This window comes from Vibrio sp. Isolate25, assembly GCF_022398025.1.
Taxonomy (GTDB): Bacteria; Pseudomonadota; Gammaproteobacteria; order Enterobacterales; family Vibrionaceae; genus Vibrio; species Vibrio coralliilyticus_A.
Window position 1 is genome coordinate 1,349,110 of sequence record NZ_JAKEUT010000001.1, and the last position, 57,671, is coordinate 1,406,780.

Here is a 57,671-nt window from a genome sequence, read left to right on the forward strand (position 1 = left end):
ACTACGCTGAATCCGTCATCCGAAGTGTATGGGAACATTGGTAGAATATGGATATTGCTGATCGCGCCACGCAAGTACTTATCGGCAAAGTACTTCATGGTATTCAGCGTAGGCTCTCCCTCGCGGCGAATACTGTCGCCGTATGTGATGAGGTACGCCGTCGACTCGTCGACCCAGTCCTGATAAGACGGCGCATGACCACGCCAATTATCAACCAGTGCCAAAATGTCCTGTGTCAGTGATGGTGCCAGCTCTTCACCGTACAGCTTGGCAACTTTGTTATAAATCTTCTCTTTCATTGTGATTCCAACCTGTTAAATCTTGAAACTAACGCGCAGGTCAATGGCATTGTTTGGTTTGACTATCCAATTCTGCTCGACACTCTGCTCTCGGTGATTGACACGCTCAACATCTGCGAAGTGAGCGAACGCGGTGACATCGAGTTGCTGTTCACTTTCCGTCGCATTAAATAGGCGCACAATGACCGCATTGTCTTGATAGAATGAATGGCCAACGCTGGATAGAACCAACGGCTGGTTCAGTTCAAACAGGCTGAATTTTTTCTCGGCTTCGCGGCTATCGAATCGAACCTGAAAACGTTCGAGGCGATTCTCAAAGCTGTTGAGCGACTGTTTCTGGTAGCTGAATGGGCTATCAAGATATTCACTTTCCAGCTCTCGGATTGTCTGATGCTCAGCGCTGTCCGCCAACGCAATAGCAAAGCTGAATTGCATGGATTTCTGTAACTGAGCGTCTGGCGTGTACACCACGGTGTTGTTGATGCCAGAGGCGCGGCCAGGTCGCCATAACAGGTCATCTTTACCGAGCTTGCCTGTTGCCTTAAACAAGGTCAGAGCGATCAAGTCACTGGTATCACCTTTCAGGATCTGGAACTCTTTCAAACCACGACCATTAACAATCAGGGCTCGATTCCCTGCCGCTACAGCAACCGCGCCATCGGTGGTTTCAATGTCTACCGGACATTCGCGGAAGCTATCACGCCAGCCATCAACATTTGGCGCAACCGGGCGATTCATCAACGCAAATGGCTGAGTGCTGATGGATGTATCGGTCTGAACATCTGAATTGATCAAAACGCGTACACGGTGATCATCAACCTGATTAAGCGTATCGATATCTACTTCTAGGGATTGCTTGCCTTGAGTAAGCGTCAGGCGAATGATAAATTCCGCTTGAACAGACTTTTCACCCTTCTGGCGAGCTTCTAGGTTCTCCGGAAGCTCTAGACTTGCTCTCAGTGTCATCGACTGCTGGCTTTCACCCACATGAGATTCAACCCAGCTTAGTTCACTAGTGTACAGTGGCGTATCACCTTCCAGCGGTGAGAAGTCATAAGAATCGCCGTCATCGGCCTGCTCTTCAAAGCGGATAAGCTGCTCAATAATACGCTCTGAACGTTTATCTTTCAGCTTAAGCTGACCATTTTCCAGCCAAAGCGCCAGTTTGCTATTTTCAATCTGAGTTGCAGAAGAAGCCTGTACTTTAGTAACGCAATCTGCTTCCACTACCTGAAATACCTGATAACCCATTGCTGGCAGATCTGTCACATCGACATTGAGCTCAAATCGGTAGTAAGGAGGAACAGGCACTTCTTTTTCGCCATCCTTAGTCACTTCGATGACCTTACCGCCATCCAGTGTTTCACGAGTGACCACTTCACTGCGAAGGGTTTTCTCGCCATCACTTAGCGCGATGGATTCATGCTTGGAAAACGCAACAACACGGGTAATGCCGCTAAATGGCGTCGTCTGACCGTTGAAGATCATCACTTCCGAATCATCACAGGCATTGGTGGCAATTTCTTTGACAACCAAGTTGTATAACCCATGACAGATTTCTTCCGCCTGCTTAAGGCGATGCATGATATCAGCGTTGGTGGCATCACTATTACAACCACCCATGCTATCGTGCGCATGACACTCAAGGATCTTCTTCCATGCCAAGTCCACCAGCTCAGTGTGCACCGTCATGCCCTGTGCTTTGGCAATCGCAATAACCACTTCCAGTTTCTTGAGCAGGAACTGTTCGATCTCAAAGTTAAGCTTTTTGATGTCGTAGCGCACAGAACCTATAGTCTTGTGAATACGTGTGTAGCGCGGTGTTTTGAACTCACCATAGTAAGTCTCAAACCCTTCACTATTGCGGCGTAGAAAATCGACGAAGTTTTCCATCGAAGAGATAGAATACACATCGCCAGATGGAGAACGCTCAGACGCTGCCGCTAACGTGGCTGGCAAATTCGGGTCGATATTGACTTGGTCGCCACCCGATGGAATCAATACTTCATCAAGGCCTGACAACGACTTGATCTTCTCAATCATTGGGAAGATTTTCTTATCCAGATGCTCAGCATCCGGCACGATGTTCTTCGCTGCACCATAACCATGAACTAAGTTGTAAGCGTATATCTCATCGCCACCGTGAGATTGCCACATGAAATGGGATTTGCTGACATGTTGGTCGTAATCAATACCGCGCCAAAAGACGATGTTGTCGATGCCCATACCGCGGAATAGCGTTGGCATTTGCGCGTTATGGCCAAATGTGTCTGGCAGGTAGCCGACTTTCATGCTGTGGCCCAACTCTTCTGCGATGTGCATGCCGTATTTCAGGTTACGGATGATGGACTCACCCGCTACGTTGTAGGTATCGGTCTGGGTGTACCAAGGGCCAATGAATAGCTTTTTGTCTGCCACCAGCTGTGCCATACGCTCACGCATATGCGGCAGAACCTTCAGGTAATCTTCAACAATCGCAGACTGACCATCAAGGTGATAGCAGCTGTAATCCGCCTGACTTTCCAAAGTTTCAATCACTTTGGTGAAGTTGTAAGTCGCTAAAACGTCACTGTCTTGCTGAGTAAAATACCACTCACGATCCCAGTGAGTATGTGGAATGACATGTACTTTAGTCATGGGAGTTTCTCTAATCTAAATTCTGATTCTTGTTACCAGAGGCTCAATTTTGGAGAGCAGAGCCTCTGGTAAGTGACGTGTTAGGCGTTAGCGCTTTGTGGCTTGGTACACAGCAGTAGTGCGACTGCGATAAATAGTGAGCCAGCGAAGACGGAAATGGTGTAGCTGATTGGGTCTGAAGATAGGAACCAACCCCATACAGCTGGTAGTGGCAGGCTTTGCCATACATCCAGTACAACCGCGAGCTGTGTGCCGATGATAGAACCCAGAATCATGATTGGGATCATCTTCGGATTCTTCAGAATGAATGGGATTGCCCCTTCTGAAATACCGATCATACCTAGCATCAGTGAGGTTTTACCCACCGTCTGCTCTTCCGGAGTAAAGACACGTTTGCGGAACTTGCCATCAAGAATCGCTGCCAGACCAACACCAATCGGCGGAATAACGATACCCAGTTCACGAGCAATCAAGTCAAAGCCTTCGCCCATGCCATTCAGACCAAGTGCCACCGAGCCAGCCGCTTTGTTGATCGGACCACCAAGGTCAAACGCAGTACCCGCAGCAATCACCATTGAATAGATACCGCGACCTGCATCGCCTGCCTGAGTGAACAGTTCAATCATAGCGATGTTCAAAGCGCCAAAGAATGGGTTAATCACGTATTCCATGGTCAGCACCATCACGACACCCGTAACGGCTGGAACCAACAGCATGGTCTTGAGCGTAGTCAGCTCTGACTTCACTTTGATCACATCATTGAGGTAACGAACCAGATAACCGACAAGGAAACCAATCGCAATCGCGCCAAAGAAGCCCGATGGCGCCCAGCCTTCAAGATCAAAGAAGCGCTTGTAGACCTCATCACTCATGATGCCGCCAATAAAGGCTGGAATCAGAGCCGGTTTACCCGCAATCGAATATGCCAGATACGCAGCAAAGATTGGGTACATAAACTTGATGGTCATAAAACCAAGCTTATCGAGCGTTTCGATTGGCGTGCCGGAGATATCGACCAATTCACCCGTGATCTTCGCCACCGCCATTAACAGGCCACCAAGCACCACCACTGGCAACATGTAGCTGATACCCGTCATGATGTGGCCAATTGCCACCTGATACGCGGAGCGTTTTTCTTCTGCCACTTCAATATCGGCGTCAGATTTTTCTTTGCCGCGCAGGAAGACGGTTGGCAGAAGTTCGTCTACGCGTTTAATCAATTCCTGAGTGCGAACTTTCAGCGGGTTGGCATTATCAAAACGTTCCATGTCCATGATGGGTACATCGACAGCCAGAACAACGCCGTCTGCTGTCGCAATGTCATGCGCCGTTAGCTTGTTCTTAACACCATCACTGCCCTGGGTTTCCACTTTGACTTCGTAGCCCTGCTTCTCAGCCCATGCCTGAATTTTTTTCGCTGCCATAAATGTGTGTGCAATGCCGGTAGGGCAAGCGGTCACTGCAACGAGTTTTTTCTTACTCATGGTTGTTCACCGTATTCTTATCAACTCCGCCAAGTATATTTAGCGTCCACGTACCAAGGTACAGTTTCCTGATACAACCCACGTATGACGATACTTTTGTGATAGCAATCAAGGAAAATATTTGCCAGTTAGCGCCTAATAATGACAATTTAATTACTAAAATTGTATGCGATGAATACATTTAAGGGCATTGAGCGTGTCATCTATGAGTACTTGATCAGCCACGCGAGTGAGTTGGCCGAGATCTCTGCGAAAACCATTGCGAACAAAGCACTCACGACGACGACCTCAGTCAATCGTGTGTGTAAAAAGATGGGCTACGCCAGTTACACTGAGCTCAGGTACAAGCTCGCCGCTGATCTGAAAAAGCAGACGCAATCTGTGATTGAAGAAGATGACCAAATTCAACGCATCGAAAAAATCGCTCACTCATTAAATCATTCGCCTGTGGTGTATCTCTATTCCCGTGGTGCCTCGATCGTCAGTGTCTCTTACCTTTCACGATTTCTATCCTTGGCGAATGTTCCCCACTTAGTGATCACGGATATCCACCAATTGGCCCGCGCCGAAAGTGGTACCGTTATGCTGATCAGCAAGTCAGGAGAAACGCAGTCTGTGGTGGATATGGCCCACAATGCAAAACGCAAAGGCTTGAAGGTATTTGCGATCAGCCATACAGGGTCAACACTCGCGGGGATTGCCAGCACCAACTTAGATCTTGCTGAGCAAGTCGATGGTATCTCACCATACAGCCGCGAATCGCAAATCCACATTCTAGAATTGGTCGATGCCATTGGCCGCGAGCTACTGACGCACTAGTCTACCGCCGCATAACACCCTCCCCTAATTCGCAGCTGATGGTTTTCCCTGCCTGAAACCAAACGCATCGCATTAATCCTTGCCAAGTAATTATGGACACTTATTTCCATAATGATTGGAAGTTTTCGCTATTTCTCCCCTTCTTCAATGTCGTTAATCTACGCCCATCGACATTGTTCATATCGAAGTCTTCGAGTTTTTGAGCTTGTTCGTTTACTTGAAATAAGGGTTCAACATCGTCCGAGCGGTTCGTGAGACCTAATGCAATTATCTAAATTCAACTAGGAGCCAACATGACTCACCCAATCATCAAAGATCTAAACACTCGTTACACAGCCAAAAAATACGACGCAAGTAAGCGTATCTCTGCTGAAGATATGGAAGTCATTAAAGAAGCGATTCGTTTATCTGCTTCTTCTATCAACTCACAACCTTGGAAGTTCATCGTTCTTGAGAGTGACGAAGCAAAACAACGTTTCCACAACACGTTTGCCAACATGCACCAGTTCAACCAACCGCATGCCAAAGAAGCGTCTCATACGATTTTGTTTGCTCACAACCCTCGCTTTACCAAAGACAACTACAAAAAAGTGGTCGATGCAGAAGTGACCTCAGGCCACCTACCAGCAGAGCGATACAATGACATGTTAAACGGTGCGTTCGGCTTTGCGGAACTCAACACAGATGAGACAGGTTTCAACGGTAATTGGACAAAAGCTCAAACCTATATCGCACTAGGTAATACGCTACACACGTTGGCGCGCATGGGCATCGCTTCGACACCTATGGAAGGGGTAGACCCAGAGCTGATCGGTGAAGAGTTCAAACAAGAACTGGAAGGCTTTGTATGTGACTTTGCGCTAGCACTGGGTTATCACAAAGACGGTGAGGATTATAACCACGGTCTGCCAAAAGCGCGCCTGCCTCTAGAAGACGTCATCACGACACTGTAAAGCATCAGAAATTGACAAAAAGGTAAGCAAATGAGCAAGTTAACGATTATCGCCAATATCATTGCCAAAGAAGGCCAGATTGAATTGGTTAAAGCTGAACTGATCAAACTGATCGACAAAACACGCGCTGAAAATGGCTGCATCAACTACGATTTGCATCAAGACAACGACAACCCAGCGCATTTCGTTTTCCATGAAAACTGGGCTTCTGAAGCCGCGCTAGATACTCATCTCGCCAGCTCACATATCGCTGACTACGTCGCAGCTGTTGACGGCGCGGTAGAAACATTCACGATCAACCGCATGACGCATATTGCCTAACTATGCTATCAAGATAGAAAAGCCGCTTTGCGCGGCTTCAACACATCATCCCCATATTTAATGTCAAATAAGAGGACACTCACTAGGCAATTAGCGCTTTCTTAATAGAGCTCGGCTCAAAGAATACAGAGTGCAAAGCACATATAGAGGTATGGTATTCATCATCATTAACAACGAATTGTACATTCACATTTCTCATCGATGAGTGGACAGCAATCGGGGTTATGCCTTTTTCCATCAACGCCAACAGCCCTTTCGTTAATGCTTCATTTGTATCAAACTGGGAGCCAATAGTTGATATCAAGGCCACCATTCGACCTTTAATATTGGCATCTGGGAAACGTTTCTCTGTCTTGTATAACACGGTATTCAATGCATCTGTGCTACCCGTCAGATAATAAGTCATTGAGTTCGCATTCATCTCTTTACCTACCAATCTCACACGAGCATCTGTAATGATCTGCATTAAGTCATAGCTGACATTATCAACGCATCCCACCATGGTTTGATCGAAAAGGTGTAAAGCAAAAACTTTCTCTTTACCTGCAATAATTTCGACTTTATCCATGGTTGGACGGAAAACACCAGAGATCAGAGTGCCCGGGTGGTGAGGCTCAAATGTATTCTTAATTTGAAGCTCTATACCACTTTCGCGAAGACCAGCGGCAGCATTGGGATGAATAGCTTCCATACCCAAGTTCGCAAGTTGATCAGCCACATCATAGTTTGTTTCCCCTAGTGGGAGCACTTTATCTGAGCCAACAACACGAGGATCAGCTGAGCTTAGGTGGTATTCTTTATGAATAACCGCAAGATCTGCTCCAGTTAATGACGCAATTCGGCTAAACGTCATTTCGCTGTAGCCACGATCATAGGTAGACATCAAGCCTTCTTTGCAAGACGCATAACCCGTGACGATAGGCAGCTCCTGAGTGACATCAATGTCTGAAAATGCTTCAAGAATACTTTCATCCAAACTAATGGGAGCCTGTGTATCCCAACCTGATAAGTCAACAAACTTTGCATTCGCCCCCATGTTTTTCAGCTTGAGTGCCGTATTGTAGGCACTGTGGGCTTCACCGATTGAAGAAAGAAACTCACGAATTTGAGGGAGGTAATGACGAAGTGAAAACTGACCGTATTGGCACGTTTCCAGTATGTTAGAAATACATATCTTAGCTTCCGAAATCCGAGAACGAATGAACTTATCTGAGCGTAAGCGATTCATTGGATCAGCAAAAATATTCTCATTGGTGAGTAACATTCTTTGTTCAACACCATCAAGAGCTTGTTGCCAAGCATCGTCTCTCTTAGCAATCAATTGGTACACACCTGCTTTGCTGGTTTTTTTGCATTCGAGTAAAGCATCAGTGATACCTGCGTAAGCGGAAACAACAAATACACGGTTGTACATTTCCTCTTCGCTTTTCTTAATCAAAATATTATCTAAAACAGCATCAAACGCGGTCATTGAAGTACCGCCGATTTTCTCTACGGTATAGGTCATGTTAGGGCCTTTTTAAACTGGAGGAGTGGGTAATAGCTAGGCCCACAAGCCTAGCTATTAGAGCTTCTAATCGATGAGAGGGTATACGCCATTTTCATCATGAGTCTCTTTACCTGTAATAGGAGGGTTGAATACACATGCCATCACCATCTCTTTTCCCTCATAGGCACGAAGATAGTGCTCATCGTGTTGATCTAAGATGTAAAGAGTGCCGGGCTTTATTGCATAAGTTTTACCACCAACGACTTCAATCTCTCCTTCGCCGCTCATGCAATACACCGATTCTAAATGGTTCTGATAGTGGATATGCGTTTCTGTATTTTCAAAAATCGTTGTGATGTGAAAAGAAAACCCCATGTTGTCATCTTTTAACAACATACGGACGCTTTCCCATGTCTCTGAAGCTACTCTGCGCTCACTATCTCGACATTCTTCAAGTGTACGAACAATCATCTTTTTCTCCCTAATTACGATGCTTTCTTAAATTGTTGCTGGATAACAAACTCAACAGAACGCTCAAAAATATCTAGCCCTTGTTTGAGTTCAGACTCCGTGATGGTGAGTGGGGAGAAAAATTTCACCACTTCGTCGTCAGGCCCAGCGGTTTCAATCACTAATCCATTATCAAAACAGGTCTTGACGATATCGCTGGCTAATTGACCATTGCTACACTCAATACCAATCATCATTCCTCGCCCCTTCTGTTTAACAAACATGCTAGGGTAACGAGCTAGAGTGGAGTCAATAACCTCTGACACGAGGGCAGAGCAACTTTCAATATGCTTTTCAAATGGTTCGCTATCCGACCAATAAGCCTTGAGAGCAACGGTTGCGGTAACAAAGGCATGATTATTACCACGGAAAGTTCCGTTATGTTCCCCTGGTTTCCAAACATCTAATTCAGGCTTCATCAGTACAATAGCCATTGGTAGGCCATAACCACCAATGGACTTTGATAGCGTGACCATATCTGGCTTAATACCTGCGGATTCAAAACTAAAGAAGGTGCCGGTACGTCCACATCCCGCTTGGATATCATCGACGATTAATAAAATATCGTGCTGCGAGCAGATTTTGCTCAGGCGCTGTAACCATTTGTCAGAAGCTGCGTTGAGCCCCCCCTCGCCTTGAACGGTTTCTACAAGTGCTGCGGCAGGTTTATCAAGACCAGAAGAGTTATCATTTAACATCGTTTCAAACAATTTTAAGCCATCGATATCCGCATAGCCTTCAAAAGGGATACGCGTGACATTGTTTAAACTGACTCCCGCCCCCTGACGATGATGCTGATTACCAGTTGCTGCTAACGCACCAGACGTACAACCGTGAAAACCATTAGTAAACGCAACAATTGAGCTCCTTCCTTTTGCCTTTCTCGCTAGTTTAAGAGCAGCCTCAACAGCATTAGTGCCTGTAGGACCCGTAAATTGGACTTTGTAGTTAAGGCCTCGTGGCTCAAATATATTCTGCTTCAATGCATTAAGAAAATCTGACTTGGCCGTTGAGTGCATATCAAGCCCATGTGTAATTCCATCAGCTTCAATATAGTCAAGCAAAGCTTGTTTAAATATCGGGTTGTTGTGACCGTAGTTGAGTGACCCTGCACCAGCAAGAAAATCTAGGTATTTTTCACCGGATTGCGTCTCCAGCCAGCACCCTTTTGCTTTGGTAAAAACGACCGGAAAGCTGTTGCAGTAAGAACGTACTTGTGATTCTTGTTTATCAAAAATATCCATGATTAGACCGTTTATCTATCCTGTGGTTTGAGTGTTTTTGAGCGGAATTCGATACAAATATTCAGTATCGTGCTCCCCTTTAAAATGTGTGTTTTGGTCGAGAAATGTTGAAATGCTTCCCTGAAGGCCATTCCGAGCATCGACCTTCTTGAACAGTGCCCAAGAAGAGCCATTATCTTGGGTAATGGTCGTTTCAATTGCCGTAATATTTTGTAGAGCATCTCTCGCTAAAAGGGCATCGATCATTCTTAGCGCTAGGCCCTTTCCGCGAAAATTAGGCGCAACAGCCACCTGCCAAATGAACAATGTGCTGGGCTCTTCCGGCTTGCGATAGCCAGAAACAAAACCTGAGATCTCACCTTTGTAGCGTGCTAAAAGGCAAGTTTGGCGAAAGTGGGTAGATTGCAAAAAGTTGCAATAAGAAGAATTGGTATCCAATGGCGGACACTGGGCAATAAGCTTGAAAATATCATGACCATCTTCAGCGCTAGGTACACTGAATGATCCGAAGTGCTGGCACTCTTCGTCAATCTCAGGAAAAGCAACCCAAGGAGCCACTGCGATCATAGGAATATGCATTTACTTTGTACTCTAAACAATTTCACTGCTTATTATCGTGCATCAAATAGCGAACAAAGCAAGAAAACAGCCTCAAAAACTTAATTTATGTGACCAAAATCACACAATAAAATAAGAGCACGACCAGAAAATAGATTAGAAATCTAATGTTTCGAATTTTAAACATTAAAAATGATAAGTAACCAAAGAAAGAGTAGGATTATGTATGAAAATAAAAATGAGCACGATGAAGTTTTTCATCAAGATTAGACTTAAAACATTAAAAATTAATAAAAAATTAATAATAGAAAAATGAAATACGATTGACTCTTCATAAGCCAGTCGATAATAGAGGATAAAACTTACTTAGAGGGCGAAATAATAAAATAATCGCTTTGGACGTTGAAAAACCAAAACGTTAGCTGATAAAGAGAGGCATATAAATAATATAACCAATTGAATTATATGAGTTTTAACCCAGTTCGGCGATTAACACTAAATAGACCAACCTTGAGCAATCCATTACGTTAAACTCACCACAGTGGAAGATATCGCCCTCCTAGACAGATATCCTCCTAACGAAAAGTTTACCTAACATCGCCCACATATAGAAAGGGGCTGCTCAGCGAGATTGATAGCAGAGCAATGCAACACACTAACGCTTATTTGCTCTCTCATCATAAGCTTGACGAGCACACTCTATCTCCTGCCTGTGATCATCTGCCCAACAGACTAATTGATATAGAGGCTTCACCAGTTCTCGCCCCATATCCGTTAAACAATATTCTACCTTTACTGGCACTTCAGGATAGACGGTTCTATTGACGTAGCCTTCACGCTCTAAATCTCTCAAAGTTTGAGTCAACATTCTTTGAGATATGCCTTCTATCCTAGATTTCAAAGAGTTGAACCTATCCGCCCCATCTACCAGAGCAAACAGGATGAGTAGTGACCATTTGTCGCCAATTTGGGACACAACGTTACGAACAGCACACTCTTGATTGTTGTAGAAAACTCTTCTTTCTGGTTTAGCTTGAGCTGACAATTTCTCACTCCTTGTCTTTTCAGAATACTTCATAGGTTACCAAAATGTGCCTAGCGTAGCTTTTAGTACCTTATTGTCATGCAGGTTACTATTAATTACCATAATAATCAATGTATACCAAAATAAGACATCAACATCAGGAGTCCCCATGTTAAAAGCAATGACATCTATTATTATTTTACTAATAAGTACAATAAGTTATGCACATTCATCAGATAAAATAACGATTGATATAACGAGCTTGCAAAAGCCAAATTGGACAGAGCAAGAACGTGCAAATGCCGAACTGATTACTGATTTTGTGCAAAACTTAATGAACAATCATAATTTTGATTATGTTCTTGAGCACTACAACGACAGCACTTATGTTCAGCATAACCGCAACCTTCCGGATAAAGTCACCGGCTTAGTCGATTTCTTACGTGAGTTTGTTGAGGAATACCCTGACTATACCTATGACGTAAAACATATCTATGTGGATGGCAATTATGTCATTTTCCACTCTCATGCCACACTCAACAAAGAAGATAGAGGTAATGATGAGAAAGGTATGAATATTATTGATACTTGGCGACTTGAAGATGGCAGAATCGTCGAACATTGGGACTCAATCCAAGCTCTGGATTTTTCAATGAGGGTCTACTCACTGATTAGCGGAGGGGATATCCAAAACTCAAATGGCGTATTCTAATTGGCCAGTTACCCAGTTACACAGCCTAAATGGGGCGTTCTTCGCCCCTTGGGTTACTTGTCTAATCTCGTTATCTAGCCAAAGTCGAGTGTCATTATAAAGCGACGCTGTTCAGGGTGAATGGCAGGTGAACGGTGAACTAACGCTGTCTCTTCATTACCTTCCCAGCGACCACCTTTAAGCAAGGCAACATCACCACAATGCAGTTGCTGTACATCGGATTCGTGTTGATACAAACCAGAAAGAGAGTCAGGTTGACCATTACTGCCACGGCCCAGTTTTGAACGATCTAAAGCAGAGTTAGGTAGCCACTCAGTTGCTGCACCGTGATAGGTAGTCACAAGGCGACATGGCACTTGGTCAACATGGAATCGCGGGCACATCGCAGTACTTAATGTTGCAAATCGCACTCCTACCTCTTCCAAATCAAATAAATAGCAGAACATATCAACAAGCTGAGCCATGTCTTTCAACAAGGATTCCGGTGCTTGCCCATTAGTCGCACAGTCAAGAGTCTCAAATGCATTTGAAGGGGAGACAGTTAAAGACTTACTAATGGTTGGATTCGCAGCGATATATTGACTGATCAAGTTGGTAAAGTCTTCATCGAAACGTCGTTGCCAGACCGCTATATTGACCCCCTCTTGATAGATATCACTTAACACAATTGGCTGTCTATCTAAGCGAGCATGAGATCCACCAATCGTCTGAACTGCATCACCCGCTACAATGGGCTCGGCTAAAACCACATTCATTATCTCTCTCCTGTGTTGTACAAAACCAAAAAAGAAACGTTATAACATAACAATTAAATTTACCAATAGTTGTTTTCTGACCTTAGGTTTCAACCTTGCTTCAAGCACACCCAAACTCTTGGCTGGATCTTAAAACTCATATTGAAGGTCAAGAGAGCATGATTACAGGGTTTGAAATGGAGTGGACGTTCGATGACCCAGAAAGACAAGGGAACATGAATTTCTTTCACAATGAATTTGAAGTAATACCATTGTTATTCAAGTCCAGAACAAAGTTATAAAGGAATCTACTCTTATACCCAGACAGAATTAAAAAATGAATAAATAGCTGTCTAGAGCATTCAGCAATGCAAAGAGTAAGAAATGACTTCAGCTTTCATCTAAGGAAATAGGATAACGATCACCATGAATACAGACTTCACCTTTACTATCAAGAGCCTTAGCCTCGATGAAAATTACCGACCATCTGATAGCACACGCATAACAACTAACTTTGCTAATTTGGCAAGAGGTGAAAGTCGCCAAGAGAATTTACGCAATGCATTGAAGATGATTGACAATAATTTTAATGCACTGGCTCATTGGGATAACCCAAATGGCGACCGTTACTCAGTTGAACTTGAAATCGTTTCTGTGGATATGGATATTGAAGCTAACGGCGAAAGCTTCCCTTCGATTGAAGTACTCAAAACGTATATTGTCGACCACAAAACAGAGGAACGCATCGAAGGCATTGTGGGGAATAACTTCTCTTCCTACGTTCGAGATTATGATTTTAGTGTTCTTCTCCTTGACCATAATAAAGACAAACCGAAGTTCAGCATCCCAGAAAACTTTGGTGAACTTCATGGCAAGTTGTTTAAGCACTTTGTTAATTCAGATATATACAAGCAGAATTTCACAAAGCTCCCTGTGATTTGCTTAAGTGTTTCTGACAATAAGACTTATCATCGCACCGACAATCAGCACCCTGTATTTGGCTACGAATATGAGCCAAATGAATCGTCCCTAACAGAGCTATATTTCCAGAAAATGGGGCTACAAGTGCGTTATTTCATGCCGCCGAACAGTGTGGCTCCTTTCGCCTTCTATTTCTTTGGCGACCTGTTGAATGATTACACCAACTTGGAGTTGATCAGTACCATCAGTACGATGGAAACTTTCCAGAAAATCTATCGCCCAGAGATTTACAATGCCAATGCCGTAGCCGGTAAAGCTTATCAACCAAGTTTAAAAAATAGTGACCATTCACTAACACAGATTGTCTATGACCGTGAAGAGCGCAGCCGCTTAGCAATTGAGCAGGGAAAATTTGCTCAAGAACACTTCATCAAGCCATATCAAGCTGTGCTTGAGCAATGGTCTGCAAATTACGCGTAACAACTGATAAGAATAAAGAAAGGCTTACTATGAAAACACTATTACCAACTTCTACAGCAGGCAGCCTACCCAAACCTTCTTGGTTGGCAGAACCGGAAAAGCTTTGGTCACCTTGGAAACTACAAGGTGACGAACTTACCGATGGCAAGCAAGACGCGCTACGATTGTCGTTGCAAGAGCAACAAGATGCGGGTGTGGATATTGTTAGTGACGGCGAACAAACTCGCCAACACTTTGTGACAACCTTCATCGAGCACTTGAGTGGTGTTGATTTCGAAAACCGTAAAACCGTAACAATTCGCAACCGCTACGAGGCCAGCGTTCCAACGGTTGTCGGCCCAGTCAGCCGCCAAAAGTCTGTCTTTGTCGAAGACGCTAAATTTTTACGTCAGCAAACAGATCAACCCATCAAATGGGCGTTACCAGGCCCAATGACCATGATCGATACTCTGTATGACGATCATTACAAAAGTCGCGAAAAACTCGCTTGGGAGTTTGCCAAAATCCTCAATCAAGAAGCGAAAGAACTTGAAGCTGCAGGTGTCGATATCATCCAATTTGATGAGCCCGCATTTAATGTTTTCTTTGATGATGTCAACGATTGGGGCATCGCTTGCTTAGAACGTGCTATCGAAGGACTTAAATGCGAAACAGCCGTTCACATTTGCTACGGTTATGGCATCAAAGCCAATACAGATTGGAAAAAAACTTTAGGGAATGAATGGAGGCAATATGAGGAAATCTTCCCTAAACTGCAACAGTCCAATATTGATATTATTTCACTGGAGTGCCATAACTCTCGTGTACCGATTGAGTTATTAGAATTGATTCGAGGCAAGAAAGTAATGGTAGGCGCGATTGACGTTGCGACGGATAGTATTGAAACGCCTGAACAGGTCGCAGAAACACTGAGAGAGGCACTCAAATACGTTGATGCAGACAAGCTCTACCCTTGCACCAACTGCGGTATGGCTCCATTACCTCGCGAAGTCGCACGCGGTAAACTTACAGCCCTAAGTGCAGGCGCTGAGCTGGTCAGAAAAGAGCTGTTATCTTAAATATCCGGTGGTTGAGATTATCGTTATCTAGCCACAAACCATTGGTTATCTGGTAACTTCATGTTCTCCATTTATAGGGAACGAATAGAGCGAGTGTATATCATCATTGAGTGAAGGATTGACACCTAATCTACATTTGGGTATCTTCCGCCGGATAACGAATTTTGACTTCTCTACTATGCTTTATATCCTATTCAAGAATTTTGTCAGACGAGTGAGCTCCGCGCATTAACACGATGAAGTGTTGCTCGGAGCTGAAACTCTTTTAAATCTTCATCAGATATTACCGACTATGACGTTCCTGTTTTTTTTCAGGAGCTGCAGGTGTATCTGATTAAAAAGTAGAGAGCGGGCCGACGATGACCTTCATCGCCGGCCCTTATTGTTTCTGAGATTCAGAAGCATTATTTCTTGAAGCAAATTCTTGTGACGGGGTCGGTATGAACAATACCGACCCCGTTTTTTTATGGATATAAAACCATGAGTATACTTACAATTCAAAATCTTACGTATCACATTGGCGAAAAAATACTCTACCAGAATGCCAGTTTTACGCTTTTTCCGGGCGAACATATCGGGGTAACCGGGAAAAATGGTGTCGGTAAGAGCACACTATTGAAACTGTTGCAGTCGGACTTATTACCTGATGGCGGTGACATCACGTGGCAGCCGGCTGTGCGAATAGGCTATTTAGATCAGCATGCTGTAATGAGATCAGCTATGACTGTTCGTGACTACCTGCACACTGCATTTGCCGATTTATTCAACCTTGAATCCGAGATGATGGCGATCTACGCATGCCCTGAGAAATGTATGCAGAAGAGCTCTCTAGCCCGAGCCGCCGAAATTCAGGCATCTCTGGAAAGCCAAGCATTTTATACCATAAACAATCGGATTGATGCGGTTGCCGACGGGCTTGGCATTATTCAGTTTGGGATGGAAACTCCGCTAGGAGAGTTAAGTGGTGGGCAACGACACAAAGTAATGCTGGCTTCTCTGCTGCTGATTTCACCTGATGTATTGTTGCTCGATGAACCAACCAACTACCTCGATACCATTCACGTTGACTGGTTGGCCGAGTTCCTGAGCAGCTTCGATGGTGCATTTATGGTGGTATCGCATGACCGAGCCTTTCTGAACCGGATCACGACAGGGATTTGCGATATTGATCATCAGCAAATTCGCAAATATCGCGGTAACGTCGACAAAGCCATGGAACAAAAAGCCAATGATGACGCAGCTCATACAAAGCAATATCTCGCACAAAAAAAACATATCGACAAGCTGGAGCGGTTTATCGCCAAAAATGGCGCTGGAGTGAATGCGAGCATTGCCAATGGTCGGAAAAAGCAGTTGGCCAAAATGACTCGGCTGAGCGCTCCGGAGCAGAAGAAGTCTGTCTCAATAAGATTCCAGTCAACTTCGCACAGTGTACATCAAGTCTTAGCTGCCACAGATCTGGAAATTGGTTATAGCAAGCCGTTACTACCTAAAATGGATTTCAATATTTTGCAGGGAGAAAAGGTGGTCATTGCTGGTTTTAACGGTATTGGCAAATCCACGCTGATCAAAACACTGGTCAGCGAGATTACGCCTATTGCTGGGAATATTGACATATCACAAGGGGTGAAACTGGGCTATTTCGAGCAAGAGTTGCATTGGTACGACCCGCAGGCAACGCCGGTAAGTTTAGTCAGATCAGCCTGCCATGGCTTAGATGACAAAGCAGCACGACAGCACTTAGCTCGATTTGGCCTATCTGGAAAACTGACATTACAGCCAATTCACTCACTCAGTGGAGGGGAGCAAACCAAAGTGAAGCTGTGCCGCTTAGCTTTACAGCCAACAAATCTATTGGTGCTGGATGAGCCCACCACACACCTAGATGCCAGTGTGAAACAGGCTTTGCAACAAGCACTAATAGATTACAAAGGCACGTTGATTTTAGTGTCTCATGAACGAGAGTTTGTCGCCGGATGGCCAGATAAAGTGATCAATATCCAAACGATGCACAGTCACTGACTCTGCGTTAACTTAAGGAATAAAAATGAAAATTCTATTGTTTTTTATTGCATTTTTAGTTGGTGCAGATGAGCTGATGCTAGGGCCAATTCTGACTCCAATAGGAAAAGATCTCGGTGTCGCTCCTGAGCGCGTCACTTTATACATCACAGCCTATAGCCTTGCACTTGCATCGATTGCTCCCTATCTAGGGGCATATTCCGATCGTTATGGGCGACTTAAGATCATGATTCCAGCCTGCCTACTATTTGGTTTGGCGTCTATTGCCACTGGCCTTGTGGACAACTTTGAAGCAGGGCTGATAACGCGAATAGCCACTGGGCTGGCAAGTGCTGGCATGTTACCACTTGCTTTTGCGTTAGCAGCTGACTCCAGCGGTGAGGACGCGATGAAACAAATTGCTTGGGTGCAATCTGGTCTGACACTGGGAATGATATCCAGCCCAGCCCTGGGTGCTGTTTTAGCTGAAGTATTATCTTGGCGAGCCGCGTTTTTACTGCTCGGTTTCTGCGCATGGTTTGTTGCAGCAGCATTGGCCTATATATCCATGCAGAGGCAAATACCTAGCCAGCAAGCGATAGAAGCTAAAAATGCCCATCACGTTGGCAAGGTCTGGCAGATACCTGGGGCTGCTGGGGCACTACTTGCCATGTGTTTCGGCTTAGGCGGTGGTATTGGGCTATTTAACTTGATTGGTCAACACCTAAAAGATACGCAGGGAGTTTCGATATGGGTCATTGGCAGTTTGTATACGATTTTGGGTTGCATCAGCGTGATAGGAAACTTACTCATGCCTAAACTGGCTAAGCGCCTAGGAAACGGACGCCAACTCATGAGAATCGCCTTAGGAGTTTGCGTGATCGTCAGTGTATGGTTTTATCTGCTGCCAACACAAAGCCTATACGTTCTGTTATTTCCGCTGGCCTTATGGGCACTGGCAGGTGGCATAGGCTCTCCCGCTTTACAAGGCTATATAGCAGAGCTGTCTACTCAGCATCGCGGTGTATTGATGTCGCTAGCAATGACCATGATGCACTTAGGTGTGGCCATGTGGTCTGGTGTCGCTGGCTTTGCCTACACTGAAGGACCAATGGGTATGGCATTGTTGGCTGTGGTTCTGTTTGGGGTAGCAATGACGGCCTTGAAACCAGTGCCAAGAAACTTAGCCTAAACCTAATATACAAAGCCGCCCTCTTCGAAGGCGGCTTTGATGTTCATCTCCTTTAAAGGTTACCTATTGAAGCAAGTCACTCAAGGAGCCTTGTTGTATTAGACAATGTGCAACGAGTCGTGCCTTGTCATTACTGGGGGTTTAAACCAAGTGTTTGCAGAACCAGCTTGAAGTTATCTTGACGCTCTTTCACTGCATGTACTTCGCCACTGACCGGACAAGTATGGTCTGGACAACCTCTGTTAACGATGCCGGATACCGCATCAATAAACTCAGTACCTTTTAAGCCTCCATCAACGTATTTTTTCAGTTCTGTGTAGTAGTTCCAGTCAGCGTAAGGGCCACCTTCATCATTGTATGCCTGCACTGATGTTACCCAGTAAAACAAGCCTGCAATCCATTTGATCTCGCGGTTTTCCTCAGAGCTACAAATCAGCCCAGGGTTAGAACAGAAGTCTAGATCCGCATAGAGAGGATTCGCTGGAGGCGCTTCAACGGTTACACCATTGACAGTGGTGCCAATAGTATCAGGGTCAACATGTGAGCGGCCCATGAAGTGATTCAACGTACCAAAGTTCTGACGCCCCGTCGTTTGAATAACACCACGGCCCCACCAACCACAGCCTTGGACTGTGCCGTTAGTATCTGAACCATCCCAGATAAACTTACCCGCTTTTTGCTCAGCGTAGACTTTACATTCATCACGTTCCCAAACCTGTTTAGAGGTATCAACAACGCTAGGAACCTCATTACAATGACCGTTGTTTGTCCATCGACCGACATTACCATTGACCAACAGACCTTGTTCTTCCAATACAGAATCTGGCGCTGCAAAGATAGGCGCTGGAGCACCGTACCACTTAGCATTCGTTAATGCACTGACTTCCATTTTAGGGTCACGAGGACAAGAATAAGGATGATCCTGCCCAGTCACTGGATCCATACCATAATCCGCATACTTCTGACCAAGTTGACCACAACTTGCAGTCATTGGGTAGTCGACGGGAGCACCGTATCGAACTTCAGACCAGTTGTTTTCATCACAAGCATTATAACGAATCGTCTCCTGCATACTTTGTGATAAGAAAGCGGCAATGGCGACTTTAGCGTAGATCGTATTGGTAGCATCATCCGCTGCATCATCCAGCAGCCAGAAAGTATTACCCGCAACACCAACGTTGTGCATTGAGTTAAGCCCAGCCAAGAAGTCTGCCCATTTATACACAGTCGACGGAATCCATTGAGACTGAGGTGTTTCAAATAGGAAAGCTTGGTTATTCATTGCCGTTTCTGCACTGGCTAACTCGTTATTGAGTGACTCAATTCGCGTTAGAGGCCCGCTGGTGACACTTTCACCAACATAATAAAGCGGGACAGGTGCATTCTGGTAACGAGCAATTTTAGCGCTAAGATCAGCAGAAGCAGAATCAAAAGAAATAGCAAAAATATTACTGTGAGCCGCTTTGCGAATATGGCTTTCTCCTGCAGTGTTGCCGAGGAAATAAGCTGAAGCCTGTGATGTGGGGAGAGAAGAGAGCAAAGCCGGTGTTTGTAGATAATCCGTGACTTGCTTGACATACTCCAACGCGTAATGCCATTGGTTGTCTGATAATGAAGGGGATGAGCTGGATTTAGTGAATGCAACAAAGTCTGCTTTTGTCAACGAATCCGCTTTGTACAGTTCAAAGCTAGATAGTAAATCTGATGTCGCACCAGACGCTGCATTCCAAACCGCCCTGCGACCCGAATGAGTGTCGTAAGCAAAGTCTCCAATGTTGAGTCCCCAACCGAAGGTGGCTTGTGGCGCCAATGTAGAGATAACAAGGTTGTACGCTTGCGCCCAGCCTTGAGCGTCATCGGTAAGCGCATTAATGTCATTGATGTCGATTTGACTGCCCGTCGTGTCAACCGCTGACGTTAAAGCCTGCTTAACAGCAATCACACCCAGACCCTTTCCTTTATCTACTGTTGCCACATCCAACACATCGCTGTTGATGATGATTGACGTTGTGCCTGCAACCTCAACATCTTGGATAAGTGAAACAAACGCGTTGGTTAACTTAGTGATGTCCGACAAGTTTTGACTATTGATTGTATCGACAACTAATGTAGAAGGTGCATTCAGTGTTGCGGGGCTGGTCACCACAAAATGGCTCGGCCAACCATTCACTTCAAGCCTTACTGGATCCATAGGGTTTGGCAAAGACAGTAATGGTGCAGTACCAGGAGGCGTATTGTCACAATTTAGGTGATGAGACCAACTGCCATCACTTCCGGGAATTGACGATGTCCACCAGTTTGCTTCATAAGCAATGTTGTCTTTAACCATGACATCACCACCATTTGCGTGGTCACCTTGCGTCCAGTCAGGATAGATATTGAACTCTGAACATAAGCCATCAACGGGCCCCGGTGTCGGATCTGGCGTCGGCTCCGGTGTTGGTTCTGGATCCGGTGTGGGATCAGGTTCTGGCGTTGGGTCAGGCTCTGGGGTTGTATCACTAATCAACTTCCATGGTGAGTCCCACTCATTAGCATAGTCATCAGTTGGGCTCTGCCCTGCATTAACCCACCATTTGGCCTCATAAATTTGCCCATCCACCGTTACTTGCGTTCCACCAGAATAGGTTTTAGTCGCATCATACGGCTCTGCTGCAAATAAGTGCCCACTTAGAAGCACACACGCCAATGAGGTCGCTATCTTATTAATCCTAAACATAATTTTACCTTTCAGTTCATTATCTATTTCACGTTTTATAGGAGTGAAGTGTTTACTTATTTATAAAATAATCTTCTAAAAATAAGTTAGCAGTTCTTGATAGCAATATCAGACCAAACGTTAGGATTTATATTGTTATGCGGCAAATATCACGCAGAAACGAATGAAAAGGGCTCAGTTAGTTAACAGGTTAAAATAACTTAATTACGAATTGTTCTGCTCAATGAGCATGCTTCAAGTAAGCTCTAGAAAATTGAGAGGGGATCGAAAAAGAAGAAATGCAGGTGCTTGAAAGAATAAAGAATATTACTCCTTTAGCAGATGTTCGTCCGCCTGAGTTGTAATCAAGTCAGGCGGATTCTATATACTTATTTGGTATGGAATATTTGCTCTGTCTCTAAGGACGTCATAGCTCTGATTTGACGCCATAGGTAATAGAAAATACCGAACATCATCAACATGCTTGGAATCGCAATGGCTGGATAGCTGTACAAAGTGAGCTTGCCCAGCTCTTCGTTAAATTCAGGCGTGCCCGCAGGGCTGGTGACAATCCAAGTTGCGAGGAAATAGTTCATCGCAGAAGAAAACGCAAAGGTACTGGCGAATAGATAGTTTGATGACATCAGGCATCGCTCAAATTCTTGAGATTTACCGTTTTCTTCAAGGCGTTTGGTGATCAAAGATAGGTTTAAAACCGTGTCGTTCAAGAGCATCTTCTGCATTAGTGGGTAACGAGTAAAAGTAGAACCTAATACCGCTAAGCCGATCAGGCCAGGGATCAGTGCTTCTTTTAGGGCCAACCAACGCGTATCAAGCTCCAACAGACCGATACCGCCAGTCAGTAACACACTGACAAAACCAAGTGCGGAAATGAAGTTGAACTTCTTATTACGGATAAGATCCATACCGCCGTAACCAATAGGGAAGAGCAAAGCGACCACAAGCGCCATTGCCGTACCTAGGTGCTCTTCACCACTAAACTTCATCAATATGAATGAAGGGATGAATACGTTAAAAAGGATCTCAAATAATGGGTTCGACTTTTTCGTCGTCGTGTTGCTCATAATTTCCTACTAACTCTATTATGTCGCTGTTATTTACTTTGGTGGAAGTGTTCATTGCTTAGCGCAAGATGTAAAGCGTTAAAATGTCGGGTTGTGTAACGACTTATTAAATACATAAGCAACCAATACATTGACTCAAATGATACGTAACCCCACTCACGTCAACTCTATCACAAGGTTAAGCGTGCGACTTCTCTTCATTTCACAGCGTCAATACTCTCCAACGGTGTGGCCTGACTACCTCAGGCCACAATCTGACTGGCTCCTGCCCTGCATTTCTGCTTGAGATCGTCACATTTTCCTGTACTTTACCTGATATTTGCTTGAGCGCTTTTTGAGCCTTTCGCTTTCTGCATTTTTAGGTAAACAAACATGTCGCTTTCAGATATCAAATTCGTCGCTGCCGATATGGACGGCACTCTGCTGGATGAAAACAGCCAGTTAAATCCTGAGTTCTTCGAACTATACGAACAGCTTGAACAGAAACAGATCATTTTTGCAGCGGCATCGGGGCGTCAGTATTACAGCCTGATGGAGACTTTCTCTCCAATTAAAGATCGTATGATGTTTGTCGCTGAAAATGGCACGCTGGTCATGCACCAAGGTAAAGAGCTTTACAGCTGCAGTATTGATGGCAGTGCCATTGAAGCCATCATTCAGCAGGCAAGAGCAATTAGTGGAACACACATTGTGCTTTGCGGTAAAAACTCGGCTTACATCGAAACGCAAGATCCTCGCGCGTTGGAAGAGTTTGCCAAGTATTACCACCGTTGCGAGTACGTTGAAGATCTACTCAGCGTTGAAGAAGAGTTCATTAAAATCGCCATTTGCCACTTCGATGGAACCGAACAGCTCGTGTTCCCTACCATGAACGAGCACTTTGGTGACAGTCATCAAGTGGTGGTGAGTGCTAAGATCTGGCTGGATGTGATGAATGCAGAGGCTTCAAAAGGCGCAGCCATTAAACATCTCCAACAAACGCTTGGCTTTAGTCATGAACAAACCATGAGCTTTGGCGACTACCTAAATGACTTAGAAATGCTCAAAGAGAGCTACCACTCCTACGCAATGGAGAATGCTCACAACACCATCAAGCAGACCGCTCGATTCCGCGCACCAAGTAATCGAGAGAATGGCGTCCTTCAGGTCATTAAAGACAAGCTGCTTTAAAGCGCATCAATTTAAAGCCCATCACCGTCGTTCTTGGGCTTCTTCTTTCTCCGATAGTTCTGCGAGTTGCTGCGTGATTTCTTCTTGCCTCTTGGAACAGCGTTCAACTGCCTCTGCGGTCACCTTAAGGGCTTTGGCCATCTGAGACACATTGTGTGTTGCACTGAATACCGTATTCTGAAGTGGTCTTAGCAATAACCAGTACACAGCACCAATGATAGCGATCAAGATGACACCAACTAAAGCGACGATCAACACGATCTTCAACTGCAAATCGTCGAAAAATCGCTGACTCTTTTCACTCACCACTTGTTGCGAGTGCTGAATGGCGGCAGGGAAGCTAGCAACAGACTCTCTGGAGATGGAGACCAGCTGATTGAGGTTGGAAATAGTCTCACTCAACGTCTGCTTTTGTTGTTCAGTCAGATTATCACTGTGCGCAATACCATCGAGAGCGCCAGCAATATTATCCAACGATGCACGAGTTTGATCGATGGACTTCTCTATCCCTTCCAACTCCAGCGTCACATTAACGTCAATAAAAGCACTATCCTTTTCACTCTGTTGTTCTGCTGCCACATCGATAGATATCAGCGCTAACCACAATCCAATCCAGATCCTCATGCCTTTACTCTCATTGTTTTCATTCCCCCTATCGGAGGACTTGAGCTGATGGTTTGTTGCTAACTGGCGCAGAATGAGTCTCCTGGTATGCAGCAGCGGCCTCCCGCCCCATATATTTACCTAATGTTCTGACTGGTACCGAAGTCAGGTCGACGACAATCAAGCCATCCAGCGCAAAGTTAAAGGCAGGGTCAACATTAAAGCAAACCAGCTTACCGTTCATTCCGAGGTATTGTCTCAATAACACAGGTAGCCCCATGCCTTGCTCAAGGCGACTCAGCACTTTAGAGAGCAACGGTAAATCAGCCAATGAACTCAGCATGTCCGGACGCCAGAATTCCTGACCACTTTTCTCTAGTGGTGTGGTTGGCGATACAAGCTTTGCCTTCTCTTCATCGTAATAATGGACAGACATTACCGATGCAATCAGCTGCCTCGCGACCGGGCTGTAATCATTGCTGATACTGACTGGACCAAATAAATGTGTGTATTTCGGATGGCGCTCAACAAACTTGGCGATGCCTTTCCATAGCAGGAGTAAGGAATGCATGTTACGTTGGTATTGTTTCGACACAACAGAACGCCCAAGCTCAATCGACTGGCCTAACGTATCAACAAACGCTTCGTCATAATTGAACAAGCTGGTGGAATACAGCTGCTCTATCCCACCTTTAGCGATCAGTTCATCCACAAGACCTAAGCGATAAGCACCCACTAAATCTTGGTTTGCACGGTTCCAGACAAACAACTGATGGTAGTGCGGGTCAAATCTGTCGATATCGCACGATAAACCGCTGCCTTCACCGACTTCACGGAAGCTCTCTTCACGCACACGGCCAATCTCCTCCATCATGTGTGGAATCACATCCGTTGGAGCGCAGTAAACATCAAAGTCACCTTGTTCGAGGAGCTTGTATTGTTCAATCTGCGACAACTCATTCTCCAATGTGGCAACACCAACAGGGGCAATGATTGGCTCGGCATCATCCGCCTGCAGTGCAGACGTCTGTGGCTTTCCCATGCTGCCCATTAAATACGTGTTCAGGCGGAAGTACTGGGTAATGTCTTCTTCATCCTCAAAACCTTTGATTTCTGAGAATGGGATGGCATTACCGATGGAGACGGATATCGTCTGCCCTGATTTGTTCAGCAGTTCACGTCCAAGTAGCGCCGTTCTCAACAAAGGGTGGATTCGTCCCGCTTGATAGAAGAGCTTGCTGTTCATGCCATTGATAAAAACCGGCACCGTTGTCGCTTCGGCATGCTTCACAAACTTGGCGACGGACTTACTCCACGCTTTATCGGTGATTTTATTTTCATTCGCCTGCCAAGCAGAGACTTCGCCCGCAGGGAAGATAATCAACACCCCACCCTCTTTGAGGTGCTGATTTGCTTCTTTGATCGCTTTTCTGTTGGTCTGTCTGGCTTGTTCTCCACCAAATACGTTCACTCCAATGAACAGGTCATCCAGTTCAGGAATGCGTTTTAGCAGTTCATTCGCCAGCACTTTTACGTCCTTTCGCGCCTTAGAAATCAGAGACGCGAGAATTATCCCTTCAATGCCACCAAACGGATGGTTAGCAACAATCAGCACCGAACCTTCGGCGGGGATATTTTCCAGACTACCATGGTCAACTTCATACTGGGTGCCAATTCGGTTGAGCGCTTCTTGCATAAACTCAAAGCTGTCTTCCGGCAAGATATCTTGCTTGTAGAGTGCGTCGAGTGTTGATAAACCCGTTGCCCACTCCACCATTGACTCACCAATACCAAACGGCGTTTTTCGCGGCAATCTGAAAGGACTATCCAACATATTAAGCTCCTTTTGCTAGCAAGTTATGCGTAAACGTTCCTTCCGTTTTCACATCACGGATGAAGAGGAATACACCGCACGACCAAACAATACATGCCATACCGAATAGCAAACCACCGTCGTCACCAACAATCTCACCCATAGCGTTGAACTCGGGCATAACAATGCCTAGTGGAGTGAATAGGTGGAAGAAAATCGCACCTGTCATAATGCCTGCACTCATTGCCGCACCAACACCGTGTAAGCGAGTAAACAGCAGGATTGAGGCAATCAGCTCGGAAAAACCAATTAAGTAACCACCGTAAACACCAAACCATTCAATCCCTGACCATTCCCCTAGCGTGCCAAAGATATGGTCCGTCTCATAAGAGCCTGAGAACTTGAAGAACAACGATTGAATAAAAACAAAGGCAATAAACGCTGAAGGAATATGCTTAATCGGAGAAAATTTCATAGAGGGAAGTCCTTGTTAGTTAACTAAAGTTGGCCAATTGATATCAGCTTGTTTGATATGGCCCACTCGATCGTCATCCCACCAGCTTTTCACTTCTGCGTCATAGTTCAAGTAAAGCTTACCGTCGACGATCGCCCATTGTTTTGGATCCGCTGACGCAAAATCGTTTTTAGCTGAAATCGCCCACGCGCAGTAACCGCCATATTGAGGAGCGTAAGCTTTAGGGTCTGCTTTAAATTTGTCTAAATTTTCCTGAGAAGAGAAATACCAGTCAGCGCCCTCATACTCAACTTGCCACTTGCTATCTCCTTTGACAGGTTTGCCTTCGGTAAAATAGGCCACCGTGTCATAACCGCTCACTGCCTTGCTACTGAAAATTCCGGTGTAGATTTTATCTGCTGACCAAGATGGGAAGCTGGCTAGCATGATTAAAAGGGCAAAAAATTGCTTCATTTGAAGACTCCTTGTTCTACAACGTCGGCCTTCAAACAACTTTGTGTGGTTCGAAAATCAACATTGCGGTGGTTGTCGATTGATTGGTAATTCATCTCTTGTTTAGTAGAAGACACGACAACTGAGGTAAAACTTACAGTGCGAGCGTCATTTCTTTCCATAAGAGGAGAAAGGTGGGGATAGCTTTCATCAAACGTCTGATGAAAGCGTTGGCCTATCTCTTCATCTGGCGTCGTCAACACCAATTCGTTAAACAGACTTAGGCGATATTGTCTCGCTTCTTCGTAGTGCAAAGCCGCTGAGACTATCGGAGCAGACGCATGTGAACGCCTGAGCTGATCACCATCCCAAGTCCATAACACGGTTTCATTCGCTGTTCTGCGCGTATCGAAAGAAACCACAGTGAAAGGTGCAAAATGTGTGAGTCCCATTTCCAACAATCGAGCATCGACAGTCTGGCTGGAACAACTGCTGGCAAGACGTTTAATGATCATGCCCCGGCTGGTCAGCGGACCTTGCGGTGTTTTCCCTTGGTAGAAGTTAAGTAGGCAAACCGTGACACCGTGCTCATTGGCGGAAATCCAACTGCCCCCACCCACAGGGTCAATCGGCATCACACAATGCACACCATCAATGACCAGACTTTGTGGCTCAAGCGCTGGCAGGCGAGAACGCTGCTCGTCGCGATTGAAATAGACTTCGTAGTGGTTATTGCCATGGTAAATCCAAGATAATGTACACATAGATTACTGCGCCCTTTGGTAAGTTGCCGTCGTTGGTGCGACGCCAAAATGGCTGTCTGATGCCACGCCTCTTAACGATGCCACGACTTTCGCCATCGCAAAGTGATGAGTAGCGTGCAGCGCGGCGAAGGTAATTTCGCGGACAAAGGTCGAAGTCACTTCTTCAACGTGCGTTTGAGAGAGCATCACTTCTGTTTCAACCTGAACGGGTTGATTCAGTTCATTGGCTGGTAAACCAAACAGCCACTCAATCAGCTCAGCTATCTCCTGCTTGGCGACATTAATATCTCGCTCGACGTTATGACCGCGGCGGCGAACGTTGTAATCAATTTTGTCACGGTCCAAACGAATAGCATGAAATAGGTCGAGCCAATGGCGGTAGTGCTCTCCAATCGAGCTGCTCACATGAGGCTGGGCGATATAGGTATAATCTTCCGGTTGCAGCGTTTCTAAAAACTCGTAGCCCTGATTGAGCGTCTCAATACAGCCGACAACGGCCTGAGAAGTCTGAGATTTAGCAAGCATGGCTGAAAGCGTCGAAGTATTGTTCATAAACATTTTTCCTGCGCAGAGCTATTAATCGGTCATGGGATAAAGCTGAGTCAGCAATTTTTCTTCTCGCCACGCCCGTAATAGCGCACCCAGAGAAGGCGTCTGATGGCCTTGCTGTTTGTGTTTGGAACCAATTTGATAAAGCAAACGGTACTGCTTAAGCAGCGTACTAAAGATATGCGACAGTGATGTGTCGCTGTCCCAAATATGCGCAGCTTCACTACTCGCACCATTAATCTCGAGAATGTCGAACGCTTCACCACGCATTAATGCATTGATATCTTTAAATTTCACATCAAGGCGACCGTAGTTAAAGCCATCAAAATCACCGAGAACTTCGTCCAGCTTTAGCTCGAGAGCCTCCGTGATGAATTGATTGCCATCGCGGAAAATACAACCACGTGAATGGCTACCCGCAAATGCCAACTGAAACTCGTCCCCTTCCGGAATGACTACATCGAGATGTTCGCTATGACGAGGCAGATACAAATGCTGAAGTTTGCCTGCACGTGGACAGTGTTCAATCAACTGTTTGAGTGAAGAGCGTCCATCACCCGTCACACGTGGGGAGTATTTAAGAGTGATGGAAATAACCTTGCCTCGCTCCTCTCCCGGTTGTCTGACATAGAATATGCCTGCTTCAGCACTGTAGTCCGAGCGAACTTGCAACAGAAAGCGTCCTTGAGAAGGGAACTGAGCGATATAGTCTTTGAGTTGTTGATCGCCATTCACCAACTTGACCCCAACTCCTCGGCAACCCAAATCAGGCTTTGCCACAAGAGGGTAAGTAATTCCTTGCTGTTTAAGTTGTGCTTTTGCCTGTGTAAACAATTGCTCTTCGTTAGTGTCAGATTTCTCCAACGTAATGAAAGGCAAAATCCACTGGCGAGTAATATCTCCAGCCGCGCTGAAAATGTCGTGTTTCGATTCTCCCACCATGCCGCTGAGTTTGATCGCAGGGTTAGCAATCAGCGGTAGCGCCCAATCTCTGTGATATAGGCTTAATGCTGCACTTTGGACAACCACAGGGGCATAAACAAACCAAGCTGGTAAAAATTCAAATGGCGAGATGACTCTTTTCGGTTCATGGAGAACAGGCATTCCCGCATTGACCTTGCCTTGTGGAATCATTTCGACATTAGCGAGCTGTGTCATAAGAGCCTCTTAAAAACGTTTTTGTAATAATTTTATTGAGCATCCACATTAAGCATAGACCTGCCGGAATCAGCACCCAGCTAATGTGACTCTCTTTCAGCCAAGCCACACTGCCCAACTGGTAGAAGGAACCAAAAATCAAAGCAGTCCAGAGCCCTGTTGCACCAATCACCGCGACAAAAAATCGCATCACAGGCACATCAAGAAAACCGCTTAGGGTAAAGCCCACAGTGCGTAGACCAGGAATGAAACGAACAATAAACAGGGTAACAAACGCGCTCTGATGAAGTTTCTTCTTCACTTGACGGACACGTTGATATTGGAAAATTCGATATCGTAGCAATCGCACACGTTGCGCACTTTTTCCCATCAGATAGAGGCCAAGATCTCCTGTGGCAATCCCAACGAAGATAGCCGCTAGCGCCATACTCATTGGCATTAACTCTTGTACTGCGAGCGTTGCCGCGGTCACGATGGCTAAATCTTCCAGTAAGTAAGAAAGCAGGATGATGCCAACAAACAGCATTGCGACTGATGTATGCCCAGCGTACAACCATGCCTGTATCTGATTTGCTAACTCCATCTCTAACCTCAGCCATACTTCTTCAAATGTTCAGCGCTACTCGCATAGGCTGGCTAACTATCCATGGCATTTATTGCTGCGCCATGGTTAACAAGATAGGGAAATCAATGAGAAAATTTCACATACCTACAATTTAGTTGAAAAAAAACAGCTAAGGGGGCGAAAAAACAGAGTTTTCCGTAATTCGTACCACTAACGCGCTAAGCTGATGGGCTAAGCTAGAAAAAGCCAAAGATAACGCAAGTGCGATTTGGCTGGAGGGTGTATCACAATTCGATTTTATGATGTGCCAAGATATGTAGAGAAAGCCACTCAAGCGGTCGCTCAGCATTTTCGTATCCATATTCAGTAGCTTCTGCAATGCATCAAGGCTTAGTTTGCAGTCAACACATGTAGAAAAAATTCTAGAACGGCTAGAGGATGCCAACAGTCATCGAGATCACGTCATGATTGTTGCCCATAGAGGCTTATGGATTAAAGATGGCACACCTATCTATGCAGAAGGCTCTTTAACATCGATAAATAAGGCGATCGAATTAGGCATCGAAGCGATCGAGCAAGATATTCGAATGACTAAAGATGGAGTGTTTGTCGGTATGCACGATGAAACGCTTGACCGTACTACAACATGCACAGGGGAAGTCGTAGAAAAGCTTTGGTCTGAGTTAAAAGAATGCAACTTGGTTATCACGGATAACTTAGGAAAAAATAGAGTTGTAACGAATGAGAAAATTCTCAGCTTAAATCAAATCTATCAAGCGATTGATGGCAAAATTCTATTAAATCTTGATAACAAAGTTGGCGTAAATTACTTTCCTGAGATGATTGAAATGGCTCGAGAGCAAGGTGTTGAACATCAACTTTTGGCTACTATCAATCAGAATACGCCTGAACAACGCCAATCAGCCTCACAAATGCTCAATATCATTGGTGAAACAAGTGCCAACTTTCTTCCCAACCTTTATGATTCCCATGTCAATCTGGATGATGTAGAACGTTCACTTCAAGAGTATTCCCCTTCTGCTATGCAGCTGAGAAACTACCACGCTCCTGATGGAAAAATTACTATGGATGGGGGGATCTTGTTTAGTCAAAAAGCAAAACAGCTCGCGAATCGATATAATTCTCATATGTGGATAAACACGCTTTATACGTATAGGGAACAAGCCGGTATGCGCTCAGGTGGACGCGGAGATGAAATGGCAGTTTATGCAAACCTTCCTAGTGAAGTTTACGGCTTTTGGGTAAACCAAGGAGTCACCATGTTTCAGACTGATGAACTTGAGTTTTTGTTGGGCTGGCTGAAAAGTAATGGTTACCGAACACCCTATAACTGATCGGCTTCCCCATACCTATCTGGGCCATTAGCTGACATAATTTATGGGGTCGACTTGCACAATGATACAAGTCACCCCCTATCGTTAAAATCTATATCAAACCGTGGTCATACCCAATGTAGCCATGAATTCCACTAGCCTGTCGGCTTGTACTGTATCCACTGCTATCTTGTTCTTTCCCACATGCTTACATGAAAGGCTCTGAGCCAGAACTCTGAGCTTGAGTTTTCATCAGATAACGAGACTGCCATCATCATTAAACTCCCAACAGTCGCCATAAGCGACTTCCCATAGATAGCCATCGGGATCGGAGAAGTAACCGCTATATCCTCCCCAGAATACGTCTTGTGCTGGTTTGACAAGCTTGCCCCCTGCCTCGACAGCGACACGTAGAATGTCATCCACTTCATCTTTACTTCGCGTGTTATGCGCCAACGTAATACCACTAAAACCTGCCCGTTTTGCGGTAAAGTCGGGCGAGACATCATCTGCTAATGCTTCAAGAGGATATAGCGCTAAACAAGTCCCGCGAGTTTTGAAAAATACGATGCCTTCTTCCGGTGTTTGAGCCGATTCAAAACCAAGCTTCGTATAAAAGTTAAACGAGGTTTTAAGCTGGCTGACGCCAAGCGTAATAATGCTGATTCTAGGTTCCATTACAGAGACTCCTTTATTGGTTTCATCCATAGTAGTGCAAATAGAATCACTGTGCTTAATTCAATATCGATTTTGTGTTTTGCCTAACCCGACCTAACCGTCATTGATTAACATAGTTCAACTTTATTATGACCTGAGTAATTGCGCGGATGTGGCAAGAATCGTAAGTAAAGGTGGGAGTGAGAAAGCTCAATTTGCCGCCTAATCGTGTCAACTAGGCGGCAGAGGTAACCTATTTTACTCAGGGTATAAACGGTATTTTTCACGCATACCGCGATATTCGTCTAATGCGGGCTCCCAGCTTGCTTCGATTTCCTCGTATGGGGTGCCATTGCGGATTTCGTCTAACACTGACTCAGTACCAATCAATTGTGCCAACCACCAAGGGCGATCAACAATACATACGTGACCTTCTGCATCTAACTCTGCGCAGCTGTCTTCATAGCCAAGTGCACGCATTTTCCAGTACCAACGATATAATGGCTCTAGGGTGAATTTGGTGTCTTCCGGTGGGGCGATACGGTAGCTTTCTCCCCATACATACTCACCTTGTTGTGGCCAAGCTGCAGGATCATCCTCAATTTGAAATTCGTAGTTTATGTACAGATCTGGATCCGGGTAACCAATGACTTCAAAGGGAGTATCGGTACCACGACCGACGCTGATGGTGGTCGCTTCAAACAATCCCAAGGTTGGGTAGTATTGAACCGCTTCATCGGTTTGCAAGTTTGGTGACGGTGGCGTAGGTAGTGAGTAAGGCGTACTGTGAGTATATTCCGGCACCTCGACCACTTTCAGATCTTCATCGTTAAGTTGAATTTCGTTGGCCATCCAGCGCTCGCCATTAATCATCAGAGCCAGTTCACCCACAGTTAGGCCGTGAACAACAGGAATCGGAGCCATACCAACAAAAGACGAGTGTTCCTCTTCCATAATAGGGCCTGCGATGTAGTGCCCATTCGGGTTGGGACGATCAAGGATCAGCACTTGACGATCATTTTCAGCAGAAGCCTCCATAACATATTGCATGGTACTGATATAAGTATAAAAACGGACACCGACATCTTGCATGTCAAATACCATAACATCGACGTTTTCTAAATCTTCAGGAGTTGGCTTTTTATTATCGCCGTGCAAAGAGATGATAGGTAGGCCAGTATCTGGGTCGATGCCATCTTCGACATGGTCCCCAGCATCATGATCGCCACGAATACCGTGTTCTGGGGCAAATAAAGTCGTCACATTAACTCCATGCGCTAGCATGGTATCAATGGTATGAGTACCATCTTGAGTATGTGAGGTTGGGTTAACCACCAAACCTACCCGTTTACCTTCAAGATAAGGTAAGTATTCTTCAGTTTGATCCACACCCACTTTAATCTGAGCGTTTTCACTGACATCCTCTTCATCACAGCCGCTAACGATCAGAACGCTAGTCAATACAGCTAAGGAGAGTATTCGTTTCATGTTATTTCCTTATAGTTAAGTTCCATAGTCAGATTGGAACGTAGGGCAATAAAAAGCCCTTCCCCGCGAGGGAAAGGGCTGAGGGCATAGTGGTTATTGTGGGTAGCTAAGTCCGTGGCCAATTTCGTACTTAAGATCGCCCATTTCACCATCTTCATTTTGCTCGAAGATGTTGACTGGCAGTTTGCCAGCTGGGTTGAGATCACCCAGAATCACACGGGCAGCTGCATCCATTGCATTGGCACCTAGGTCAACACCGTTATCATCAACACCATAGTAGTTATAGGTAGCAATAGTGCTGTGAGATACTTCATCAAAAGTAATTTCATCGTATGGTGCACGCATGGTTAGATGAATCACATTTTTATCTTTAGCATGGTTGTACGCATAATCCATCATGTTGTAGGCAAACTGGTTATTATCCACTTCTACCTTACTTTGCGTTTCATTGACGTTAAACACTAGTGAACCAGAGTTAGCTTGCGCGAGCTTGTTGTTTGATACTCCGTAATCACCATTATCTTCAACAGGTGTTGCTTCCGTGGCAGAAGTACCCACAATGATGGTGTCAGCATCGTCAATCTTACGCTTTTCAATTTCTTCTAGGGTATTGGCAATTATTACACCAGATACATTGGTCACGCCATGTTCGATAAGCGCAGCTTTCAGTGCTTCAGCTTCATCACCTTCGCCAGCATCAGGCATGATGATGTGTACTTTGCCAATGCTATGTGCAGGAAGCGGTAATAGATCACCTTCATTAGTGATCAAAGTCATGGCTTTATCAGTGATGTCTTTTTCAATCGCTTGGTGCTCATCATTACCGATGATTTCTTGAGCTTGCGATTGAATATCAGTCAATAGTTGTGCGCCATTATGATTGAGGATATTACGCTCAAGCTTTGTGGTGATAATACGCTCAACGGAGCGATCGATATCAGCTTCGGAGAGTTCACCAAGTTCAACGGCTTCAACCACTTCATCAATCAGTTCCGTAAGCTGATTTTCACCACTTGTTGTGCGGAACAAAGTTGGCATTAAAGCGATATCCACTCCTGCTTGGAAAGTCTTGATAACCGCTTCAGCTTCGCCAAAGTAATCAGCAATACCTGCCATGTCTAACGCGTCAGTAATGGTCAGGCCTTGGTAATTGAGCTCTTCACGTAGCAGCTCAGTTTGAATTTTGTAAGACAGGGTTGCCGGAACCAACATCTCCTCACCGGTTACGCTACTGGTGATGGTTGAATCGTCAAGTGCCGGGTATTGGATGTGCGCCGTCATGATCATGTCCGGTGCTACACCTTGTTCAATCGCTGTCTTGTATGGCGCTAAATCAATGGCATGGGCTTCTTCTAAGGTTTTATCTACAATCGGTAAGCCGTAATGAGAGTCAACTGCAGTATCGCCATGGCCCGGGAAGTGCTTGAAGGCACCAATAACATTAGCGGCTGCCATGCCTTGTGCCGCTTGGCCGCCAAGAATACCGACTGCTTCTGGGTCTTCACCATAAGATCGAACATTAATCACTGGGTTAAGTGGGTTAGACTGAACATCAACCACAGGGGCAAAATTGACGTTAAAGCCAACAGATCCTATTTCTGTTGCTAATACCTTGCCAGCATCATACGCCAATTGTGAATCACCGCTGTTAAGGTAGGCTGAACCCAGTGCCATGTTGCCCGGTAAGTTAGTGCCTTGGGTACGCGGAAGGCGAACCACATTACCACCTTCTTGATCTATGGTCATGAACAGGCCAACCGGCTGCTCATCTTCAACAGCATCTTGCATATTCCAGATAAGTTCTGCTGTCTGGTCTGTATCAACAAGGTTACTGCTAAATAAAATCACCCCACCCACTTTATTGTGTTCAATGACATGGCGAACACTGTCATTTATTTCTGTCAGGCCATCCGTACACTCTGCGTTGCCATCGTCACACCAGTAACGAAAAGACATAACAATTTTCTGAGCAATTTTTTCTTCAAGAGTCATTGATTGCGTAATAGCTTTCGCTTGTTCATCAATGCTCATTGTATCGTCATTACACCCTACTAATGCCAATAGACAGCTAGTAGCTAATGCAGAGACTTTAAAGCCCTTCTTCATGGGTATTCCTTATTTCAACTTCAATATTAAGTGGAGTGAATTTGATAGTTTAAATTAGATTAAAATAATCATAAAACAGTACAACGGAAAAATAATCCACTGCTTTCCACCATTTTAAAGATATGTATAACCCACTTATTTTTCTGAGAAAAAAATCACATTTTTAGCTTTGACGCCCCCTTTTAACTATTAATTATATAAACAAAGACAATTAATTATAATGCCAAACTTATCAATTATAATTTATTTATATTTAATTAAATACAAGAGATAAATTTTAATAGATATAAAGACAACAATAAACTAAAGACATGAAATGAGTTTTATTAAATTATATCTAATTATTTTTTAATTTAACAAACAATATATAAACACAATAAAAAACAATATTTATATTGATATATGCCATGCACCATGATTTATAGAGTAAAACCAAAAACAAAAAATAATCATTATCCATTATTATGTTATCTTAATAATAAGAGAATATTTTTTTAATAATTCCTAGATAAGATTTTTCTCTTTTTAATAAACCGTTAATGAAAAATGAAAAAAATCCTGTTAGCTTTACTCATTTCGCATACTTTAACTGGCTGTGATTTCGATACAGACGACGATACACGAGAATCAGAACACAACCTTACCCAAGAGAGTACATTAAAGGTGGGTATACTCCCTGACACGCAAGCAGATGGTGTTACCGTGGCGGAGCATACTATGAGAGCCGTATTGGATAAGCACCTAGAAAATGGCGTAAATGTCGTGATCGCTGTCGGCGATCTAGTCGATCAAGGCAATCAATCTGAATTTGAAAGCTGGACTAGCATCGCGCGTGAATACCAAGAAAAAGGGCTTGAGTTCTTACCTCTTATGGGTAACCACGAAGAGTCGTATAGTTTCATGGTGGATTGGATTGACTATATGTCTGAGTTCATTCCCAAAGATGCAGTCCACCAACCTAAAAAAGAATGGATCAATTACTACGTAAAACGTGAAAATGTATTGATGATTCAGATTTCTTACTGGGAACTCGCCTTTGCTTATGAATGGATAAAGCAGGTAGTGGCTGAACACCGAGATGATGTTGAACATATTTTCATCAATAGCCATGATGGTCTTATCGGGGCTAAGTATGGCCAAACTCGGGAGCTGATTGTTGAAGGGAACAAAAACGATGTACGCGGAGAGCTACTTGAAGAGCACTGGGATGAAATCAGAGAGTTCTTCTTCCAAAACGACATTATTTGGAACCAAGGCCATGAACATTTATACCAACGTTCAACAATTGATGCACCTGAATATCTGATCGATACAAAAGGCTCCACCCCAACAGGCGGTAACTATCGTATTCCTGTTTACACCCAAGTAATTTCTGGCAACGCATCATATAAAGGCTACAACTTTCGCTATGGAGAGCGAGATTTTGTCCAAAACATCATCCAAATGAAAATGGGGACTTTTGATGACACTTCAGAACATTTTGATGTCAACGCACCTCAATACACCATAAGTGGTGAACGCATAACCTATGAGGCTTTCGTTACACCTCACACCATTAAAAACAATAGTGAAGGACCTAAAGAGCTACAAACACCGGACTGGATCCTGATGGATAAATTTGATCGCACAACAAACCGCTGCGAAAAAATTGTCGATGCCATCACAATCGAAGCCAAAATGGAGACGGGAGATGCTCGTCCTGATGGGCATGATTTCTCCTTTAGAACGACGCCATGCGTTGACTCAAATCAGCTACATGCCCGTATTCTTGGTGGGCAAAATACATTATTCAATAGAGTCATTAATGCTGAAACAGCAATTGGTTGGGATGAACAAAGTCGAGCGAAAACACCAAGCGCACTATGGGCAAGAATGCATAACTACTTGTACCAAGATCATGAACCATGGACACCCAATTTTAATGCTAAAGAACGTGCTGTAGAAGGTATTATTGACAATACTGAATTTAAAATTCCACCGACTTCCATGGATATGAAAAAGCACATCACTCTAAGCTGGGATGACACCACTACCAAAAACATGCTGTCTGATGTATTAATTATATCCGGAATGACAACCCATACAGGGACCTATCAAGATGCCAATGGTGGCCGCTTAGACATTGAAGTCGAAGAAGGAGTCAAAACCACTCATGATGATTGGGATAAACCTGCCGAGCCAATGCCTAGCAACGCCACAAAGGATTGGGATATCAACCAACAAAAAGCCGTTGCGTACAGTGTAGAGTTCGACTTACCTCAATCCCAAACAGTTGATAAGGTAGCTTTAGCCACGTATAAAGATAATCAATGGGTTCCCATGGTATCAAAAGACTGTGTGTTGACTTTACCATACGAAGATACCTACTTGGATACTCCACCCAATACGGGAACAAATTGTGATAGTGAGTTGATTGTTGGTTACGATGTCGATAAACAAGCTTTTTGGACGATCTTGCATGATGATGCTGAATTAGCTTTGATAAAACAATAATCATGTCAGTAAAGACCTGTGTAATAAGCACTACACAGGTCTTAATTCTAGCTAACAAATATGAACTCGATCACTTATCGACATTACCACTTTAAAATAGCTATTTGCCATTCCATCTGATGTCTCTTCCTTTCCTCCTAACTCATCCCTACGAACTCAAATCGCAGTGCTTTCGCTTTCTGGCTGTCTGGAAAGATGGTTTCGAGTTTCTTCGAGGTAACCGATAAATGTGGGCCCAGTACCCCTTTGATCACTGAGCGTGTATCTGTGGTCGGTTTGAGATCACGCCCTTGATATAAGTCAGCTTCCGCCAAGCCAGGCCAATGGCCTAGTACTTCTCCGCCTCTAATCGCCCCACCAGCCACGAACATTACATTCGCCGTACCATGATCCGTCCCCATGGTGCCGTTTTCACGCGCAGTACGGCCAAATTCGCTCGCGGCTATCACAACTGTCCGTTGCCATTGCTTGCCTAGCGCTTGTTTTAGAGATGCTAGACCAGCATCCAATAACTTCAACTGATTACTCAATCTACCGTTAACACTGCCTTGATTAGCATGGGTATCCCACCCTCCCAACTCCAAAGCCGCAATATTCGGCCCTGCTGGATCCGCCAAAATTTCTCCAGTCTTCTGCGTTAGGGATTGAAACTGCTTACCCACACCTCCGTCCCCTACCAGTTTGTCGATTTTCATCATACTTTCAAAGTTAGACGACAAGGTGGCGTCAGATTGAAGCAGTTGTTCAAGTAGCTCCGTTTGACGCTCTCGTGTTTTCAGTCGGTTTGGATACCAACTGTCGACTCTAGCTTCTCCCTGCATGATAAGTGGAAGGCCAGAGTCAATGGCAATGGCCTGATTCCGGCTTTCAATACTTAGCAATCGGTTGAGCCAACCTTCCGCATAGAAGGGATCTAATGTGCCATTTTCAAGTATCTTCTGACCATCAAAGTGGGAACGCTCTCGATAAGGAGTGGCACATGCATGAACAAAACTGATCTCCCGTGCCTGATACCACTGGTGACAAGCTTTAAGAGCAGGGTGAAGACCAAAAAAGCCATCTAAGTTCAGTAACTGCCCCTCATGGAGCCCAATGGTTGGCCTAAGCGACGCATATGCTTTATCACCATAAGGCACCACCACATTTAGACCATCCATCGCACCACGCAGAGATATCCAGATAAACAGGTTGTCGGAACGTGATTTGGCAAACACAGGCATGGGTAGCAATGAGCTCAGACTCAGTGCAGCAGCACTTTGCAAGAAGCGGCGTCTATTAGGCAAGGTAGATGACATCATGATTCTCCTTAGCGATACTGAAACTGCGGACTGAGCCAAAATAGCGATAGCTGCATCATTGGGTTCTTGGTTTTACTCAGTACCAGCTGAGTATGTTCATCCAGGTAGGCGCCATAGAGCTGTGAGATCACGTCATCGACCATTTTTTGCGGTTGGATGTTACTCGCTTTAGCCTGCTTGACCGCTTTGGCCGCCAACATATTAGCGACTTGTAACTTCTGTGTTAGAGCAGAAGGACTATTGTAGTCTTTGTCTCGGTCTGGCCAACCTGCGGGGGAGCCCGGATTGAATGCCGGCTGCCCTAACACATTCAACACATTCATCGCTTGTTTATCACTGATACTAATTTGCGCGCTGCGCAGAACAGCAAACAACCATTCTTTAGGCGTACGAAATCGCATCGGCTCAGCGGAACCTGCTGGCTCACTTTCGATCAACACTTGGTATACAGGACGCAGCTCTCCTGCAGATTTTAAATAAGCATTAGCCATTGCCGCCTCAAGCTCAGGGTAGGAGCGACCAAAGAAATGTTGGCATAATTTAGTCGCTAGGTGCTGCGCGGTATCAGGATGCAGCGCTAACGCTTGGAGGCAAGCTTCGCCTTGTTCTATTCCTTTTTGCGCATAAGTGCGGCCCATAACCTTCACCGCCCCTGGCTCATGCATGCTCGGTACAAAGCGAAAACCGACATCAGGTGATTTGAGTTTGATGCTCCAACCAGAAATCGCCTTTGCTAGTTCAATCACGTCCTGCTGCGTATAAGAGCTATCGACGCCTAGGGTATGAAGTTCAAGGATTTCACGAGCCAGATTCTCATTCAACCCTTTACCACGTCGTTTGCCAAGCTTGGAGTTAGGGCCGGTCGATGCCTGATTATCCAAATACATTAACATCGCTGGGTGCTTTGATACGCCCATGAGCATATCGCTGAAGTTACCACTCCAGTGTTGACGAACAACATCGTTCTCAATTTTGGAAGCCAGTGGCATCAAGCGTCGATTGTCGACGGATATGGCAAAATGATTGCTCCAAAACTGGATTAAGCGTTCTTGAAATCCGTATGGAGTATAAATGCTTTGTTGATGCCGAGCTTCGATCTGCTGGCGATAGTGCTGACGATAAAAAGCCTGAAGTTGCTCTTGCAGCTCACGCTTTTTCACCTCATCATTTTTAACTTTGGTTCGTTGCGCTTGGCTTTCACCAAGTTGAGTCAGAATCTCTTTGGTACTTGGTAAGGCTTGAATGCTAGGGTGAAGATAACTCACACCCTCTAGCTGATGCACCAGTGGTGAGGTCGGTCTTCCTAATTGAGGACCAAACCCAAATCTTTGTTCTGCAAGGATCTGCTCGTTTGGATAATAATTCATAACGCACTTCCTGATACGACATACTGTAAGAGTATTCTGCCTCTGTCAGGAAATGATGAGTTTTACCAAGTTTCAATCCGCCTAATGTCAATTTTTCGTTTTAGTGAAAATACCAGTTACTCACTAATCTATTAGGGAAGAAACCATCACCCGAGTATTTAGAGCGCAAATCTAGTATTTGCGCTCATCTTCCAAAGCTTACTTCAACTTGTAAAACACCGTCGCTAATGGTGGCAATCTGAGGGACAACGACTGTGGCTGGCTTTCACTCTCAACCATTTCTGTCACCGCACACTGTTTCACCTCATAACCACTACCGTTATAGCACTGGTCATCGGTATTAAGCAGCAGTTCATACTCACCCGCCAACGGCACACCCAGTCGGAACTTATCGTGAGGAACAGGGGTAAAGTTGGTAATAACCAAAATGCGCTCCCCATTATCGCTTAAACGTTCGTGGGCAAGAATGGAAGACTCAGCCGCATCCTGCAAACGCCATTCGAAACCACGTGGTTCACAATCCAGTTCATGCATCGCACGTTCAGATGTATACAACTTATTCAGATTGCGAGTGAGCGCTTGCACACCTTGATGACGTTCGAATTCCAGCAGGAACCATTGCAGTTGATCGTCGTGATTCCATTCAGCCGTCTGACCAATCTCTGCTCCCATAAAGTTGAGCTTCTTACCCGGTTGGCCGTACATGTAACCAAGATAAGCGCGCAAATTCGCCGTCTGTTGCCATTCGTCACCTGGCATTTTGTTGTGAATCGACCCTTTGCCATACACCACTTCATCATGTGACAAAGAAAGAACATAGTTTTCGCTATGTGCATAAACTAGCGGAAACGTGATGGTATCGTGGTGGTATTTTCGATGAACAGGATCTTCTTTGATGTAGGAAAGCGAGTCATGCATCCAGCCCATATTCCACTTAAAGCCGAAACCCAAACCGCCCATAAAGGTTGGAGCAGAAACCCCTGGGAATGCCGTCGATTCTTCCGCAATAGTCATCGCATTCGGGAAGTACTTATACACTTCCTCATTCATCCATTTTAGCGTTGCAATGGCATCATAGTTTTCATTGCTACCATCGACATTTGGGATCCACTGATCATGACTTCGCGAGTAATCAAGGTAAAGCATCGATGCGACAGCATCCACTCGGATACCATCAATATGGAATTGCTCAAACCAGTACAGAGCATTAGATACTAAGAAGCGACGCACGTGCTCACGGCCTAAGTCGTAAATGTAGGAATTCCAGTCCTGATGCCAACCTCGTCGCGGATCCGGATCATGGAAAAGCGGTGTACCGTCGAAATTGGCCAGTCCGTGATCGTCGGAAGGGAAATGAGCTGGAACCCAGTCTAGTACCACACCAATTTCAGCTTGGTGACACTGATCAACGAAATATTTAAAGTCATCCGGCGAACCAAATCGGCTGGTAGGAGCAAATAGCCCCACAGGCTGATAACCCCAAGAACCGTAGAATGGATGCTCAGAGACGGGCATTAACTCAACATGGGTATAACCCATATCGACCAGATAAGGAATAAGCTGATCAGCCAGTTCACGGTAATTCAAAAAATCGCCATTAGCATTACGACGCCATGAACCCGCGTGAAGCTCGTAAAAAGACAACGCTTCCTTACGCTTTTCAGTAACCGGTCGGCTTTGCCACTGAGTATCTTGCCAGTCGTAGCGAGAGTGATCATAAGTTACCGATGCAAAGGAAGGATACTGTTCCGCATACGCTCCCCAAGGGTCAGCCTTATGCGGTAGGCCTTCACCATTTGGCCCTTTCAACTCAAATTTATACTGAGTCCCTTCTTTCAAGTTCGGAATAAAGATGCCCCAAATACCATAATCGAGGCGCTGCATAGGCGTTCGTCGACCATCCCACTGGTTAAACTCACCCACCAAACTACATGCCGAGGCATGAGGGGCGTATACCAGAAAACGAACGCCCGAGATTTGTTTACCACCACGCTCTAAAGTCACAAACTGTGACCCCATGTGATGGTACATGTCTTTAGGCGTATGCAGATCATCATACTCTGCATAGATAGTATGATATTGGTAGGGATCATCGACGATCTGCTCTGAGCCTGACCAATGAACAGCAAGCTGATAATGCGTTTGAGTTAAATCTCTTTCTTGAGTCAAGATAAAACCGGACGCATCTTCGCGTTCAAGCTCGATTCTATCTTCGCCGTCAATCACTAATTCAACCTTGTCCGCACCGGGCATCCACACCCGTAACCCACCTTGCTTAGGTTCAAGATATGGACCAATAAAAGAAAATGGATCCGCAAACGAAGCATGCGAAAGTTGGTTATACAATCTGGTTTTCTTATCTAATGTTGCCGCTTTCAAGTTATTCTCTCCCTAACCTAACTTTCTGAAAATAGCCGAAAGTCTGCTTACATCTTTGAGGTGGATCATTGCGGACGGCAACGCTGACTAACAGGCGTTTAAATCGAAGCGCAACGTAAACAGCTTCTGGTTTTTATAAACAAAAGCCCGCTAAAAATGCGGGCTTAATATAGCATCTAAAAGTTTACCGCATTCCGGTTTAACATAGAGTGATAGAGTCGATATTTTTCTATGTTATCCGCGATAAGAGCCTGTTAATTACTCGCTTTTGCGCGAACTTCCGTCAACTTATGGGCAATGCGATTTACCTCTTCACGAGCAAATACTTCATCCAAATTCATTGACAGTTTACGACGCCAGTTTGGATACTCATCAACCGTGCCTGGAATGTTGACCGGCTTATCCATTTCCAACCAATCTTCTAACTGAACACTGAGCAATGTTGATGAGCCTGCAGCTACGTGCAATTGCAAAGCCTCAGCCAGATACGAGTCCATAGGAACGTACTGCGCATCTCGGCCCACACCTTCCGGAAGGTAGCCGTGCCAAGCCACAGAATCCAAAATACCTTGTTTACTTTCCAAACGATCTGCGAACAGGTTCTTTAATTGCTCTGGATCTGGGTACAGACCCAGCTCTTCGCCCATCTTTAAGTCATCACAGTGCCAGAAGCCACGTAAAGTCGGCATATCATGCGTACATAGCGCAGACATAGACTGCTCAGCATAATGAGCTGGTGAAATGTAACCACCGTCGTCTTCTGACGTTTCGAAGAAGAACACTTTGTATGAATGAACACCTGCATCACGCAAAATCTCCACGATTTCATCTGGCACTGTACCTAAATCTTCACCAATAACGCTGCATTGATGACGATGAGATTCCAGCGCAAGAATCGCTAGCATATCTTCCACGGGGTAGTAGATGTACGCACCTTTGGTCGCATTTTCACCTTTAGGTATCCACCACAAACGCAACAAGCCCAAGACATGGTCAATACGCAGTGCTCCACAATGCTTCATATTGGCACGCAGCAGTTTGATGTAGGCATCGTAACTGGTTTCCTGAAGCACTTGCGGGTTAAGCGGCGGTAAGCCCCAGTTTTGGCCCAGAGGGCCCAGAATATCTGGCGGAGCACCAATGCTGGCGTCCATCACAAGATTGCCGTCATCAGCCCAGGTTTCAGCGCCTGAATCAGCCACACCAACCGCTAAATCACGGTATAGGCCGACAGACATACCTTTCTCTTCAGCTAATGCCTGAGCTTCATTAATTTGGATATCCGCAATCCATTGCAGGTACATGTACAGATGAACCTGATCGAGATTCTGTTCAATAAACTTTTGGACAGCGGTATTTTCAAAACGGCGGAATTCATCTGGGAAAACTGGCCAGCCCCAAACATTAGCATTTTCAGCATGCAAAGAGGCATGTAGAGCATCAAATGCAGCCTGATGCATCAGGCTATCGCCCCCTTCTTCAACAAACGCTAGGAAAGTTTGAGCGCGCTCGGTGTTCTTATCCAAGTGGCGCTTCTTGAACTCATCAAACAGTAGCGGAAGGACGCTCAACTTGAGATCCGCCACTTCGGTGTAATTCACCCAATGCGATTCACGCGCTTTTTGTAAGCGCTGCTGGAATTCAGCACTGCCAACACGCTGTTGCGCTTCGATACTCAATGCAAACTCAGGTACAGAACTAACATCAATGTATAGGATATTTAACCAACGGCGTGACGACGGGCTATATGGGCTGGCGCCTTCAGGGTTTGCCGGGAATAATGAATGAATTGGGTTTAGGCCAACAAAATCACCGCCCCGGGAAGCAATATCAGCCACCAGCTGTTTCAGGTCACCAAAGTCACCCATTCCCCAGTTATGTTGTGTGCGCAAAGTGTAAAGCTGAATGCTCGGGCCCCACATTTTTTTGCCACTTTCGATGTCATCCTGTTTGTAACAAGCTCTCGGTGTGACAATCAGAGTCATCTCATAAGGGGACTTCCGACGTTTGCGAGTGATCGTCAGCTTGTGGTAACCCCAAGCCAAATCACTCGGTAATGTAAACACTAAAGGGCCACCCTCTTTACGTTCATCGCGAACGATTTGAGACTGAAGATAGCCTTCAAGTACCTCTCCCTGCTCGGTATCTAAACGCCAGCTGAACTCGCTTTCACGAGCACTTGCGCCAAGATTAAGTTCCACTTCCACTGGCTCAGCATCACGGACCACCAGCACTGAATCCAGCACATCTTTCTTGTGTTTTTTCTCTGCCGATCGCAGAAGAGTATCATCATTCGTCGTGTCGTAGCCTAAAGACGTCAATAAGTAGCGAATCGTTTCTTCGTCTACTTTTGCCTCATCTCCCCACGCGCTAACGTAGCTGTCGGCAATTCTTGCCATTTCAGCGACTTGTTGTAATGCGTTTTGTTCTTTCATCGCTCTCTCCGAAGGATTCAGTAACCTTCAAATGTAGGGTTTTTATTTATTTGTAATTAAGAGAGCCAAGGCTTAATAGCCTTGGCTTATTTCGGTGGAATTAGCGCTTAACCGCTTCTAATTTCCAGATATTGTTTACATAATCTCGAATTGAACGGTCTGACGTAAACTTACCAACCAAGGCCGTGTTAAGAATGGCTTTCTGAGCCCAACCCGCTTGATCTTTATATTGTTTGCCCATGTCTTCATGCGCTTGCACGTAAGAAGCAAAGTCAGCCAAACATAAGTACGGGTCACCGCCATCAAGCAAGCTGTCAAACGTTGCACGTAACAGACCAGGTTGACCTGGGGTGAACTCTTCGCCCAACAGTAGGTCAAGTGACGCTTTTAGTAGTGGGTCCGCGTGGTAGTAGTCATAAGGGTTGTAACCTTGTGCTTTAAGCGCTTGTACACCGTCAACGTCTAGACCAAAGATATAGATGTTCTCATCACCCACTTCTTCACGAATTTCAACGTTCGCACCGTCCATAGTACCGATAGTCAATGCACCGTTAAGCGCCATTTTCATGTTACCCGTACCTGATGCTTCTTTACCTGCTAGAGAGATTTGTTGAGAAACGTCAGCCGCTGGAATGATGATTTCCGCCATGCTTACGCGGTAATCTGGAATGAATACCACTTTCAGCTTATTACCGATACGAGGGTCGTTGTTGATCTTCTCAGCAACCTTGTTCACCGCGAAGATGATCTCTTTCGCTAGGTGGTAACCCGGCGCCGCTTTAGCTGCGAAGAAACAAACACGTGGCGTACATTCGAACTCAGGTTCGTTAATGATACGGTGGTATAGAGACAAGATGTGCAGCAGATCTAGGTGCTGACGCTTGTACTCGTGCAGACGCTTGATTTGCACGTCAAAGATAGCATTAGTATCTAGCTCGATACCCATGTTCTCTTTAACCCAATCCGCAAGACGCTGTTTGTTTTGCTTCTTAACGGCCATGAACTCTTTTTGGAATTTCGCATCGGTTGCAAACTGAGCAATACCTTCAAGCTGTTCAAGTTTAGCTGGCCACTCAGTACCAATCTTGTCTGAGATTAAGTTAGATAGACCCGGGTTACAGAACTTCAACCAACGACGTGGCGTAATACCGTTTGTTACGTTAGTCAGTTTGCCTGGGAAGATTTCATTAAACTCAGGGAACAGATCTTTTTTAACCAGTTCAGAGTGAAGTGCTGCTACACCGTTGACTTTGTAAGAACCAATCACACATAGGTTTGCCATACGAACCATGCGGTTGAAACCTTCTTGGATGATAGACAGCTTAGCTTGTTTCTCACCATCACCAGGCCACATTTTACGTACGTCTTGTAGGAAATGGTGGTTGATTTCGAAAATGATTTCCATGTGACGAGGCAGTAGACGCTGAATGAGCGACTCTGGCCATGTCTCTAGAGCTTCTGGAAGTAGCGTATGGTTGGTGTAGGCAAACGTGCTTGCACTGATTTCCCACGCTTTGTCCCAAGATAGACCTTTCTCATCAATCAAGATGCGCATCAGCTCTGGGATAGCGATGGTTGGGTGCGTATCGTTTAGCTGGATAGTTTCTTGCTTAGGAAGATCGGCCAGTGCAAAACCTGCGGCTTCATGGCGACGTAGAATATCGCGTACCGATGCCGCTGAGTGGAAGTACTGCTGCATTAGGCGTAGAGTCTTACCCTTCTCGTGGTTATCGTTCGGGTAAAGAACTTTGGTGATGTTGCCAGCATCAATTAACGAGTGCTGCGCTTCAAAGTAATCACCGTTGTTAAAGCTTGCTAGTGAGAATGGTGCAATCGCCTGACATTCCCAAAGACGTAGCGGGTATACTGTATCTGATTCGTAACCAACGATTGGCAGATCCCAAGGCATTGCTTTTACTGTCATGCCAGGGACCCACTTGCGAATTTCTTTGCCATTCTCGTGGCTGACTTCTACGTGACCGTAGAAACCAATTTCTTGTGCCAATTCTGGACGAGCGACTTCCCATGGGTAGCCTTCAACACCACGCCATGCGTCTGGTGCTTCTTTTTGACGGCCTTCTTCAAATGATTGCTTAAACAAACCGTACTCATAGTGCAGACCGTAGCCGACCGTTGGGAATTCTTGTGCCGCACAGGAATCCATAAAACATGCCGCAAGACGACCTAGACCGCCGTTACCTAGTGACGGGTCGCGCTCTTCTTCAAGTAGATCAGTTAAGTTATGACCTAGGTCAGCCATCGCATCAGTGATCTGCTCGTATAGACCCATGCTGATTAGGTTGTTACCTGTAAGACGACCGATTAGGAATTCTAGAGAAAGGTAGTTAACGCTTTTCGCGCTTTGAATCTTTGGGTCTTGTTCAGTTTTTAGTAGATCCAATGTCGTTAGCTCAGCCAAAGCTCGACCCATCGCGAGGTACCAATCACGCGGAGTCGCAGTCGCTTCCGTCTTTGCGTAAGTAGTCGATAGATGCTGCTTCACGCTTTCTTGGAACAAAGCTTTATCAAATTTTTTCTGTTGCGTAGGTTTCATTAGAGAAATCTCACTTATCGGTTTTAATCCATCTGAGACATATCGTGCATTGACATGACAACCAAAACATCCTCCTATATCGACAGCTCATTAGGAGGAGGATGCAGGGCGTAGAGGGCGTATGACCAGAAGCTCCGTGATCTAACTCCCAAATCAATTGGGCTCAAACCTTCGCTCTGGTGATAAAGATCACACCATCAACGAAATTCACCTTAGCCTTGGTGTATGAACCTTAGGTGTCCATATTCTCAATAATTTGAACAATATGCTCACCTGATCACATATTGAGCGGAAGATTTACGCAACTTTCATTGTTTTTGGTGCGGTAGGAGCGATAACTCTCACTTATAAAATCAACATAAAGTGACAAACATCACAAATATAGGGCGTAGAGGCAGGCAAAGTGTGAAATACGCGAAAATCTGGTGGTTGATCAATAACTGTCGCTATTGTTCTCAAGTAACATCCCTGTCATTAGGTCTGATTGACTAAGTTTTAATCAACATACTCCGAATAAAGATTGGTATTTGTGAGTATTTCAGAACAGGGAAAAGAAGATGTGGATTCCTTCGAAATTAACCCGTCCAGGGCGTTTACACAACGCAATTGTCCGCCCAAGAGTTCTCGATTTATTACAGCAAGCCCCCTGCTATAAACTCATTCTTTTCCGTTCGCCCGCAGGGTATGGCAAAACAACCATGGCATCACAGTGGTTAGCCGACAAAACCAACACGGGCTGGTACAGTATAGATGAGAGTGACAACGACTCATTCCGCTTTATCAACTATCTGATCCAAGCATTGAACAAGGCCACGCACAACGCTTGTCCGAATTCTCAGAAACTGGCTGAAAAGCGCCAGTTTTCTTCTCTTCACTCACTATTTAGTGAAGTGTTCGCTGAAATCGCCAATTTTCACCAAGAGTGCTATCTGGTCTTGGATGATTACCACCTTATCTCTAATGATGACATCCATGAAGCGATCCGTTTTTTCCTCAAGCACATGCCGGATAACCTGACGCTAGTCGTCACCAGTCGCGCAACACCACCGTTAGGGACTGCAAACCTGCGTGTTCGCGACCTCATGATCGAGATTGGCGATGACCTTTTGGCATTTGATACCGAAGAAACCACTCGCTTTTTTAATCAACGAGTGGCTGATGGCATTGACGACGCGACTGCCGACAATTTACGAAATTATGTAGAAGGTTGGCCGTCAGCGCTGCAATTAATCGCACTGCAGGCGCAGCATCAACACAAAACCTTAGCTCAGTCTGCTGAATCCTTTTCCCAATTTAATCACGCTCACCTGTGGGACTATCTGGTTGAAGAAGTGTTCGATCTCTTAGATACAGAAACACGTTTATTTCTACTGCAATGTTCTGTACTTGATCACTTTAATGATGCTCTGGTATCGACTTTGACCAAACGTGATGACGCTCTCAGCATGATTGAGTCACTCAACCGCTACGGCTTATTTATCCACCCACTTGAAGGCGAACAAAACTGGTATCGCTTCCACAACTTGTTTGCTGAATTTCTAGCTCATGAGCGCTCTGCTCGTATACCTCAGCAAGAGCAAGAACTGCATCAGACTGCGGCTCAAGCATGGTTAAAGCTTTCTTCTCCTCACCAAGCACTTCGTCATGCTCAAAAAGCAGGAAACCGCCAATTAACTGCCGACATCTTGAGCCAATATGGCTGGAAAATGTTCAACAGCGGCGAGCTTCAAACTGTAGAAAAAGCGATTAACACCCTCGCCCCTGAGCAACTCTATAGTGAACCGAAATTGTGCATGTTGCAGGCCTGGTTAGCGCAAAGTCAGCACAGGTATAACGATGTTGGTGACCTGCTATCCAAAGCGGATGAGCAAATGAAAGCCTTCAACGTCACATTAAGCACCAAAGAGCAGGGCGAGTTTAACGCCTTACGTGCTCAGGTCGCGATTAACCAGAACGAACCCGAAAAGGCACTGGAGCTGGCTGAACTGTCTCTTGGACAGCTCGACAGCACAGTGTATCGCAGTCGCATTGTCGCAACGTCCGTTGTTGGTGAAGTGAACCACGTGTTAGGCCATCTGAGTCGCGCACTGCCTATGATGCAGCAAACCGAAAAACTAGCTCGCCAGTATCAGGTTTACCATCAAGCGTTATGGGCGATGCTTCAGCAAAGTGAAATTCTCATTGCTCAGGGCTATGTACAGGCTGCCTTTGAAGTACAGGAAAACGCCTTCAAGCTAATCGAGGAGCAGCAACTGCAGCAAGTTCCAATGCATGAGTTCCTGCTACGTATTCGTGCACAGATTTTCTGGTGTTGGAATCGTCTCGACGAAGCCGAGGAATGCGCATATAAAGGCTTAGATGTACTGGGTAATCACAGTCCAAGTAAGCACTTACATAGCTACTCTATGCTGGCGCGCATCGCTATTGGGCGTGGTGAGTTGGATAAAGCCAACAAGTTCATTGAGCAAATTGTTCACCTGCTGAAGCAGTCCACCTACCATGTTGACTGGACGGCGAACGCTTCGTTGTCTTTGATTCTGTTCTGGCAGGCACGAGGTGATATGGAAGCCATTCAACATTGGCTGGAAACCACACCTCGCCCAGAGAAAGCGTGTAACCACTTTACTCAATTGCAGTGGCGTAACATCTCTCGTGCACAGATCAATCTGGGTATGTTTGATGAAGCGGCTGAAACGCTTAAATTCCTTCAAGAGCAAGCGAATCACAACAGTCTGGTCACGGACAATAACCGCAACCTGATTGTTGAAGCTGTACTGGCGACCACACAGCAAGATGAAGAGCGCGCTAAGTTACTGCTCAAACAAGCACTGGAACTGACGAATCAGACGGGTATTTTGGGCAACTTCCTCGTTGAAGGCGGCAAGATCGGTCATATTCTCGAAAAGCTGGTCAACAAAAATGAGTTGGGTGATCTTGAACGCCATCGCGCTCAGCAGTTGCTCAAAGATATCTCGACAACTCAGCGTAGCCGCTCGGTTCACTTTGATGAAGAATTTGTTGAAAAGCTGGTTAACCACCCGAATATTCCTGAGCTGGTTCGCACCAGTCCACTAACTCAACGTGAATGGCAGGTACTTGGCCTAATCTATTCTGGCTTTAGTAACGAGCAAATTGCTCAGGAGTTGGATGTAGCGGGCACCACAATCAAAACTCATATTCGTAACCTGTACCAGAAACTCAATATCGCGAATCGAAAAGAGGCGATAAAAACAGCAGAAAACCTTCTGCAATTAATGGGTTACTGATACTAGTACTAGGCCCTCAATCTCAGCAAAAAGCCCTGACTATCAGGGCTTTTTTACATCTGCTCAACGCCAACAACGTGCATCAGCTTCAAATGCCGCTGTAATGCCGCAAAGCTCTGCTCCCGAAACCATCGATGGGCAGGATCTTTTTGATGCCGACTGTGCCACAGCAGATAGTAGCTATGCTTGGGCAAATCAAAGGGCAATGGTTTTACAACGTAGTCAAAACGATTAGAAAAATAGCCCGCCAAATGCAAAGGCGCGGTAACCAGTGCGTTACTCTGACAGACTAATTCCATTGCCGCAGTGAACGATGGCACTCTGGCGATCACCTTACGCTGAACCCTGCGATGTTCAAACTGCTCGCCCACATACTGACGCATCTCTCGCATACCATGCACCATCACATGGGAAGCACTAAAATAATCATCCATTTCAAGGCTAGCGTCAGCCAATGAATGATTACCAGACATCAGTACTACATATTCATCTTCAAGCAATTTTTTGCCGTAGATATTCTCAGGAAAGTAGTCGAGTGTGGTCGCCAGTACATCAATCGGGCTGTCACCCAGAACGCTGACATGCTGATCTTGCCACAGCTCTCCATTTACCCCTGCGTTTGGGGCCAATCTAAGCAGTTCAGCAGACACCAGAGGCACACTCGATTCAGACAAAAATGCCGTGTAGGCCAGTCTGAACTCTCTTTGACAAGCATGAGGCAAAAATGCTTCCACCGCATAAAGCTCATCCAATGACCCAATCAACTCAGGCAGTTGAGCGAGTAACTGCTGGCCTCTGGCACTGACTACAAACTGTTTGCCTTCCCGAATCAAAATCGGGTCATCAAAGGCCGTTCTTATCTGACTCAAGGTTCGGCTCATCGCTGACTGAGTGACGTTGAGCTGCAGTGCAGCCTCGGTCAAGCTACGAGTTTGGAGCAGCACCAACAATGGGCGTAGCAGTTTGTAGTTATTCATATTACCTTCTTAGAATCACAAAGACTTAAGCATCCATACATCGCAGCCGTTGTGCAAAGTACCCTCAAGAGGTGCAGTGAGATGCTCGAATCCCAAGCTTTCGTAGAGTCTCACCGCCGCAGACATATTGGACAAAGTGTCCAGATAACAACGTTCAAAACCCTGTTGCTTAGCAAAGTCTAAACAGGCCAACGACAAGGTTTTTCCCAAGCCAAGCCCTCTACTCTCTTTAAGTAAAAAGAGCTTCTTCAATTCACACGTTTGCTCATTTTGCCCAAAAGGCGCAACACCACAACCGCCAACCACCTTGTCGTCTAAGAGCGCAACCAAGTACAAGCTACGGTTCTGCTCGTGATAATGCTGACTCATATTGTCGACCTCAGCATCAGACGGCCCAAACCCTTCTCCCACAGCACCATACTCTTTGCCGACCTGCTTGATTATCTGGCAGATCGCTGCGTCGTGTTGCGCTGTGATAGGCACTATACGAAGGTTTTCTTGGCTCATAGTCATCTCTCTTCAATATCATCTTGGACAGCTGCTAAGGTAAAGCCAATCAAGAATGAATTAAAATCACTTTAAGTCATACTAATCATGATAAAAAGTCATCATTTAAAGTTTAGTACTCCCTTCTCATCTCTTAGGGTTTACATTGTAAATTCATCTGAATTACATTTTCTCACTAGGATTAAATACCTGACAGATACGACAACTGGAACCAAGTCACATTCTGACGCTATAAACTCAAAGCTTTGGTCAGCCTATTCTTGCACTCTCCCATAAGCCTGCCAGAATGAAAATCATCAGTATAATGAATGAGATATAAACAATGGTTTGGTTGAGAAAACGGCTTCTTCCTGCTGCAATTGTGGCAGCCCTTACCCCTATGAGCTCGGCTTACGCCGATATCGGCGATACCCCAGTGATCGGTGGGCTATTTAACTCAACAGAAGTACTGAAAAATCAAATCACCTCTTCATTGTCCTACTCGACGCGCTTTGCTCGTGATACGACTCTGTTTACCATTGGCGGACTGACTCTAGAAACCTACCTACTGACATTGCCACTTGATGCAAGAACGAAAGGTCGAGTCATGGCACAGATCGCTGATCCGACTTATTCCATTCCTCTCGGCTATTTTCTTTATCAGTTCTACGATCGCTACACAGGAATCAGTAGTGATGATGAATTTAAAGCCTACCTGCAAACTGTGTATGACAAACAAGCTCTGAAAGGCTTTGAGCACTCGCTCTTTGCTCTAGAGGAAAAGGCCAAAAAAGAGCCTAAACAACACGCTAAAGACCAGGCTCACCACGAAGGCATCCAAATTAATGGTCAGTTTATGGCGGCCATGGTGACCGTATATGACGCTTTGGTTCAGATTGGCGAATGGCAAGATATGGATCGGCTGCCTGAGCAATACACATATCTAACCAAGTCACCAGAAGATTTGGCATTGGTCGCCAAGATTCAACCAATCGTGGTTGGCATCATGCAACAAGCCGCTTCAGGAATGGAAGAAGGCGACATGAAACAAGCCATACTCGGCATTGTGGCCGATGGTGCAGCAGGCAGAGCCAGCCAACCGAATAACAAAGCGCAAGCGTTAACCATTACCTTAATTGATTTTGTGCGTCTCAATGTGCTGAAAGCCTATCGCCAATTTATCTACCAGGATGAGAGACAAGAACGTCTTAATGAGTGGCTGCAAAACGCGTTTGACGATCACCCTCAACAAGCAATTGAGTTTCTCGAGTCACAGCAGAACCGCCGCTTTGCTGTTCAGGTAACGGTCGACGGGTTGCAACAAGGGTTAATCGAAGGATTGGTTGATCCAGATAAACCTTTTCTTTCCCACGCTTACCAGCAACATACTAAGAGTACTGAGTTCGGCAGCCCTGTCGCAACAAGCAGCCCAGAGCACGTTCAATCCATGCGTTTTCTTCAGGTTCTATCAGAACAAACGTATCGTGATCCATATTACTTACCGTTCTTCAAACGACTTTATCAAAACCATACCGACTCCATTGCTCGGGTAGGTATCTCTTCCACACCGACGATTAGCGTAAGAAACCTGCCTATCATCAAAACAGGGGCAAAAGTCTCTGGCGAACAAGGAACAGGAATCCCGAATTTCCACTTTGTCGACCGAAACGAAGACAGAGCCTATTACTTCTTTGGTAATGATGCCCTTCAACTTGATCGCTTAATGCAGGCCAATCAGGTTCAGACGATGTTTGATCGACTGGTTCACATGAAAACGCTTAACTGTAACGCCCAATATGACTGGAATGCTCACACCAGTTACGACGGTCTGGTTAACCTTGGTGCAGGCGAAGCACTACGTGACTTTGGTGAGAAACGTTGTTTGAGAGAGCTGAATGAAAGAGCTGAAGTGGAAAACGTGCTAACGAAGCAGCGTCAGTCCCTCATCGATAACATTCAAAGCTATCAAGAGATACCGCTATGGGACTTCTACACCAAGCTGACCCGAAAATGGAAAATTGAACAGGACATCGCTACTTATGCAGAGCTTGATGGGCAAGGGATGCCAGATTACGCTCTGATCTACAATCCGTGGCCGGATCATTTTGCCCACTTTGTTGGTCCTTTTAGCGATGAAATCATTATGCCAACAGGTGAACTCAACCGCCTCGATTACTGGATACGTCAAATTGAACAAGCGTACAAGGACGCCGGCATTTACCAGCAGACACTCTGGGGAATGGCGGGGGACCATGGTTTATCTCCGGTCTACTACACCTTAAATCCGGAGAAAGCGATCTTTGAGCCACTTTCGGAATCACTCGACTACCCTCTAGTGATCAAGAAAATCTCATCTGATGAAGGCGAAGGACCAAAGATCACCAATGCATTAAATTATCCGAGTAACCAAGGTGTTGATGTGGTGGTAGCCTCTACCGCTGGCGGTAACTTCATGATGGATATGTTTAATTCGCAATCGGGTTGGCAAACACAACCTGTCTATTCGGAGCTGACCAACTGGACACCGGTCAATGCACCACAAGGGGAAAAGCTGGACATCATTGCCGAGTCAGTAGAAAAGCTTTCAGATAGTCTCGACTACCTGGTCGTCAGAGAATCAACCTGCGATGAAACAGAGTGTCAGGTACGTTTGGTCGCTCAGCGTGACGGCAAACGAATCGATGAGCTCATCATCAAACAAGGAGAGCGCTATTTCTACAAAGCCAATAGCAAAACAGCGTTACTGGAAGTCAACAAACTCAACCCTTATCTGCCTTCACCAAATCAAGCAAAGCTTGAGACGTTTGCTCAGTTGGTCAATCAATGTGTCAACCGAGCAGGCATCGACAACCCACAAAGCTGGTGTGATGAAATGCAATGGCGCGAACTAACCCAATTTACGCCTAGGCCTGATTCCGTCGTACAACTCGCCAAGCTTTACGCCGAACCGCGAGCAGGTACAGTGAATTTATTCCCTCGAGAAGGGATTGGCTACAACACGAAAGTTCCGGGCCGTCACGCAGGCGAAAGCTATTTGGAGAAGGACGCCTTTATCGGATTTTGGGGCGCTCCAATTGGCAAACAAGCTACGCCACTGAGTAGTGAGGAGAACGGCTCTCTGGCTCCGACTCTGTATCAATACCTGACTGGAGATGACGTTAAAGCCGGAGAAAATGGTTGGGGATATCCATCATTGCTTAGCAAACTCGATATTCACTAAGCCTCCTTCACAACAGAAAGCAATAACAAAAAAGCGCCTTACGGCGCTTTTTCAGTTATCTGGAAATCAGAATTTTTTCGGTGCGTAACCAGTCATGACTTCAAGTCTCAGCTCTTTACCCAGCTTAGTCATTGGGTGAACCACGATTAGACCTTTGACTGACCTTTTCAGCTTACCCATGTCTGCTTGTTCTTCTTTAGTAATTGCACGTGAGAACGGCATGTCAATCAAGCTCTTACGCTCTTTGTTCATGTCGTATTTCTGTTTGCTTTTCATCACGTGAATTTTTTTGCTTAGCTTATCTGCTTCGTCAGTGAACTTAGTCACCATTTCCTGATCACCACGAGATTTCGCCGCATCCAGCTTACGCTGACACTTGTCCAGACGATTGTGAAGGTTTTGAAGTTCTTGCTTAGTGCTCATGGTATTGATCTCATTGAAACAGAAAAGGGCGGCGAGTGTAGCACAAGCTGACTCGCTGCCCTAATTTTAGTCGTTAGGAGAGTTTTTGGTCGTAATCTTTACTGACTTTCTGCAGTCACTCAAAATCAGTTTGAGTAAAATACCTCAATACTTCATTTAACGATCATTTTCATCGACAAGTCTCCTTTCGAAGCGCGATTCAACGCAAAGTAACGTTTTTTATGTCAATATTGAGTCAGCATATTAAATATACAGATAGATTGAGTTTGCCTATGTTTAAACACCTTTTCCCGCTGGCAATTGTTGCTATAACGACAGCGATCACGCCGGCGGCATATGCCGCTAAGAAGAACATTCAGATCCAATATCTGCCTCCCACTAACCAAGCCGAAGGGAAAATGAAAGCAGACCTTGAAGCAAACGGAGTCAACGATACCGTAATAGAGCTGTCAGATACGCTGTTTCCATTCAACAAGACGTTAACCATTCAATATGGTAGTAAAGATGGGCCACTTTATGATCCAGAGCAGCACACGGTGCATATGCCTTATCACTTCTATCAGGAAGCGCTGAATTACTTTATCAAGAACAAGTACGACGAAAAGTACGGTAAAGAGGCAAAATTTGGAGCGATGGACACGGTTTTGCATACTCTACTCCATGAGGCCGGGCACGCTTATATCTCCGATCAGAACATTCCTATTCTCGGTAAAGAAGAGGATGCCGTAGACAATTTTGCTGCGATTTTAATGATCGAATATTTAGACGGAGGTGATGAAGCCGCTATCAGCGCTGCCGATATGTTTGCTTTTGAGTCCGATGACAGGCCAGACTATTACGACTTTGGTGAATACATCGATGAACACAGTTTTGACTTGCAACGCTACTTCTCAACTTTATGTTTGGTTTACGGCAGTGATCCTGAAAAGCACAGCAACTTGCTCGATGAAGTAGAAAATGATTACTTGGCTGATCGAAAAGATTTTTGTGTTTTCCAGTACCAGTCGCTCAGCGATAACTGGCACACTTATCTAAAAGAGCCTGTGGCTGATCAATGAAGTCGCGTATACGTAGAAGATGGAAAAAGGATAAACCTATGACTCAACTTACAATTTTCTACGATGGTACCTGCCCACTGTGTGTGAAAGAAATGGAACGCCTTGCACACTACGACAACCAGCAGCATTTGATGCTGGTTGATATTCACTCCGACAACTTTCTACATTATCCAGATATTGACGCTCAACGTGCGGCTAAAATTCTTCACGCACTGGATAATAATGGAAGGCTATTGCTTGGCTTAGACGTAACTTATCGTGCATGGAAACTGGTTGGCAAAGGCTGGTTGTACGCACCATTGCGTTGGAGACTCATCCGTCCAGTTGCTGATTGGTGCTATATCAAATTTGCTGACAACCGATACACCATTTCTAAGTTGCT

At 45.2% G+C, this 57,671-nt stretch carries 46 protein-coding genes (2 of these 46 only partly in view); 16 read left to right on the forward strand and 30 right to left on the reverse strand.

Annotated features, from left to right (window positions below):
- From L1D15_RS05875 to L1D15_RS05885, 3 genes are all read right to left on the reverse strand, one after another.
- A protein-coding gene (locus L1D15_RS05875; protein ID WP_239874981.1) for an alpha-amylase family glycosyl hydrolase crosses the window boundary here: on the reverse strand, positions 1 to 299 show its 5' end (the start). It extends 1,393 nt beyond the left edge of the window; 299 of the gene's 1,692 nt are visible here — the first part of the coding sequence; its start codon is at positions 297 to 299; its stop codon lies off the left edge, out of view.
- Between the two features lie 15 nt (positions 300 to 314).
- On the reverse strand, positions 315 to 2,936 hold the full coding sequence (locus L1D15_RS05880; protein WP_239874982.1) for a glycoside hydrolase family 38 C-terminal domain-containing protein: 2,622 nt from the start codon (positions 2,934 to 2,936) through the stop codon (positions 315 to 317).
- Positions 2,937 to 3,016: 80 nt separating this feature from the next.
- A complete protein-coding gene (locus L1D15_RS05885) occupies positions 3,017 to 4,420 on the reverse strand; it encodes a fructose-specific PTS transporter subunit EIIC (RefSeq protein WP_239874983.1) in 1,404 nt (467 codons plus the stop codon).
- A 171-nt stretch (positions 4,421 to 4,591) separates the two neighbouring features.
- Between L1D15_RS05885 and L1D15_RS05890 the strand changes: the two genes are divergently transcribed.
- From L1D15_RS05890 to L1D15_RS05900, 3 genes are all read left to right on the forward strand, one after another.
- The gene (locus L1D15_RS05890; RefSeq protein WP_031342654.1) at positions 4,592 to 5,239 is read left to right on the forward strand and encodes a MurR/RpiR family transcriptional regulator; all 648 of its coding nucleotides are present in this window, start codon (positions 4,592 to 4,594) and stop codon (positions 5,237 to 5,239) included.
- A gap of 293 nt (positions 5,240 to 5,532) precedes the next feature.
- On the forward strand, positions 5,533 to 6,192 hold the full coding sequence (locus L1D15_RS05895) for a nitroreductase family protein (protein WP_095571113.1): 660 nt from the start codon (positions 5,533 to 5,535) through the stop codon (positions 6,190 to 6,192).
- Between the two features lie 30 nt (positions 6,193 to 6,222).
- Positions 6,223 to 6,513, forward strand: a complete 291-nt coding sequence (locus tag L1D15_RS05900) for a putative quinol monooxygenase (protein WP_239874984.1) — start codon at positions 6,223 to 6,225, stop codon at positions 6,511 to 6,513.
- Positions 6,514 to 6,595: 82 nt separating this feature from the next.
- Here L1D15_RS05900 and L1D15_RS05905 read toward each other — a convergent pair whose 3' ends face one another.
- The 5 genes from L1D15_RS05905 to L1D15_RS05925 all read right to left on the reverse strand — a co-directional run bounded on the left by L1D15_RS05905 (position 6,596) and on the right by L1D15_RS05925 (position 11,359).
- Positions 6,596 to 8,020 (reverse strand): aspartate kinase, encoded by a 1,425-nt coding sequence (locus tag L1D15_RS05905; RefSeq protein ID WP_239874985.1) that lies wholly within the window; start codon positions 8,018 to 8,020, stop codon positions 6,596 to 6,598.
- 66 nt (positions 8,021 to 8,086) lie between these two features.
- Positions 8,087 to 8,473, reverse strand: a complete 387-nt coding sequence (locus tag L1D15_RS05910; protein ID WP_239835838.1) for an ectoine synthase — start codon at positions 8,471 to 8,473, stop codon at positions 8,087 to 8,089.
- A gap of 14 nt (positions 8,474 to 8,487) precedes the next feature.
- On the reverse strand, positions 8,488 to 9,756 hold the full coding sequence (gene ectB, locus L1D15_RS05915) for a diaminobutyrate--2-oxoglutarate transaminase (RefSeq protein WP_239874986.1): 1,269 nt from the start codon (positions 9,754 to 9,756) through the stop codon (positions 8,488 to 8,490).
- Between the two features lie 15 nt (positions 9,757 to 9,771).
- Positions 9,772 to 10,323, reverse strand: coding sequence for a diaminobutyrate acetyltransferase (gene ectA, locus L1D15_RS05920; RefSeq protein WP_239865314.1), 552 nt, complete (start codon positions 10,321 to 10,323; stop codon positions 9,772 to 9,774).
- A gap of 646 nt (positions 10,324 to 10,969) precedes the next feature.
- Positions 10,970 to 11,359, reverse strand: a complete 390-nt coding sequence (locus tag L1D15_RS05925) for a helix-turn-helix domain-containing protein (protein ID WP_239835833.1) — start codon at positions 11,357 to 11,359, stop codon at positions 10,970 to 10,972.
- A gap of 148 nt (positions 11,360 to 11,507) precedes the next feature.
- Between L1D15_RS05925 and L1D15_RS05930 the strand changes: the two genes are divergently transcribed.
- Positions 11,508 to 12,050, forward strand: a complete 543-nt coding sequence (locus tag L1D15_RS05930; RefSeq protein ID WP_239874987.1) for a nuclear transport factor 2 family protein — start codon at positions 11,508 to 11,510, stop codon at positions 12,048 to 12,050.
- Positions 12,051 to 12,124: 74 nt separating this feature from the next.
- On the opposite strand, the gene L1D15_RS05935 is transcribed toward L1D15_RS05930, so the two are convergent.
- Positions 12,125 to 12,805, reverse strand: coding sequence for a DUF1826 domain-containing protein (locus tag L1D15_RS05935; RefSeq protein WP_239874988.1), 681 nt, complete (start codon positions 12,803 to 12,805; stop codon positions 12,125 to 12,127).
- A gap of 95 nt (positions 12,806 to 12,900) precedes the next feature.
- On the opposite strand from L1D15_RS05935, the gene L1D15_RS05940 reads away from it, so the two are divergent.
- From L1D15_RS05940 to L1D15_RS05960, 5 genes are all read left to right on the forward strand, one after another.
- Positions 12,901 to 13,086, forward strand: a complete 186-nt coding sequence (locus L1D15_RS05940; protein WP_239874989.1) for a DUF1007 family protein — start codon at positions 12,901 to 12,903, stop codon at positions 13,084 to 13,086.
- A gap of 124 nt (positions 13,087 to 13,210) precedes the next feature.
- Positions 13,211 to 14,185, forward strand: a complete 975-nt coding sequence (locus tag L1D15_RS05945; RefSeq protein WP_239874990.1) for a DUF1852 domain-containing protein — start codon at positions 13,211 to 13,213, stop codon at positions 14,183 to 14,185.
- Positions 14,186 to 14,214: 29 nt separating this feature from the next.
- Positions 14,215 to 15,243, forward strand: a complete 1,029-nt coding sequence (locus L1D15_RS05950; RefSeq protein WP_239863549.1) for a methionine synthase — start codon at positions 14,215 to 14,217, stop codon at positions 15,241 to 15,243.
- A 480-nt stretch (positions 15,244 to 15,723) separates the two neighbouring features.
- The gene (locus L1D15_RS05955; protein WP_239874991.1) at positions 15,724 to 17,265 is read left to right on the forward strand and encodes an ABC-F family ATP-binding cassette domain-containing protein; all 1,542 of its coding nucleotides are present in this window, start codon (positions 15,724 to 15,726) and stop codon (positions 17,263 to 17,265) included.
- Positions 17,266 to 17,290: 25 nt separating this feature from the next.
- Complete coding sequence (locus L1D15_RS05960; protein ID WP_275658287.1) at positions 17,291 to 18,436, forward strand: MFS transporter; 1,146 nt, start codon at positions 17,291 to 17,293, stop codon at positions 18,434 to 18,436.
- Positions 18,437 to 18,566: 130 nt separating this feature from the next.
- On the opposite strand, the gene L1D15_RS05965 is transcribed toward L1D15_RS05960, so the two are convergent.
- Together L1D15_RS05965 and L1D15_RS05970 are read right to left on the reverse strand one after the other, a co-directional pair.
- Complete coding sequence (locus L1D15_RS05965) at positions 18,567 to 21,155, reverse strand: cellulose-binding domain-containing protein (RefSeq protein ID WP_239874992.1); 2,589 nt, start codon at positions 21,153 to 21,155, stop codon at positions 18,567 to 18,569.
- Between the two features lie 368 nt (positions 21,156 to 21,523).
- Positions 21,524 to 22,219, reverse strand: coding sequence for a VC0807 family protein (locus L1D15_RS05970; protein ID WP_239835821.1), 696 nt, complete (start codon positions 22,217 to 22,219; stop codon positions 21,524 to 21,526).
- A gap of 372 nt (positions 22,220 to 22,591) precedes the next feature.
- Here L1D15_RS05970 and L1D15_RS05975 point away from each other — a divergent pair, with 372 nt between their 5' ends.
- A complete protein-coding gene (locus L1D15_RS05975) occupies positions 22,592 to 23,389 on the forward strand; it encodes a Cof-type HAD-IIB family hydrolase (protein WP_239874993.1) in 798 nt (265 codons plus the stop codon).
- Between the two features lie 21 nt (positions 23,390 to 23,410).
- Here the strand turns inward: L1D15_RS05975 and L1D15_RS05980 are convergent, their stop codons facing one another.
- The 8 genes from L1D15_RS05980 to L1D15_RS06015 are packed head-to-tail and all read right to left on the reverse strand — an operon-like array spanning position 23,411 to position 29,766.
- On the reverse strand, positions 23,411 to 24,013 hold the full coding sequence (locus L1D15_RS05980; protein WP_239874994.1) for a hypothetical protein: 603 nt from the start codon (positions 24,011 to 24,013) through the stop codon (positions 23,411 to 23,413).
- 28 nt (positions 24,014 to 24,041) lie between these two features.
- On the reverse strand, positions 24,042 to 25,826 hold the full coding sequence (locus tag L1D15_RS05985; RefSeq protein ID WP_239874995.1) for a GNAT family N-acyltransferase: 1,785 nt from the start codon (positions 25,824 to 25,826) through the stop codon (positions 24,042 to 24,044).
- A gap of 1 nt (position 25,827) precedes the next feature.
- Positions 25,828 to 26,280: a hypothetical protein gene (locus L1D15_RS05990; protein ID WP_006961775.1), complete on the reverse strand. Its 453-nt coding sequence runs from the start codon at positions 26,278 to 26,280 to the stop codon at positions 25,828 to 25,830.
- Between the two features lie 15 nt (positions 26,281 to 26,295).
- Entirely contained in the window at positions 26,296 to 26,733 is a 438-nt protein-coding gene (locus tag L1D15_RS05995) for a YHS domain-containing (seleno)protein (protein ID WP_239874996.1), read from the reverse strand.
- Positions 26,730 to 27,476: an NRDE family protein gene (locus L1D15_RS06000; RefSeq protein WP_239874997.1), complete on the reverse strand. Its 747-nt coding sequence runs from the start codon at positions 27,474 to 27,476 to the stop codon at positions 26,730 to 26,732. Before L1D15_RS06000 ends, L1D15_RS05995 begins: the two co-directional genes overlap by 4 nt.
- Before the next feature lie 3 nt (positions 27,477 to 27,479).
- The gene (locus L1D15_RS06005) at positions 27,480 to 28,001 is read right to left on the reverse strand and encodes a hypothetical protein (protein ID WP_029236169.1); all 522 of its coding nucleotides are present in this window, start codon (positions 27,999 to 28,001) and stop codon (positions 27,480 to 27,482) included.
- Between the two features lie 51 nt (positions 28,002 to 28,052).
- Complete coding sequence (locus L1D15_RS06010) at positions 28,053 to 29,183, reverse strand: D-alanine--D-alanine ligase (RefSeq protein ID WP_239874998.1); 1,131 nt, start codon at positions 29,181 to 29,183, stop codon at positions 28,053 to 28,055.
- Positions 29,167 to 29,766: a VTT domain-containing protein gene (locus tag L1D15_RS06015; RefSeq protein ID WP_239874999.1), complete on the reverse strand. Its 600-nt coding sequence runs from the start codon at positions 29,764 to 29,766 to the stop codon at positions 29,167 to 29,169. The genes L1D15_RS06010 and L1D15_RS06015 overlap by 17 nt, the downstream gene beginning before the upstream one ends.
- Positions 29,767 to 30,143: 377 nt before the next feature.
- Here L1D15_RS06015 and L1D15_RS06020 point away from each other — a divergent pair, with 377 nt between their 5' ends.
- A complete protein-coding gene (locus L1D15_RS06020) occupies positions 30,144 to 31,103 on the forward strand; it encodes a glycerophosphodiester phosphodiesterase family protein (RefSeq protein ID WP_239875000.1) in 960 nt (319 codons plus the stop codon).
- 231 nt (positions 31,104 to 31,334) lie between these two features.
- Here the strand turns inward: L1D15_RS06020 and L1D15_RS06025 are convergent, their stop codons facing one another.
- From L1D15_RS06025 to L1D15_RS06035, 3 genes are all read right to left on the reverse strand, one after another.
- Positions 31,335 to 31,760 (reverse strand): VOC family protein, encoded by a 426-nt coding sequence (locus tag L1D15_RS06025; RefSeq protein ID WP_239875001.1) that lies wholly within the window; start codon positions 31,758 to 31,760, stop codon positions 31,335 to 31,337.
- Positions 31,761 to 31,997: 237 nt separating this feature from the next.
- Positions 31,998 to 33,227, reverse strand: coding sequence for a DUF1343 domain-containing protein (locus tag L1D15_RS06030; protein ID WP_239875002.1), 1,230 nt, complete (start codon positions 33,225 to 33,227; stop codon positions 31,998 to 32,000).
- Between the two features lie 93 nt (positions 33,228 to 33,320).
- Positions 33,321 to 35,333 carry a glycoside hydrolase family 3 protein gene (locus L1D15_RS06035; RefSeq protein ID WP_239863528.1) on the reverse strand — a complete coding sequence of 671 codons (2,013 nt, stop codon included), beginning with the start codon at positions 35,331 to 35,333 and terminating at the stop codon, positions 33,321 to 33,323.
- A 546-nt stretch (positions 35,334 to 35,879) separates the two neighbouring features.
- On the opposite strand from L1D15_RS06035, the gene L1D15_RS06040 reads away from it, so the two are divergent.
- A complete protein-coding gene (locus L1D15_RS06040) occupies positions 35,880 to 37,826 on the forward strand; it encodes a metallophosphoesterase (RefSeq protein WP_239875003.1) in 1,947 nt (648 codons plus the stop codon).
- Positions 37,827 to 37,963: 137 nt separating this feature from the next.
- Here L1D15_RS06040 and L1D15_RS06045 read toward each other — a convergent pair whose 3' ends face one another.
- The 5 genes from L1D15_RS06045 to L1D15_RS06065 form a co-directional block, all read right to left on the reverse strand.
- Positions 37,964 to 39,121 (reverse strand): DUF1501 domain-containing protein, encoded by a 1,158-nt coding sequence (locus L1D15_RS06045; protein ID WP_239875131.1) that lies wholly within the window; start codon positions 39,119 to 39,121, stop codon positions 37,964 to 37,966.
- Between the two features lie 11 nt (positions 39,122 to 39,132).
- Positions 39,133 to 40,491 (reverse strand): DUF1800 domain-containing protein, encoded by a 1,359-nt coding sequence (locus tag L1D15_RS06050; protein WP_239875004.1) that lies wholly within the window; start codon positions 40,489 to 40,491, stop codon positions 39,133 to 39,135.
- Positions 40,492 to 40,689: 198 nt separating this feature from the next.
- Entirely contained in the window at positions 40,690 to 42,870 is a 2,181-nt protein-coding gene (gene glgB / locus L1D15_RS06055) for a 1,4-alpha-glucan branching protein GlgB (protein ID WP_239875005.1), read from the reverse strand.
- Positions 42,871 to 43,124: 254 nt separating this feature from the next.
- The gene (gene malQ / locus L1D15_RS06060) at positions 43,125 to 45,305 is read right to left on the reverse strand and encodes a 4-alpha-glucanotransferase (RefSeq protein WP_239875006.1); all 2,181 of its coding nucleotides are present in this window, start codon (positions 45,303 to 45,305) and stop codon (positions 43,125 to 43,127) included.
- A 100-nt stretch (positions 45,306 to 45,405) separates the two neighbouring features.
- On the reverse strand, positions 45,406 to 47,859 hold the full coding sequence (locus tag L1D15_RS06065; RefSeq protein ID WP_239869609.1) for a glycogen/starch/alpha-glucan phosphorylase: 2,454 nt from the start codon (positions 47,857 to 47,859) through the stop codon (positions 45,406 to 45,408).
- A gap of 557 nt (positions 47,860 to 48,416) precedes the next feature.
- Between L1D15_RS06065 and malT the strand changes: the two genes are divergently transcribed.
- The gene (malT, locus tag L1D15_RS06070) at positions 48,417 to 51,125 is read left to right on the forward strand and encodes an HTH-type transcriptional regulator MalT (protein WP_239875007.1); all 2,709 of its coding nucleotides are present in this window, start codon (positions 48,417 to 48,419) and stop codon (positions 51,123 to 51,125) included.
- 53 nt (positions 51,126 to 51,178) lie between these two features.
- On the opposite strand, the gene L1D15_RS06075 is transcribed toward malT, so the two are convergent.
- Together L1D15_RS06075 and L1D15_RS06080 are read right to left on the reverse strand one after the other, a co-directional pair.
- Positions 51,179 to 52,102, reverse strand: coding sequence for a LysR family transcriptional regulator (locus L1D15_RS06075; RefSeq protein WP_239875008.1), 924 nt, complete (start codon positions 52,100 to 52,102; stop codon positions 51,179 to 51,181).
- Positions 52,103 to 52,117: 15 nt separating this feature from the next.
- Positions 52,118 to 52,609 carry a GNAT family N-acetyltransferase gene (locus tag L1D15_RS06080; protein WP_239875009.1) on the reverse strand — a complete coding sequence of 164 codons (492 nt, stop codon included), beginning with the start codon at positions 52,607 to 52,609 and terminating at the stop codon, positions 52,118 to 52,120.
- A gap of 322 nt (positions 52,610 to 52,931) precedes the next feature.
- Here L1D15_RS06080 and L1D15_RS06085 point away from each other — a divergent pair, with 322 nt between their 5' ends.
- The gene (locus tag L1D15_RS06085) at positions 52,932 to 55,808 is read left to right on the forward strand and encodes an alkaline phosphatase family protein (protein ID WP_239875010.1); all 2,877 of its coding nucleotides are present in this window, start codon (positions 52,932 to 52,934) and stop codon (positions 55,806 to 55,808) included.
- A gap of 66 nt (positions 55,809 to 55,874) precedes the next feature.
- Here L1D15_RS06085 and L1D15_RS06090 read toward each other — a convergent pair whose 3' ends face one another.
- Complete coding sequence (locus L1D15_RS06090) at positions 55,875 to 56,231, reverse strand: YibL family ribosome-associated protein (RefSeq protein ID WP_006961819.1); 357 nt, start codon at positions 56,229 to 56,231, stop codon at positions 55,875 to 55,877.
- 272 nt (positions 56,232 to 56,503) lie between these two features.
- Here L1D15_RS06090 and L1D15_RS06095 point away from each other — a divergent pair, with 272 nt between their 5' ends.
- On the forward strand, positions 56,504 to 57,289 hold the full coding sequence (locus tag L1D15_RS06095) for a DUF4344 domain-containing metallopeptidase (protein ID WP_239869586.1): 786 nt from the start codon (positions 56,504 to 56,506) through the stop codon (positions 57,287 to 57,289).
- A gap of 38 nt (positions 57,290 to 57,327) precedes the next feature.
- Positions 57,328 to 57,671 carry the 5' portion of a DCC1-like thiol-disulfide oxidoreductase family protein gene (locus L1D15_RS06100; RefSeq protein WP_239835791.1) on the forward strand. 43 nt of this gene lie beyond the right edge of the window, so only the first 344 of its 387 coding nucleotides appear in the window; the start codon lies at positions 57,328 to 57,330; its stop codon lies off the right edge, out of view.

Coding starts and splice junctions, on each gene's coding strand:
- L1D15_RS06000 (WP_239874997.1), bottom strand. CDS start 27,476: ATGTGTACATTATCTTGGATTTACCATGGCAATAACCACTACGAAGTC.
- L1D15_RS05945 (WP_239874990.1), top strand. CDS start 13,211: ATGAATACAGACTTCACCTTTACTATCAAGAGCCTTAGCCTCGATGAA.
- L1D15_RS05900 (WP_239874984.1), top strand. CDS start 6,223: ATGAGCAAGTTAACGATTATCGCCAATATCATTGCCAAAGAAGGCCAG.
- L1D15_RS05880 (WP_239874982.1), bottom strand. CDS start 2,936: ATGACTAAAGTACATGTCATTCCACATACTCACTGGGATCGTGAGTGG.
- L1D15_RS05955 (WP_239874991.1), top strand. CDS start 15,724: ATGAGTATACTTACAATTCAAAATCTTACGTATCACATTGGCGAAAAA.
- L1D15_RS06025 (WP_239875001.1), bottom strand. CDS start 31,760: ATGGAACCTAGAATCAGCATTATTACGCTTGGCGTCAGCCAGCTTAAA.
- L1D15_RS05890 (WP_031342654.1), top strand. CDS start 4,592: ATGAATACATTTAAGGGCATTGAGCGTGTCATCTATGAGTACTTGATC.
- L1D15_RS05910 (WP_239835838.1), bottom strand. CDS start 8,473: ATGATTGTTCGTACACTTGAAGAATGTCGAGATAGTGAGCGCAGAGTA.
- ectA (WP_239865314.1), bottom strand. CDS start 10,323: ATGATCGCAGTGGCTCCTTGGGTTGCTTTTCCTGAGATTGACGAAGAG.
- L1D15_RS06085 (WP_239875010.1), top strand. CDS start 52,932: ATGGTTTGGTTGAGAAAACGGCTTCTTCCTGCTGCAATTGTGGCAGCC.
- L1D15_RS05995 (WP_239874996.1), bottom strand. CDS start 26,733: ATGAAGCAATTTTTTGCCCTTTTAATCATGCTAGCCAGCTTCCCATCT.
- L1D15_RS05970 (WP_239835821.1), bottom strand. CDS start 22,219: ATGAGCAACACGACGACGAAAAAGTCGAACCCATTATTTGAGATCCTT.
- L1D15_RS06080 (WP_239875009.1), bottom strand. CDS start 52,609: ATGAGCCAAGAAAACCTTCGTATAGTGCCTATCACAGCGCAACACGAC.
- L1D15_RS06030 (WP_239875002.1), bottom strand. CDS start 33,227: ATGAAACGAATACTCTCCTTAGCTGTATTGACTAGCGTTCTGATCGTT.
- L1D15_RS06075 (WP_239875008.1), bottom strand. CDS start 52,102: ATGAATAACTACAAACTGCTACGCCCATTGTTGGTGCTGCTCCAAACT.
- L1D15_RS05960 (WP_275658287.1), top strand. CDS start 17,291: ATGAAAATTCTATTGTTTTTTATTGCATTTTTAGTTGGTGCAGATGAG.
- malQ (WP_239875006.1), bottom strand. CDS start 45,305: ATGAAAGAACAAAACGCATTACAACAAGTCGCTGAAATGGCAAGAATT.
- L1D15_RS05930 (WP_239874987.1), top strand. CDS start 11,508: ATGTTAAAAGCAATGACATCTATTATTATTTTACTAATAAGTACAATA.
- L1D15_RS06050 (WP_239875004.1), bottom strand. CDS start 40,491: ATGAATTATTATCCAAACGAGCAGATCCTTGCAGAACAAAGATTTGGG.
- L1D15_RS05975 (WP_239874993.1), top strand. CDS start 22,592: ATGTCGCTTTCAGATATCAAATTCGTCGCTGCCGATATGGACGGCACT.
- L1D15_RS05935 (WP_239874988.1), bottom strand. CDS start 12,805: ATGAATGTGGTTTTAGCCGAGCCCATTGTAGCGGGTGATGCAGTTCAG.
- L1D15_RS06095 (WP_239869586.1), top strand. CDS start 56,504: ATGTTTAAACACCTTTTCCCGCTGGCAATTGTTGCTATAACGACAGCG.
- L1D15_RS05895 (WP_095571113.1), top strand. CDS start 5,533: ATGACTCACCCAATCATCAAAGATCTAAACACTCGTTACACAGCCAAA.
- L1D15_RS05905 (WP_239874985.1), bottom strand. CDS start 8,020: ATGACCTATACCGTAGAGAAAATCGGCGGTACTTCAATGACCGCGTTT.
- L1D15_RS06015 (WP_239874999.1), bottom strand. CDS start 29,766: ATGGAGTTAGCAAATCAGATACAGGCATGGTTGTACGCTGGGCATACA.
- L1D15_RS06065 (WP_239869609.1), bottom strand. CDS start 47,859: ATGAAACCTACGCAACAGAAAAAATTTGATAAAGCTTTGTTCCAAGAA.
- ectB (WP_239874986.1), bottom strand. CDS start 9,756: ATGGATATTTTTGATAAACAAGAATCACAAGTACGTTCTTACTGCAAC.
- L1D15_RS05985 (WP_239874995.1), bottom strand. CDS start 25,826: ATGTTGGATAGTCCTTTCAGATTGCCGCGAAAAACGCCGTTTGGTATT.
- L1D15_RS06090 (WP_006961819.1), bottom strand. CDS start 56,231: ATGAGCACTAAGCAAGAACTTCAAAACCTTCACAATCGTCTGGACAAG.
- L1D15_RS06035 (WP_239863528.1), bottom strand. CDS start 35,333: ATGAAGAAGGGCTTTAAAGTCTCTGCATTAGCTACTAGCTGTCTATTG.
- L1D15_RS05990 (WP_006961775.1), bottom strand. CDS start 26,280: ATGAAATTTTCTCCGATTAAGCATATTCCTTCAGCGTTTATTGCCTTT.
- L1D15_RS05950 (WP_239863549.1), top strand. CDS start 14,215: ATGAAAACACTATTACCAACTTCTACAGCAGGCAGCCTACCCAAACCT.
- L1D15_RS05885 (WP_239874983.1), bottom strand. CDS start 4,420: ATGAGTAAGAAAAAACTCGTTGCAGTGACCGCTTGCCCTACCGGCATT.
- L1D15_RS06040 (WP_239875003.1), top strand. CDS start 35,880: ATGAAAAAAATCCTGTTAGCTTTACTCATTTCGCATACTTTAACTGGC.
- L1D15_RS06045 (WP_239875131.1), bottom strand. CDS start 39,121: ATGTCATCTACCTTGCCTAATAGACGCCGCTTCTTGCAAAGTGCTGCT.
- L1D15_RS06010 (WP_239874998.1), bottom strand. CDS start 29,183: ATGACACAGCTCGCTAATGTCGAAATGATTCCACAAGGCAAGGTCAAT.
- malT (WP_239875007.1), top strand. CDS start 48,417: ATGTGGATTCCTTCGAAATTAACCCGTCCAGGGCGTTTACACAACGCA.
- L1D15_RS05980 (WP_239874994.1), bottom strand. CDS start 24,013: ATGAGGATCTGGATTGGATTGTGGTTAGCGCTGATATCTATCGATGTG.
- L1D15_RS06005 (WP_029236169.1), bottom strand. CDS start 28,001: ATGCTTGCTAAATCTCAGACTTCTCAGGCCGTTGTCGGCTGTATTGAG.
- L1D15_RS05965 (WP_239874992.1), bottom strand. CDS start 21,155: ATGTTTAGGATTAATAAGATAGCGACCTCATTGGCGTGTGTGCTTCTA.